Annotated in this window: 47 protein-coding genes and 1 tRNA gene (1 of these 48 running past the window's edge); 15 read left to right on the plus strand and 33 right to left on the minus strand. The window is 71.2% G+C overall.

Translation table 11 applies throughout. The features are described from left to right. Positions 1–82: 82 nt before the first annotated feature. The 7 genes from bcsD to ACTIE5_RS11510 form a co-directional block, all read right to left on the minus strand. A complete protein-coding gene (bcsD, locus tag ACTIE5_RS11480; protein ID WP_439549836.1) occupies positions 83–562 on the minus strand; it encodes a cellulose biosynthesis protein BcsD in 480 nt (159 codons plus the stop codon). 13 nt (positions 563–575) lie between these two features. Continuing rightward, positions 576–4529 (minus strand): cellulose synthase subunit BcsC-related outer membrane protein, encoded by a 3954-nt coding sequence (locus tag ACTIE5_RS11485; protein ID WP_439549837.1) that lies wholly within the window; start codon positions 4527–4529, stop codon positions 576–578. After that, entirely contained in the window at positions 4526–9355 is a 4830-nt protein-coding gene (bcsA, locus tag ACTIE5_RS11490; protein WP_439549838.1) for a UDP-forming cellulose synthase catalytic subunit, read from the minus strand. Before bcsA ends, ACTIE5_RS11485 begins: the two co-directional genes overlap by 4 nt. After that, positions 9352–10152 (minus strand): cellulose synthase operon protein YhjQ/BcsQ, encoded by an 801-nt coding sequence (locus tag ACTIE5_RS11495; RefSeq protein ID WP_439549839.1) that lies wholly within the window; start codon positions 10150–10152, stop codon positions 9352–9354. The genes bcsA and ACTIE5_RS11495 overlap by 4 nt, the downstream gene beginning before the upstream one ends. A gap of 19 nt (positions 10153–10171) precedes the next feature. Continuing rightward, a complete protein-coding gene (locus ACTIE5_RS11500) occupies positions 10172–11278 on the minus strand; it encodes a hypothetical protein (RefSeq protein ID WP_439549840.1) in 1107 nt (368 codons plus the stop codon). A gap of 97 nt (positions 11279–11375) precedes the next feature. Further along, the gene (locus tag ACTIE5_RS11505) at positions 11376–12443 is read right to left on the minus strand and encodes a glycosyl hydrolase family 8 (RefSeq protein WP_439549841.1); all 1068 of its coding nucleotides are present in this window, start codon (positions 12441–12443) and stop codon (positions 11376–11378) included. A 126-nt stretch (positions 12444–12569) separates the two neighbouring features. Then, complete coding sequence (locus tag ACTIE5_RS11510) at positions 12570–14351, minus strand: aminopeptidase P family protein (protein ID WP_439549842.1); 1782 nt, start codon at positions 14349–14351, stop codon at positions 12570–12572. Positions 14352–14529: 178 nt separating this feature from the next. On the opposite strand from ACTIE5_RS11510, the gene ACTIE5_RS11515 reads away from it, so the two are divergent. Then, on the plus strand, positions 14530–14928 hold the full coding sequence (locus ACTIE5_RS11515) for a DUF1127 domain-containing protein (protein WP_439549843.1): 399 nt from the start codon (positions 14530–14532) through the stop codon (positions 14926–14928). A 167-nt stretch (positions 14929–15095) separates the two neighbouring features. Here ACTIE5_RS11515 and ACTIE5_RS11520 read toward each other — a convergent pair whose 3' ends face one another. The 3 genes from ACTIE5_RS11520 to ACTIE5_RS11530 are packed head-to-tail and all read right to left on the minus strand — an operon-like array spanning position 15096 to position 18690. Next, complete coding sequence (locus ACTIE5_RS11520) at positions 15096–16016, minus strand: 50S ribosomal protein L11 methyltransferase (protein ID WP_439549844.1); 921 nt, start codon at positions 16014–16016, stop codon at positions 15096–15098. Beyond that, positions 16016–18241: an ATP-dependent helicase gene (locus ACTIE5_RS11525; protein WP_439549845.1), complete on the minus strand. Its 2226-nt coding sequence runs from the start codon at positions 18239–18241 to the stop codon at positions 16016–16018. The genes ACTIE5_RS11520 and ACTIE5_RS11525 overlap by 1 nt, the downstream gene beginning before the upstream one ends. After that, on the minus strand, positions 18232–18690 hold the full coding sequence (locus tag ACTIE5_RS11530; RefSeq protein WP_439549846.1) for a pentapeptide repeat-containing protein: 459 nt from the start codon (positions 18688–18690) through the stop codon (positions 18232–18234). Before ACTIE5_RS11530 ends, ACTIE5_RS11525 begins: the two co-directional genes overlap by 10 nt. 24 nt (positions 18691–18714) lie before the next feature. On the opposite strand from ACTIE5_RS11530, the gene ACTIE5_RS11535 reads away from it, so the two are divergent. Further along, positions 18715–19722, plus strand: coding sequence for a bile acid:sodium symporter family protein (locus tag ACTIE5_RS11535; protein WP_439549847.1), 1008 nt, complete (start codon positions 18715–18717; stop codon positions 19720–19722). Positions 19723–19787: 65 nt separating this feature from the next. After that, positions 19788–20186 carry a hypothetical protein gene (locus tag ACTIE5_RS11540; RefSeq protein WP_439549848.1) on the plus strand — a complete coding sequence of 133 codons (399 nt, stop codon included), beginning with the start codon at positions 19788–19790 and terminating at the stop codon, positions 20184–20186. A 70-nt stretch (positions 20187–20256) separates the two neighbouring features. On the opposite strand, the gene ACTIE5_RS11545 is transcribed toward ACTIE5_RS11540, so the two are convergent. Both ACTIE5_RS11545 and metF read right to left on the minus strand, forming a co-directional pair. Then, positions 20257–21246 (minus strand): Bug family tripartite tricarboxylate transporter substrate binding protein, encoded by a 990-nt coding sequence (locus ACTIE5_RS11545; protein WP_439549849.1) that lies wholly within the window; start codon positions 21244–21246, stop codon positions 20257–20259. A gap of 87 nt (positions 21247–21333) precedes the next feature. Beyond that, complete coding sequence (gene metF / locus ACTIE5_RS11550; RefSeq protein ID WP_439549850.1) at positions 21334–22266, minus strand: methylenetetrahydrofolate reductase [NAD(P)H]; 933 nt, start codon at positions 22264–22266, stop codon at positions 21334–21336. Between the two features lie 211 nt (positions 22267–22477). Between metF and ACTIE5_RS11555 the strand changes: the two genes are divergently transcribed. Next, positions 22478–23323 (plus strand): MlaA family lipoprotein, encoded by an 846-nt coding sequence (locus ACTIE5_RS11555; protein WP_439549943.1) that lies wholly within the window; start codon positions 22478–22480, stop codon positions 23321–23323. A gap of 39 nt (positions 23324–23362) precedes the next feature. Beyond that, positions 23363–24007 (plus strand): MlaC/ttg2D family ABC transporter substrate-binding protein, encoded by a 645-nt coding sequence (locus ACTIE5_RS11560; RefSeq protein ID WP_439549851.1) that lies wholly within the window; start codon positions 23363–23365, stop codon positions 24005–24007. A gap of 111 nt (positions 24008–24118) precedes the next feature. Here ACTIE5_RS11560 and ACTIE5_RS11565 read toward each other — a convergent pair whose 3' ends face one another. From ACTIE5_RS11565 to ACTIE5_RS11580, 4 genes are all read right to left on the minus strand, one after another. After that, positions 24119–24646, minus strand: coding sequence for a GNAT family N-acetyltransferase (locus ACTIE5_RS11565; protein WP_439549852.1), 528 nt, complete (start codon positions 24644–24646; stop codon positions 24119–24121). Positions 24647–24650: 4 nt separating this feature from the next. After that, positions 24651–26330, minus strand: coding sequence for an energy-dependent translational throttle protein EttA (ettA, locus tag ACTIE5_RS11570; RefSeq protein ID WP_439549853.1), 1680 nt, complete (start codon positions 26328–26330; stop codon positions 24651–24653). A gap of 264 nt (positions 26331–26594) precedes the next feature. Beyond that, positions 26595–27401, minus strand: coding sequence for an enoyl-CoA hydratase (locus ACTIE5_RS11575; RefSeq protein WP_439549854.1), 807 nt, complete (start codon positions 27399–27401; stop codon positions 26595–26597). A gap of 85 nt (positions 27402–27486) precedes the next feature. Then, entirely contained in the window at positions 27487–28683 is a 1197-nt protein-coding gene (locus ACTIE5_RS11580; RefSeq protein ID WP_439549855.1) for a CaiB/BaiF CoA transferase family protein, read from the minus strand. A 77-nt stretch (positions 28684–28760) separates the two neighbouring features. On the opposite strand from ACTIE5_RS11580, the gene ACTIE5_RS11585 reads away from it, so the two are divergent. The 5 genes from ACTIE5_RS11585 (at position 28761) to ACTIE5_RS11605 (ending at position 34543) form a co-directional block, all read left to right on the plus strand. Beyond that, complete coding sequence (locus tag ACTIE5_RS11585) at positions 28761–29591, plus strand: FCD domain-containing protein (protein ID WP_439549856.1); 831 nt, start codon at positions 28761–28763, stop codon at positions 29589–29591. After that, complete coding sequence (locus ACTIE5_RS11590) at positions 29521–30495, plus strand: tripartite tricarboxylate transporter substrate binding protein (RefSeq protein WP_439549857.1); 975 nt, start codon at positions 29521–29523, stop codon at positions 30493–30495. The genes ACTIE5_RS11585 and ACTIE5_RS11590 overlap by 71 nt, the downstream gene beginning before the upstream one ends. Next, a complete protein-coding gene (locus tag ACTIE5_RS11595) occupies positions 30492–30953 on the plus strand; it encodes a tripartite tricarboxylate transporter TctB family protein (RefSeq protein WP_439549858.1) in 462 nt (153 codons plus the stop codon). Before ACTIE5_RS11590 ends, ACTIE5_RS11595 begins: the two co-directional genes overlap by 4 nt. A gap of 4 nt (positions 30954–30957) precedes the next feature. Beyond that, positions 30958–32445, plus strand: coding sequence for a tripartite tricarboxylate transporter permease (locus ACTIE5_RS11600; protein ID WP_439549859.1), 1488 nt, complete (start codon positions 30958–30960; stop codon positions 32443–32445). A gap of 211 nt (positions 32446–32656) precedes the next feature. Next, a complete protein-coding gene (locus ACTIE5_RS11605; protein ID WP_439549860.1) occupies positions 32657–34543 on the plus strand; it encodes an HWE histidine kinase domain-containing protein in 1887 nt (628 codons plus the stop codon). 108 nt (positions 34544–34651) lie between these two features. Here ACTIE5_RS11605 and ACTIE5_RS11610 read toward each other — a convergent pair whose 3' ends face one another. The 3 genes from ACTIE5_RS11610 to ACTIE5_RS11620 are packed head-to-tail and all read right to left on the minus strand — an operon-like array spanning position 34652 to position 36508. Continuing rightward, entirely contained in the window at positions 34652–35230 is a 579-nt protein-coding gene (locus ACTIE5_RS11610) for a histidine phosphatase family protein (RefSeq protein ID WP_439549861.1), read from the minus strand. Positions 35231–35232: 2 nt separating this feature from the next. After that, entirely contained in the window at positions 35233–35874 is a 642-nt protein-coding gene (locus ACTIE5_RS11615) for a glutathione S-transferase family protein (RefSeq protein ID WP_439549862.1), read from the minus strand. A 10-nt stretch (positions 35875–35884) separates the two neighbouring features. Beyond that, on the minus strand, positions 35885–36508 hold the full coding sequence (locus tag ACTIE5_RS11620; RefSeq protein WP_439549863.1) for a glutathione S-transferase family protein: 624 nt from the start codon (positions 36506–36508) through the stop codon (positions 35885–35887). Positions 36509–36623: 115 nt separating this feature from the next. Between ACTIE5_RS11620 and ACTIE5_RS11625 the strand changes: the two genes are divergently transcribed. The 5 genes from ACTIE5_RS11625 (at position 36624) to ACTIE5_RS11645 (ending at position 40483) form a co-directional block, all read left to right on the plus strand. Continuing rightward, positions 36624–37601 carry a Bug family tripartite tricarboxylate transporter substrate binding protein gene (locus ACTIE5_RS11625; protein WP_439549864.1) on the plus strand — a complete coding sequence of 326 codons (978 nt, stop codon included), beginning with the start codon at positions 36624–36626 and terminating at the stop codon, positions 37599–37601. A 10-nt stretch (positions 37602–37611) separates the two neighbouring features. Further along, the gene (locus ACTIE5_RS11630) at positions 37612–38505 is read left to right on the plus strand and encodes a fumarylacetoacetate hydrolase family protein (protein ID WP_439549865.1); all 894 of its coding nucleotides are present in this window, start codon (positions 37612–37614) and stop codon (positions 38503–38505) included. 65 nt (positions 38506–38570) lie between these two features. Continuing rightward, the gene (locus ACTIE5_RS11635) at positions 38571–39203 is read left to right on the plus strand and encodes an endonuclease V (protein ID WP_439549866.1); all 633 of its coding nucleotides are present in this window, start codon (positions 38571–38573) and stop codon (positions 39201–39203) included. Positions 39204–39227: 24 nt separating this feature from the next. After that, a complete protein-coding gene (locus ACTIE5_RS11640) occupies positions 39228–39575 on the plus strand; it encodes a DUF423 domain-containing protein (RefSeq protein WP_439549867.1) in 348 nt (115 codons plus the stop codon). Continuing rightward, a complete protein-coding gene (locus ACTIE5_RS11645) occupies positions 39572–40483 on the plus strand; it encodes an SAM-dependent methyltransferase (protein ID WP_439549868.1) in 912 nt (303 codons plus the stop codon). The genes ACTIE5_RS11640 and ACTIE5_RS11645 overlap by 4 nt, the downstream gene beginning before the upstream one ends. A 206-nt stretch (positions 40484–40689) precedes the next feature. Here the strand turns inward: ACTIE5_RS11645 and ACTIE5_RS11650 are convergent. From ACTIE5_RS11650 to ACTIE5_RS11715, 14 genes are all read right to left on the minus strand, one after another. After that, positions 40690–40771, minus strand: a tRNA-Leu gene (locus ACTIE5_RS11650). 72 nt (positions 40772–40843) lie between these two features. Beyond that, the gene (locus ACTIE5_RS11655) at positions 40844–41470 is read right to left on the minus strand and encodes a GNAT family N-acetyltransferase (RefSeq protein ID WP_439549869.1); all 627 of its coding nucleotides are present in this window, start codon (positions 41468–41470) and stop codon (positions 40844–40846) included. Between the two features lie 18 nt (positions 41471–41488). After that, positions 41489–42835: an aldehyde dehydrogenase family protein gene (locus ACTIE5_RS11660; protein WP_439549870.1), complete on the minus strand. Its 1347-nt coding sequence runs from the start codon at positions 42833–42835 to the stop codon at positions 41489–41491. After that, the gene (locus tag ACTIE5_RS11665; RefSeq protein WP_439549871.1) at positions 42832–44079 is read right to left on the minus strand and encodes a hydroxysqualene dehydroxylase; all 1248 of its coding nucleotides are present in this window, start codon (positions 44077–44079) and stop codon (positions 42832–42834) included. The genes ACTIE5_RS11660 and ACTIE5_RS11665 overlap by 4 nt, the downstream gene beginning before the upstream one ends. After that, positions 44079–45677, minus strand: a complete 1599-nt coding sequence (locus tag ACTIE5_RS11670) for a squalene/phytoene synthase family protein (protein WP_439549872.1) — start codon at positions 45675–45677, stop codon at positions 44079–44081. The genes ACTIE5_RS11665 and ACTIE5_RS11670 overlap by 1 nt, the downstream gene beginning before the upstream one ends. A 2-nt stretch (positions 45678–45679) precedes the next feature. Continuing rightward, the gene (locus ACTIE5_RS11675; protein WP_439549873.1) at positions 45680–46783 is read right to left on the minus strand and encodes a glycosyltransferase; all 1104 of its coding nucleotides are present in this window, start codon (positions 46781–46783) and stop codon (positions 45680–45682) included. 3 nt (positions 46784–46786) lie between these two features. Beyond that, positions 46787–47629: a lysophospholipid acyltransferase family protein gene (locus tag ACTIE5_RS11680; RefSeq protein WP_439549874.1), complete on the minus strand. Its 843-nt coding sequence runs from the start codon at positions 47627–47629 to the stop codon at positions 46787–46789. Between the two features lie 8 nt (positions 47630–47637). Continuing rightward, positions 47638–49224: a phytoene desaturase family protein gene (locus ACTIE5_RS11685; protein WP_439549875.1), complete on the minus strand. Its 1587-nt coding sequence runs from the start codon at positions 49222–49224 to the stop codon at positions 47638–47640. A gap of 263 nt (positions 49225–49487) precedes the next feature. Beyond that, positions 49488–51092 carry a phytoene desaturase family protein gene (crtI, locus tag ACTIE5_RS11690; RefSeq protein ID WP_439549876.1) on the minus strand — a complete coding sequence of 535 codons (1605 nt, stop codon included), beginning with the start codon at positions 51090–51092 and terminating at the stop codon, positions 49488–49490. Between the two features lie 57 nt (positions 51093–51149). Then, on the minus strand, positions 51150–52781 hold the full coding sequence (locus tag ACTIE5_RS11695) for an acyl-CoA dehydrogenase family protein (RefSeq protein WP_439549877.1): 1632 nt from the start codon (positions 52779–52781) through the stop codon (positions 51150–51152). After that, positions 52778–53929 carry an FAD-dependent oxidoreductase gene (locus tag ACTIE5_RS11700; RefSeq protein WP_439549878.1) on the minus strand — a complete coding sequence of 384 codons (1152 nt, stop codon included), beginning with the start codon at positions 53927–53929 and terminating at the stop codon, positions 52778–52780. Before ACTIE5_RS11700 ends, ACTIE5_RS11695 begins: the two co-directional genes overlap by 4 nt. A gap of 99 nt (positions 53930–54028) precedes the next feature. Then, on the minus strand, positions 54029–55270 hold the full coding sequence (locus ACTIE5_RS11705) for a DUF3140 domain-containing protein (RefSeq protein ID WP_439549879.1): 1242 nt from the start codon (positions 55268–55270) through the stop codon (positions 54029–54031). After that, positions 55267–55689, minus strand: coding sequence for a hypothetical protein (locus tag ACTIE5_RS11710; protein WP_439549880.1), 423 nt, complete (start codon positions 55687–55689; stop codon positions 55267–55269). The genes ACTIE5_RS11705 and ACTIE5_RS11710 overlap by 4 nt, the downstream gene beginning before the upstream one ends. Before the next feature lie 124 nt (positions 55690–55813). Beyond that, positions 55814–56402, minus strand: the 3' portion of a protein-coding gene (locus ACTIE5_RS11715) for an aldose epimerase (protein ID WP_439549881.1). 251 nt of this gene lie beyond the right edge of the window; 589 of the gene's 840 nt are visible here — the last part of the coding sequence; the start codon falls outside the window, past its right edge; the stop codon is at positions 55814–55816.

Consider the following 56402-nt stretch of genomic DNA (forward strand, 5'->3'; position numbering starts at 1 on the left):
TTGGAACCCAGCAATTGACGATGGTCCAGGGGGGGCTCCCCCCTGGCGGGAGGGTCAGGGAGGGCAGCGCCCTCCCTGGGCTTCACCCCTTGGCGTAGTGCAGCACCGTCTCCCCCGGCGCGGTGGTCGCGACCACCGCCGCCATCGCCGGATCGGCGCCTGGCTGTTCGGCCATCCAGCCGCTCCAGAGCCCTTCCAGCACCGCGCCGATCCACGCACCCTCCGCATCCGCGCCGGTGCCGATGGACGGCGCGGCCAGGTGGGTGATGACCAGGCGGCGGGCGCCGGTATCCACCGCCAGGCGGCAGAAACCCCATTCGGCGCCGGCCAGCACGTCATTCACCTGGGCTTCGAGTCCGGACAGCGTGTCGCAATGGCGCAGCGGCAGGGATTCGGCCATGCGACGGCCGATGATGTGCATCAGCGATGCGCGGCCGGCCTCGTCCAGATGGGCGTCCAGCGTTTCCACCAGCGCGCGCAGGAAGGCGCGCCACTGGGCGGAGACGCCACGCCGCGCAAGGTAGGCGGCGGTCACGGCATCCGCCGGGGTGTTCTCGGTCATGCGCGCGTCCCGGTCAGCGATCGAAGCGGTAGCGGGCATAGACCAGGCCGCGCGTCTCGCTCCAATCCGCCGCCTGGTCGAAGCGCAGCGCGCCGCCGATGCGGAGCTGCGGCGTCAGCATGTATTCGATGTCGCCCCGCAGCCCGCCCGTCAGGCCGGTCTTGGTCTGGCCGGCATAGAAGGCGTTGATGGAACTGTCCGCCGCCGCCGCCGAGGCCAGCGCACCCTGGCGCGCGGCGTCGTTCGCGAAGACCGGCGTGCGGTCCTCGGTGAAGGTGGTCAGGCCGATTGTCGCGCCGACGCGGTAGGAGAAATCCCCGGACCGGCCGCGATAATCCAGCGGCACGTTGGCGGACATGAAGCTCTGCGGGCTGAAATAGCCGCCATGGCCCAGCGTGAAGAAGCGCAGGTTCTTGTCATAGGCGAAGTAGACAAGGTCGAGGCCGGTGACGAGTTCCTCGTTCGGCCCGCGCCAGAGCGGCGTCTGGAAGCCGGCGCCGGCTTCCATGCGGCTGTTCTCCGCCACGCCGTCGCCGGCGAAGGTGAAGTAGCCGGCGGCGATGTAGAAATTGGTCTCGCCGCTGCTGAACTCGATCTGCGCGCGGCCGCCGGTGCGGACCACGCCGCCCCAGATGGTGCTGGTGACGGGGTCGCGCCGCCCGGCCCAGGACAGCAGCGTGTCCGTCATGGCGCGGCGCTCCGCGGTCAGGCGCAGGCGGACGCCATCCCCGATCTCGGGCGCGATCTCGATCCCGCCGACGTAGTTCTCCTGCAGGAAGCCCATCGGCGTGGTGCCGATATCGACCGTGAAGCCAGGCCGCGCATAGGCGACGCCGAGCGCCACGCCCGACTGGCTCGACCCCGTGCTGCCGGCCTGCGCCGCCTGCTGGGAGGACAGCGTGCCGCTCGGCGCCGGCAGGGTGGAGGCGAAGCCGCCATAGCGGCGCATGGCGCCGAGCTGCGGCGACAGATCCCCGGCATCGAGGCTGACGGCGCTGACGCGGGCGGTCAGCCGCCCGCCAACGCCGGGCATGGCGATGCTGCCTTCGGCGCCGGCATGGCTTTCGTTCAGCTTGTCGATGCCCCCGTCGCCGGACCGCACGCGCATGCCGAGGGCCGGGTTGATGCGGGGTGCCGCTTCCTCCCGCACCTCGGCCAGCTGGCGCGTGATCTCGTTCAGCAGCGGGTCGGGCGGCTGGGCGGTCTGGTTGGGCAGCTGCGCCTGGGCGAATTGCAGCCCCGGCATGCCCGGTGACCGGGTGGCCGGCGCCAGGCCCTGGCTGGCCTGCATCATCTGCAGCTGCGCGGGCGAGAGGTCCTGCCCGGCCAGCGGCGTGCGGCGGAAGGGGTTCTCATAGCCCGGCGTGGCGCGGGCTTGCGGCACCGTCGCCTGCGGCAGGACGCCGCCGGTGATGATGCTGGGGGGCTGGACGTCCATGCCGATCTGCTGCCGGCGCAGCTGCGCCGCCTGCTGCAGCGCGGTCTGCGCACGGCGCTGGTCGCCCCAGGCGCGGGCCAGGCGCGCTTCCATCAGCGGGATGCGCGCATCGTTCGGCATCAGCGCGCGGCCTTCGCTGATCAGCGCCTCCGCCTTCGCCCAGTCCCGCGCCGCGACGGCGGCATCGAGGGAGGCGGTGCGGGCATCCGTATCCCGCGGGTTGCGGGACAGCACGGCATCGGCGATACGCCCGGCCTGCTCATGGTCCCGCGCGCCCTGATACAGGCGCGCCAGCGCCAGATTGGCGGCGGGGTTGGCGGGATCGTTCTGGAGGGTGGGCACCAGCACGTCGAAGGCCGAGGCGCGGTCGCCGCGGGCGGCCAGCTGGTCCGAGGCGCGGATGGACAGGCCGGAGGACAGGCCGCTCGCGACGCGGCGCTGTTCGGCGGTCAGCCGGTTCGGGTCGATCTGGGTGGCGCGCTGCGCCGCTTCCTGGTCCAGCCCCGCTTCCATCAGCGCGCCGGCGGCGGCCAATTGGGTGGAGGGCTGCTGGGCGCGGGCGTTCACGGCATAGAGCCGCGCGGCTTCCTGCGCGCCGCGCGGATCGTTCATCGCGTTCAGCGCGCGGACCACGGCGGGGCCCATTTCGCCGCTCGGGTCGGGGCGGGACGCCATGGCCAGCAATTGCTGGCGGGCTTCCTGGCGGCGGCCCTGCGTGGCCAGCGCCGCGGCCGCGGCCACCTGCGCCTGGACACGGGAGGAGGTGATCATCCGCGTCTGGTCCGGCGTGCGGACATTGGCGGGGATGCGTTCCAGCAGCCGCACCGCTTCCGCCGGGTGCGACTGTTCGCTGGCGAAGATGGCGGCGGCGTGGATCGTGTCCGGCGTCGCGCGGCTGGCGACGCTGCCATCGATCAGCGCGCGGGCATCGCCCCCATGCCCGCTGCGGGCCAGCAGGCGGGCGAGGTCGAGCCTCGGCCAGGGGTTGGAGGGGTCGTTCTGCACGGCCGCGCGCAGCAGGGCGGCGGCGGCGGCGGGGTCGTCCGTCCGCTGCGCCTCGGCCCGCAGCGCATCGGCGCGGACCTGGGGCGCGTTGGTGCCGCCGATGCGGCGGTAGACTTCCTCGGCCTCGTTGAACTTGCCCTGGGCCTGGAGCGAATTGGCCAGGCCCGACATGGCCGCGCCGAAATTGCCGCGCCGGGCGAGTGCCGCGCGGTAGCGCTGTTCCGCCAGGCCGGCATTGCCCTGGCGCAGCGCGATGTCGCCCAGCAGCGCCTCGGCATCCGGGCGGTCGCCGCCATTGCGCGCGGTGATGCGCGCCAGCAGCGCCTCGGCCTGGGAGAAATTGCCGGCATCGACCAGGTTGCGCGCGGCCTGGATATCCGGCCCCGGCGCGCCACCGCCGCCGCCGCCCGGGCCACCCGGCCCGCCGCGCTGGGATGCGCCCTGCAGCGCCCGTTCCCAGGAGGCGCGGCGGGAGGGATCGGCCTCCATCGCCGCCATCAGCAGCCGCCGCGCATCGGCCTGGCGGCCCTGGCGCAGCCGGATCAGGCCGAGCCCGCCGAGGCCATCGGCATCGTTCGGATCGAGCGCGAGGACGGCGTTGAAATTCTCCTCTGCCTGCCGCAGCCGGTTGCCGTTGAAGTTCCGCCAGCCGGTGACGCGGTTCATGCCGATGTCGTCGGCGGCGGCCTGCGGCGGGTTCCGGGCCAGTTCCAGGCGACGCTGGATCTCGGCATCGTCCGGGAATTGCTGGAGGTAGCCTTCCAGCGGCCGCACCGCCTCCGGCCCCTCGCCCAGCCAGGTCAGGGCCTGGCGCCAGGCGGCGGAGGCGCTCTGCTGGTTGTCGCCCTGGCCGGAGAGGCGGCGGAGCTGGTCGATGCCCTGGGCGCGCGTCTCCTCCCGGTAGGTCAGGATCTGCGCGTTGGCGAGCTGGATGGCGACGTTGCTGGGCGCGCGGCGGGCCAGCGCGCCCATGCCGTCGCGCGCCTCCCGCCACCCGGCCTCGGTGCCGGCCAGGGTCTGGTAGTATTCCAGCGCGAAGGTGTCGGGGATGGGGGCGCCGGCGAAGATCTGGCGGTAGCGTTCCACCGCTTCCGCGTTCCGGCCCGCCGCGGCCAGCTGCCGCGCCTGCGCCAGCGCCGCGGCATCCACGGTGGAGGTGCGGACGGCGGCATCGGCCTGCATGGTGCGCGGATCGGCCGGCGCGGTGGCGCGCAGCCGGGCCAGCGCATCCTGCGCCTGGGCGGTGTTGCCGAGCTGGGCCTGCGCCTCCGCGATGCCGGACAGGGCATCGGCGTTGCGCGCATCCACCTGCAGCACGCGTTCCAGGGTGCGGATCACCTGGTCCGGCCGGTTCTGCAGCTTCCAGTAATTGGCCTGGTCCAGCAGCGCGGCCACGCCGCGTTCCTGGCCCAAGGCGGGGCCGATGGCGGGCGGCATGGCCAGCGACGCGGCGACCAGCGCCGTGCCCAACAGGCTGGTGCGCAGGCCTGTGCGCAGGCTGGGGGGGGTTCGCAGGGACATCATGTCGTGCGGGTCCGGAGGCGGATGGCAGCGCGGCGGCGCAGCGCCCAATAGGCGGGGATGGCGACGATGGCACAGGACGCGACCAGCAGCAGCAGCAGCAGGTCGGGCCTGGTGGACATGAAATACTGCGGCCAGACATGCGGCGGCAGGGTGCCCACCGTGTAGTGGCCGCCCAGCGAGAAGCTGCTGATCCGCCCGCCGCTGAGGATGGCGAGGTCGCCCTGGATGCGGGGCGATTGCTCCGGGTCACGCAGCGCGGCCAGCATCATCTCCAGCCCCTGCGGCGTGGTGCCGGTCAGCGCCACGACGGAACGGCCGGACCGCAGCGGGCTTTCGAAGCCCATGAGGATGCCGAGGCCATCGCCGGTCGAGGTCAGCAGGGCGGAGGCCTGTTCACGCGCAACCCGGGGTTCATCGCCCAGGAACAGGTTGCGGAAGCTTTCCATCGTGTCGGGCAGCGCGACGGACAGGCGGTTGCCGTCCAGCTTCACCGGCCCGTCTTCCCGCAGCAGCGTGTTCAGCGCGGGCTGGCGGCCGAGCGTGCCGATCACCAGCAGGTCCCGCGCCGCGACGGCTTCCATGCCGCCGGGCCGCACCACCTCCATCCCCGTGGCGGGATGGCCGACATGGGACGCCAGGCGCCCGACCAGGGTGAGGAAGGAGGACAGCTCCACCGGGTTCGGCCGTTCCGGCAGCACCGCGGCGGTGTCGCTGAAATTGGCCATGCGCGTGTAGGGGAAGCCCGACCCCGCGAAGAAGGCGAGGTTCGGGAGCGTGGTGAAGCGGTAGGCGTCCGTCAGGTCGATCGTGCTGTCCGGATCGATGGAGGCACGCACATCCGCCGGCACCGCCACGCAGTCGCCGCGGTGCATCGGCCGCATGTCGAAGCGCAGCTGCAATTCGTTCATGCCGAAGACGAGGTAGGCGGGCAGGCCGAAGCGGGAGCTCTGCCGGTCTGCCTGGCCGATCTGGCGGCTCAGCAGGTTGATGGGCCAGGGCGCTTCCGGCGGGCTGAGCGGCAGGCTGCGCAGGTAGATGTCGTTCAGCGCGACATCGAGGCGCGAGACCGCGACATCCATGATCGGGCCGGGGGGCGAGCGGTAGTGGAGTTCGACCGGCAGCGGCCGGCCGCGCCAGGTGTAGAGGTCGGGCGCCGTGCGGAAGGGCAGCGCGATCGGGCCCGGCGCATAGCCATAGGCCTGCAATTCGCTGGGGTCGACCAGTTCGCCGAAGCGGACGGGGCGGTCGCTGCGGATCCAGCGCGGTGCGTCATAGGGCTGGCGCGCGGGAAGCGTGATGGGCTGCACCACCGCGACTTCCCCGGCCAGGGCTTCCTTGCTGCCGGCCAGCACCGTCGCGGCCTGCGCGGCCTCGGCGCCCGTGCGGCCGCCGACGATCAGCAGCAGGCTGTAGGGGTCCGAGGGATGCGGCACGAGCGCGAGCGTCGGGCCATCGAAGCGCGGCAGGGCCATGCCCGCGATCTGCTCATTCCCCGCGGCGATCACCACGGTGTTGCCGCGCGGCGGCAGCTGGAAGGAGACGGGGAAGCTGGCGCCGCGGTAATCCGCCTGCACTGCGAACCAGGAGGCGACGGAGGCCGCGGCCTTCAGCGAATCATTGCCCGCGCCTTCGGAGACGACGACCGGCAGGATCAGCGGTTCGCGCAGCAGGCGCGGGTCGAAGAAGGGCTCCGGCAGGCGCGCCAGGTCACGCTGCAGGGGCAGGCGTTCCAGCGTGACCTGCAGGGTCGAGAGGTCGGAGACATTCGCCCAGAGCAGGCCGGAAAGCGGGTCGTTGCATTCCACCGTGTAGCGGCCGGTGAAGCGGAAGTTCAGCCGGTTCAGGTCGGCGAAGAAGACCGGGTTGATCGGGAATTCCAGCGGGCCGAAGGCCGGGCGGTTGCGATCGGGGTTGATGACGCCGACGAACTGCTCGTTCAGCGACATCGCGATCTGGCTGTATTCCGGGATGAGCGCCGGGCTGGTCGCGCCCTGGAGGACCAGGCGCGCGCCCGTCACCACCTCATCGCCCCGGACGCCGAACAGCACGCCCTGGAGGTCGGAGGTGCCGCGCATCTGCATCGGCGCGCGCAGGCCGAGCTGGCGCAGCGTCCGCGTCTCGGTGCGGGAGGAACCGTCGCTGGTGGGGGAGCCGAAGCTGCCCACCATCGGCACGCCGCCGAGGAAGCCGGGCTGCGCCGCGGGCAGCGGCCCGCCGGAGAGAGGGGCCTGGCCTGCCCCTTGGGGCGTGGAGAGCAGCCCGCCACCGAGGGCGGGCGGCGGCGGCGCGAAGCCGCCGGAGGTCGGTGCCGGGCTCGCGGCCGGGGCGGCGAAAGGGGACCCCGCGCCGGGCGAGAGCGGCTGGCCAGCCGAGGGAGCGCCGAAATTGCCCGTGCTCGCCGGCGCGCCGAAGGTGCCGGTGCCCGGGGATTGCGGCGGCAGGTTCAGCGGCAGGCCCTGCGGGCCGGGCTGCAGGGCGGCGGGCGGCGGTGGCGCGCCGCGCAGGTTCACCTGCGCGGTGGCGATGCCGGGCGCGCCCAGCGCCAGCATCAGCGCGATGGCGGCGGCGCGACGGATGCTGCTCTCCCCGCGCGGGCGGCGCGTGGGGGCGGGCGGTGTCGCGTCCTCCCCGGCCACCAAGGTGTCGGCGCCTTCCGAACCCGGCGGCGGCACGATCCGCACCGTGGGCTTGGCGCGCTTGCCGCGGCGCACGAAGAAGGAGAACTGGCTGTCGCCACGGAACAGGCCGCCGATCGAGCGGGCAACCTCCGCCAGGCTGCGGAGAGGCTTGTCTTCTCGCACGTCGTCCCAATCCACCCAGGCATCCGCGCGGCCCAGGACGGCGCGGACGATATTGCCTTCGTCATGCAGCGTCTGCGCCGCGAAGCGCACCTGCAGACGTCCTTCGGTCCAGCGGAGGATCTCCGCCGGGATCGCCACCCATTCGGGGCCGACATCGAGTTCCAGCGTCACCGCCGCGTCGTCCGCCACGTCTTCCGGCCGATCGACCGTCACCGCCGCGCCGCCGAGCGAGAGGTCCATCGTCTCGCCCTCAAGCACCCGCCCATCGGCCAGCACGACATTGGCCGCGACCACGGCGCCGACGCGCGCGCGTTCGCGCACCTGCCGTCGTTCCCGGCCGACGGCGAGGCCGGCGAGCACGACGACGAAGGACAGCAGCGCCCAGATGAAGTTCAGCGCGAAGGCCTGGAAATCCAGGCTCTCCACCGGGTTCGTGGTCAGGCCGTAGATGCCGGACAGCAGCCCCGCGATCAGCGCCAGCGTCAGCACCATGTTGGGGCCGACCGCGCGCAGGTCGAAGAAGCCTTCCTGCAGCGTGCCGCCCTTGTCGGTCACGTTGAACTTGCCCTTCTTCGGGTCGAGCAGCGTCGCGAGCATGACGGGGATCAGGTAGAGCGCCAGCACCGTCTCATAGATCTCGGACCAGAAGCTGTGGCGAACATGGCCTGAAAGACGGCTCGTGGCCCCGACCGAATGCAGGATGTGCGGCCCGGCATAGGCCAGGATGGCCAGCGGGCTGGCCGCGATGATGCTCTCCCCGAACAGCAGGAAGGCGAGCGGCGCCGTCAGGAAGACGAAGCGCGGCAGCGGGAACAGGAAGTGGAACTGCGACATGAAGTAGCAGCAGCGCTGGGCGAAGCGGAGGCCCTCCGCCGTCATCGGGTTCTCGATCCGCAGGATCTGGATCATGCCCCGGCCCCAGCGCATGCGCTGGCCGATATGCAGCATGAGGCGTTCGGTCGCGAGGCCGGCGGCGAGCGGGATGCGGAGATAGGCCGTGCGCCAGCCGCGCCGCTGCATCTTGAGGGAGCAGTGGCAGTCTTCCGTCACCGTCACGGTCGGCACGCCGCCCACTTCCTCCAGCGCCTCGCGCCGGATGACGGCGCAGGAGCCGCAGAAGAAGGCGGCGTTCCAGAGGTCATTCCCCTGCTGCACCAGCCCGTAGAACAGCAGCCCTTCATTGGGGACGCGCTGGCCGGAAGCCAGGTTCCGCTCGAACGGATCGGGCGAATAGAAATGGTGCGGCGTCTGCACCATGGCGAGGTCGCGGTCCCGCAGCAGCCAGCCGACGGTCAGCTGCAGGAAGGCGCGCGTGGCCACGTGGTCGCAATCGAAGATCGCGATGTATTCGCCGGTCGTGTTCTTCAGCGCGGCATTGATGTTGCCGGCCTTGGCGCCCTTGTTGTCGGCGCGGATGACGTAGTTGCAGCCGACCTGTTCGCAGAAGCGGCGGAATTCGTCGCGCCGCCCGTCATCCAGCAGGAAGACGTTCATCTTGTGGCGCGGCCAGTCCATGGCCAGCGCGCCGTAGATGGCGGGCTTCACCACCTCCAGCGGCTCGTTGTAGCTCGGGATGAAGACGTCGATGGTCGGCCATTCCTCCGGGTCTTCCGGCATGGGGACCGGCTTGCGGTCCAGCGGCCAGATCACCTGGAGATAGGCGAGCAGCATGGTGGAGATGGCGTAGACTTCCGCCAGCAGCAGCCCGGTGCCGAGGAAGGTCTGGGAGAAGCTGGTGAATTCCAGCTTGTCGACCAGCCGCCAATGGATGTAGCGGAGCGAGACGAGGACGGAGACGAGGACGATGAAGATTGTCATCCCCCGCCCGGGGATGCGGTCCGCCACCAGGTACAGCAGGAAGCCGGCGATCGCGAGCCAGGCCTGTTGTTCCGCATCCAGCGGCGCCACGATGAAGGTCGTCCCGATCAGGGCGGCCAGCACCATGATAGGCAGGGAGATCCACGGGCGCCCCCAGATGCCGCCCCGGAAGGCGCGGCCGTGGCGCAGCGCGTGGCTGAAACTCATCGGGCGCCCCAGCCGAGGCCGAAGCTCTCCGGCGCATGCGGCAACGCGGCCTCGATCGCGCGGGCGATGCCGCGGATGTCTTCCGCGGCGCGCGAGTCGGGCGCGATCTCCTGCACCAGCTTCTGCATGGCCAGCGCCTCGGCCAGCGTCTCATCCCGGCTGACGGCGCCGAGCAGGCGCGGGCCGAGGTGACGGGCCACCGCATCGGCCGCGGCGCGGGAGAGGCGGGAGTTCAAATCCACCTCGTTCAGCACCACGCGCAACCGCCCTGCGAACAGCGCGGCCATGGTGCCCGAGCCGAGGAAGCGGCCGCTGTCGATGTCCGGGATCAGCGCGGCGCTGATCGCTTCCGCCTGCAGCACCGCGATCACCATGGACGCCATGGGCACCAGCACCGCCAGCGCATGGGAAGGGCCGGGGGAGGTGTCGGCGATGACGGTCAGGCCGGGATCGGCCAGGATGGCGCGCAAGGGTGCCGCCAGCAGGTCCGGGTCCCTTTCCAGCGCCGCGGCCAGGCCCAGCGCGCCGCGCAGTTCCATGGCGCCATGCGGCAGGACCATGACGCCGGACGGCGTCTCCCGCACGCAGGAACGCCAGTCCGGCCGGCGGGGCAGGTCCGCGGTGAAGCCGCCCATGTCGCTCAGCGGCACGCCGAAATGCAGGCGCAGCGTGTTCTGCGGGTCGAAATCCATGACCAGCACGCGGCGACCATCGCGCTGCAGCGCATCGGCCATGTTGGCGGCCAGGGTCGTCTTGCCGACGCCGCCCTTGGGAGAGGCAAAGCAGATCAGGGGCATGGGCGAAGAAAGCCTCCGGTCAATTCGTTGGCCGGTCTGCGCGCGCAGGGCGGCGCATAGCGGAATAGGCGTCGGGGGAGCCGGCGGGGCCGGCCGCCAGCAGGCGGAACAGGTCGGGCAGCGCCATCTCGACCTCCGCCGCCGGCACCAGGGCCGAACGGGCGCGGAGGGCGGGGATGGCATAGGGCGGTGGGACGGCGTCCCGGCGGGCGGGCATAGCACCGGCCATCCCATTGGGCATCCCATGGGACATCCCGCCGGGCAGGTCCAGCGCCTCGATCAGCGGAAACAGGCTGCGCGGCGACTCGGCCGGCGCGGCGCTGCCCCCGGCGGCGGTGGACAGGGCGGCCAGGGTGGTCAGGCCGGTGCGGGGCGGCGGTGGCAGCGGCGCCACCATGTCGGCCGCGCGCAGCAGCGTCATCGCCTCCACGCCCGGCCTGGCGCCAGGCGGCGGCGACGGGGCCGGCGCGGGCATGGGGGTGGGCGCGGGCATGGGGGTGGGCGGGGCGATGACGGGCGCGGGTGGGGCCGGTTCAGGCGCGGCGGGCGTCCAGCCCGGCGCGGCCGCGGGCGCGATCGGCGATGCCGCGACCGGCATCGGCGCCTGCGGTTCAGGCAGCGGCGGCAGGGCGCGCAAGGGCGGCAGGGGCGGCAATTCAGCGCGCGGGGCCGGGGCGGGCGGCGGCGTCCAGGCGTGCTCGGCCGGCAAGGGGGGCGGCAAGGGCGGCAGGGCGGCGTTGGCCCAGGACGGCGCCTGCGGTTCGGCGCGCCCCGCGGAGTCGGGCACGGCTTGCTGAACCGCTTCCTGCGGCGGGTCCGGCCAGGCGGGGGCGGGCGGCGCACCCCAGGACGGGGCGGCAGGCTCCGGCCAGGACGGCGCCGGCGGGGGCTCGGCCCAGGCCGTCGGGGCGGCCTCCACGGGCGGGGGCTGCCAGGGCTCGGCGGGGGGAAGTCCTTGTTCCTGCGGCGTTTCCGCCGCCTGCGTCATGGCGCCGAGCAGGGAATACCCATCCGGTTCAGGCGCGGGCAGCGGCGTCCTGACCGGTTCGTTTCCGAAACTACGATACCGGATGGCCGGGGCGCGCAACGCGGCAGCCACCCGTGCCACATCAGTATCCTGCGCCATATGCAATGAACCCCCGATTGCAATGCAACATGCCGTGCCCAGGCGGTTAAGGGAATAGCCAATCCCCGTTTCCAAAGCATCGGCAACTTTTACTCTTTCACGAATCTCTCCAAGCGAGACGCGCGAGGAGGGTCAGCACGGCTGAATAATAGTCCCTGGCTTCGTCCACGGTGGGCAGGATCGGAAAAGGCGTCGCCATGCCCCCCTGCCGGGCGGTCGCCACCAGGACGATCGCCCGGATGCCCGGAGAGGCCGCGTAGGGGGAGACACTGTCGGAGCTGAGATCCGCCCAGGCCGGCAGGCGGGCATGCTGCGGGTCGAGCCAGAAGCGCACCGCGCTGGCCACCGCCGGTTCCCGCCCCAGCCCCGCCCAGGCCAGGTAGAGCGGCACCCGCACCGCATCATAGGAGAAGCGGGCCGGCCAGCCCGGGGCCGGCGCGGGCCGCCCACCGGCGCGCGGCAGCGCCACCCAGTCCGGCGGCAGGCCCCAGCGGCCGAAGCGCGCCCGGCGCAGCATGGACAGCCCATCCGCCGCCAGCCGCAGCCAGATCGGGTCCGGCACCGCCTGCGCCAGCGCCCGCATGGCCGGGAAGGCGTAGTAGGAGGGGTTGAGCACGACATGGTCGCGCTGCTCGAACCCCGCCGCGCCGGGCAGCAGCACCGTCTCCTCCCCCACCTGGCGCACCAGCAGGCGGAGGATGTCGCGGGCGATCGCCACGCCCTGCCCGCCATAGTCGCCATCCGGCCAGCGCTGCGCGGCCCGCAGCAGCGCCCAGGCGATCATCAGGTCGCCATCGGTGGCGTTGTTGGGGTCATCGACCAGGCCGCCGGCCCCCTCCGGCCGCCAGCGCCAGGAGGACAGCGCATCGCCGCGCCGCGCCAGCGTCCGCCGCGTCCAGCCCCACATCCGGTCGAAGGCGTCGCGGTCATGCGCGCGCTCGGCGCAGAGCAGGCCCCAGCCCTGGCCCTCGCTGTGGGAGATGCCGCCATTGCCGCCATCCACCACCCTGCCATCCGGCTCCAGGAAGCGCGTGCAGAAGGCCTGCCATTCGGCGGCCTCCAGCGCCCGCATCGCAGCGTTGGCGCCCCCCGCGGCGGGGACCGCCAAAGCGGGGGCCGCGAGGGTCAGGAGGACGGTCCGGCGACGGAGATAGGGGCTTGGCATGGGCTCCAGGGTCGCAGCGGCAGGTGAAGCGGAAGTTGACCGCCTTATTCAACAACTTTTTTCACCGCCACGCCAGAAAATACCCGCATAGGTTGAAATCCAGCCGCCATCGACTCGTTCCGCATCTCACATCAAGGGCGCGCAGGCGGCCTCCAGCCAGGCCCGCTCCGCCGCGGGCAGCAGGGGGCCGACCTCCGCCAGCACCCCTGCGTGGTAGGCATCGATCTGCGCGCGCTCGGCCGGCGCCAGCAGCGGCAGGGCCACCAGGCGGCGGTCATAGGGGGCGAGGGTCAGCGTCTCGAAGCCCAGGAATGGCTTCACCTGGCCGGGCAGCGGGGCCGCGGGCTGGACGAGGAGCAGGTTCTCGATCCGGATGCCGTAGGCGCCGGGCAGGTAGAAGCCGGGTTCGTTGGACAGCACCATGCCCGGCGCCAGCGGCACCGGCTTCGCCGCGCGGCTGATGCCGGCCGGACCCTCATGCACCGACAGGAAACTGCCGACGCCATGGCCGGTGCCATGGTCGTAGTCGAGCCCCACCAGCCAGAGCGGCCGCCGCGCGAGCGCATCGAGATGCGGGCCCGCGATGCCCTCGGGGAAGCGCAGCGCGGAGAGCGCCAGATGGCCCTGCAACACCCTTGTATAGCGTTCGCGAAGTTCGTCCGGCGGATCGCCGGGCCCGGTCCAGAGGGTGCGGGTGACATCCGTGGTGCCGTCCCGGTACTGGGCGCCGCTGTCGATCAGATAGACCTCGTCCGCGCGGATCGCGCGGTCCGTCGCGGGAGTGGCGCGGTAGTGGATGATGGCGCCGTGCTCCCCGGCGCCGCTGATGGCGGGGAAGCTTTCCGCCACGAAATGCGCGCCTTCCGCCCGCAAGGCCAGCAGGCGGGCGGCGGCGGACATCTCCGTCAGCCCGCCGGCCGGCGCGGCCTGCGCGAACCAGGCGAGGAATCGGGCCAGCGCCACGGCATCGCGGCGATGGGCGGCGCGGGCGCCGTCCTGTTCCACCGCATTCTTGCGGGCACGGGGCAGGCGGCAGGGATCCTCCCCCACCTCCGGCGTCGCGCCGGCGTCCCGCAGCGCCTGGCCGAACCAGGCGGGGGTCAGGTCCGGGTCCAGCCGCACCTTGCGGCCGGCCAGCGCGGCCAGGCGTTGCGGCAGGCTGGTCGGCGGATGCAGCGCGACCTGGTTGCCGAGATGGGCGCGGAGGGCGGCGTCGGCGCGGGCGGGGTCCAGGAACAGTTGCACCCGGCCATCCTCCTCCAGGATCGCGACGGCCAGCGCCAGCGGCGTATGGGCCAGGTCGCTGCCGCGGATGTTCAGCAGCCAGGCGACCGAATGGGCATCCGCCAGCACCGCGGCGCCCTGCCCTGCCGCGCGCAGGGTGGCGGCGGCCTCCGCCCGCTTGGCGGCGGCCTCCATCCCCGCGAAGGCGATGGGGTGGGGGATGGCGGGGGCGGTGGGCGGGGCCGGGCGATCGGTCCAGATGGCATCGACCGGGTTGGCTGAGAGCGGCACCAGCGTGACGCCGGCCTGGGCCAGCCGGTCCAGCGCCGATTCCGCGTGCAGCCAGGGATCGTAGCCGATGCGGGCAGAGGGCGCCTCCGCCTTCAGGACGGCGGCGGGGGGCTGGTCGATGAGGTGGCGGAACTCCCAGAGGCTGCCATCCACCTCCTGCCGCGCCTGGGTGGTGTAGCGGCCATCGATGAAGAGGAAGGCGCGGTCCCGCAGCACCAAGGCGAGGCCGGCGGAACCGCTGAAGCCGGTGAGCCAGGCCAGGCGCTCCGCCGAGGGGGGCACGTATTCGCCGAGGAAGGCGTCGGCGCGCGGGACCAGCACGCCATCGACGCCGATTGCGTCGAAACGGGCACGGAGGACGGCGAGGCGGGTGTGGGGGGCGGGTTGCGTCACGGGATGTGTTACCGAAGCTCTAACGTTGAAACATAAGTCCACAGGATTTCATGCGCACAACGCATGGCTAGGCTGTTGCCTCACCGCATCACCTGTGGCGGCGAAACACCTATGTTGCACCTGCGAAGCGCGGCCAGGGACAGAACATTCCCCGGCGCGCACCACAACAGAGGTCATCATGAACGCCCGCATCCCCGAGGAACAGGTTGGCCTGTTCCCCCACGCCGCCACCACCCGCATGACGCGCGAGACCGAGCTCGAAGCGATCCGCTTCGCCGCCATGCGCGCGCGGGACGAGGCCATCGCCGCCGGCGTGCGCAAGCTCTTCTCCGCCATCGGCCGCGGCCTGGTCTTCGCCGCCGAGGCGATGCGCGCCTGGCCGGAGCGCCGCCGGACCTATGAGAACCTGCGCGCCCTGACGGATCGCGAGCTGGCCGATATCGGCCTGACCCGCAGCGACATCTTCCGCGTGTTCGAACCCGACTTCAGCGCGAACCAGCCGCGCCCGGCGAACGGCCTGGCGCCGCGCCCCGCCAATGGCAACCTCGCCGTTTCCGGCAAGGCGCTCGCGGCCTGAGTTACCCACCGGGGACCCCGGCGGGTCCCGAGCCTGAGTTACCCACCGGGGACCCTGACGGGTCCCCAGCCTGAGTTACCCACCGGGGACCCTGAGGGTCCCCGGGCGGAAGCACGGGGCCGGTTTCCCCAGGGGAATACCCAGGGAAGCCGGCCCCGCTGCATGATTCAGCGCCTGCGCAGAACCAGCGTCGTCCAGGCGCCCTGCGGCAGCATCCGTTCCAGCACCATGCCGCGCCGGCGATGCGCCGCCAGCACCATCCGCGCCTGGGTGCCGAGCAGCCCCGCCAGGATCGCCGTGCCCCCCGGCGCCAGGCCGACCGACATCGCGCAGGCCATGGAACAGAGCGGCCGCGCCAGGATATTGGCGAAGACCACATCGTAGCGCCGCCCGGCCTTCACATGCCGGTCCCGCCACCCATCGGCCAGCCGCGCGCGAACCAGACGACCCACGCCATTCATCCGCGCATTGTCATGCGCCACGCGGACCGACCAGGGTTCGATATCCGTCGCCAGCACCGGCCGCTTCAGCCGCTTGGCCGCAGCCATGGCGAGGATGCCGGACCCGGTGCCGAGGTCGAGCAGCCGCCGCTTCGGCCGCCGGTCCCGCGCCACCTTCTCGAAGGCGATCAGGCAGCCGCGGGTTGAATTATGCTCGCCCGAGCCGAAGGCGATGCCCGCATCCAAGGTCAGCACGGTGCGGCCATAGAGGCGCCGGGGTGGCACATGGGTCGGCCGCACCAGCACATCGCCGCCGATCGGCATTTCCTCGAAGGAGGAGAGCGTGCGCGCCAGCCAGCCCTCGGCCTCCACCGGCGCCACCTGCAATTCGGGCTGTTCGATGCCGGCCATGAGGGAAGCGAGCGCCAGCGCGCCCGCGAATTCGCCATCCGCCGCGCCCTGGGGGCGCACCCCCTCCACCCGCCAGCTATCGGTCGGGTCGTCCTTGAACAGGGCGACGGACCGGCAGTGGGTCAGGAAGGCGGCCTCGAAGGCCGGGACGGCGTCTTCCGGCAGCCCGTCCATCCAGATGGATTCCAGCGGATCGGCGCGCCGGTCCCGCTGCATCGAATACGTGTCACGCACCATCAGACGTCGCTTGCCTTCTGCACGAACCGGTCCAGCACCCGCTTTTCCCCGGCATGGTCGAATTCGATGTCGAGGCGATCATCCTGCACCGCGACGACGGTGCCGTAGCCGAATTTCTGATGGAACACCCGCTCCCCCTTCGCGATTCCCGAAGCCGGGGCGGGGCGTTCCTTCACCTCCCAGGCGCCGGCCTCGATCACGCGCGGGCGGCGCGCCATCAGCCCCTGCCCGCCGGCGAAGACCGAGGGCGTATCCGCCATCCGGTGCTGGCGCATCTGGGAAGCGCCCTCGCGCTGGATGGCATCCGCCGGCAATTCATCGAGGAAGCGCGACGGCAGGGACGACGTCCAATTGCCGTAGATCCGGCGATTGGCGGCGTGGCTGATCACCGCGGTCTTCCGCGCGCGGGTGATGCCCACGTAAGCCAGGCGCCGCTCCTCCTCGAGCGACTTCTCCCCGCCTTCGTCCATGCTGCGCTGGGAGGGAAACAGCCCTTCCTCCCAGCCCGGCAGGAAGACGGTATCGAATTCCAACCCCTTGGCGGCGTGCAGGGTCATCAACTGGATGCGTTCCTGCTCCGCGTTCTCATCCGTCTCCATCACCAGCGCGACGTGGTCGAGGAAGCCGGCCAGCGACGGGTAGTCCCCCATCGCGCGGATCAGCTCCTTGAGGTTGTCGAGCCGGCCGGGTGCTTCCGGGCTGCGGTCGAGCTTCCACATCTCCGTGTAGCCGCTTTCGTCCAGCACGGTGGCGGCGGCCACGACATGGCCTTCCTTCTCATTCACCGCGCGCCAGCGGGCGAAGCCGCGCATCAATTCCCGCAGGGCGGTGCGGGGCTTGGGCTTCAGCGCATCCGTTTCCGTGATGCGTTCCGCCGCCATGGACAACGGAATGGCCTGCGCCCGCGCGAGGTCGTGGATGGCGCGGAGGCCACTGTCGCCAAGCCCGCGCTTCGGCGTGTTCACGATACGCTCGAAGGCCAGGTCGTCCGCGGGCTGCTGGACGATGCGGAGATAGGCCATGGCGTCGCGGATTTCCGCGCGCTCATAGAATTTCAGCCCGCCGACGACGCGGTAGGGCAGGCCGAGGGTGATGAGCCGTTCCTCGAAGCTGCGGGTCTGGAAACCCGCGCGCACCAGGATGGCGATTTCCGACAGCGGGTGGCCGGACCGGCGCGCGGCCTCGATCCGGTCGCCGACCATGCGCGCCTCATCCTCGCTGTCCCACAGCGAGACGACGCGCACCTTGTCGCCGGAGGCATCGTTGCGGCCGGAGCGGAGTGTCTTGCCGAGCCGGCCCGTGTTGCGCGCGATGAGGCCCGCGGCGGCGGCGAGGATCGGCTTCGTCGAACGGTAGTTGGATTCCAGCCGCACGATCCGCGCGCCGGGAAAATCCTTCTCAAACCGGAGGATGTTCTCGATCTCCGCGCCGCGCCAGGAATAGATCGACTGGTCGTCATCGCCGACGCAGCAGATGTTTCGCCTGTTGGGGTCCTCGTGCTGGGCGAGAAGGCGCAGCCAGAGATACTGCACCAGGTTGGTGTCCTGGTATTCGTCCACCAGGATGTAGCGGAAGCTGCGGTGGTAATCCGCCAGCACATCGGGGCGCGTGCGCAGGATTTCCGTGACGTGCAGCAGAAGATCGCCGAAATCGGCGGCGTTCAGTTCCAGCAGGCGCCGCTGATAGGCCGCATAGATCTCACTCGCGCGGTTGTTGGCGAAATCGCTGTCCTCGGCGGCAGTGATGCGCGCCGGCGTCAGGCCGCGATCCTTCCAGCGCTGGATCACCGCCATCATCCCCGGCGCGGGCCAGCGCTTGCTGTCGATATTCGCCGCCGCCATCACCTGCTTCAGCAGGCGCATCTGGTCATCGGCATCGAGGATGGTGAAGTTCGTGCGCAGCCCGATGAGTTCGGCATGCCGCCGCAGCATCCGCGCGCAGAGTGCATGGAAGGTGCCGAGCCAGAGACCCTCGACAGGTCGCCCGATGATGGCGGCGACCCTCTCCCGCATCTCCTTCGCCGCCTTGTTGGTGAAGGTGACGGACAGCACCTCCCACGGGCGGGCCTTGCCGGTCATCAGCAGGTGGGCGAAGCGGGTGGTCAGCACGCGGGTCTTGCCGGTGCCCGCGCCGGCCAGGACCAGCAGCGGGCCGTCCAGGGCCTCCACCGCCTCCCGCTGCTCCGGGTTGAGGCGGGTGATGTAGTCGGGTGCGCCTACTGACATGTGCCGATGCTTCCCGTGGCGCAGAGGCGCTGGCCATCCGTCCAGCGCGCCCCGTCCAGGATCGCGCCGGAGAAATCGGCCCCGGTCAGATCCGCGCCCGTGAGGTCCGCGCCCGTCAAATCCGCGCGGAACAGGCGGGCGCGGCGCATGTCGGCGCGCACCAGGATGGCGCCGCGCAGGATGGCGCGGGTGAAATCGGCCTCCCGCAGCGTCGCTTCCGTCATGTCCGCGCCGGTGAGGTCCGCGGAGAGGAAGCGCCCATCGGTGGCGTCCACGCCCACCATCTTCGCCTGCATGAGCTTCGCCCGCTGGAGCGAGGAGTCGCGCAGATGCCCGCGGCTGAGGTCCACCCCCGTCAGGTCCCGCCCATCCAGCAGGCAGCGTCGCCAGACCACCTCCGGCGCCGCCGGGGAGGTGCAGGCCGCGAGGGCCGGGGCCGCGAACAGCATCGCGGCGAGGATGAGCGGAGGGAGATGACGGGGTTGCACACCCAGGATATAGAACACGGAGCGAACAACTCCAACCGCCAGGCCGTGCGCACACTCCTCGCCCCCTTCGAATGGTCGGCCCGGCATGGCGGTGCGCTGCTGGGCTTCGGCGTCTTCGCCGGCGTGATCTTCCCGCCGCTGGCCGCCGCGACGCGCGACCTGGTCTCCCCCAGCGTGTTCTGCCTGATGACGCTGGTGATGCTGCGCGTCGATTTCGTGCAGGTGCTGGGCTACCTGCGGCGCCCGCTGATGGTGGCGGGGCTGCTGGTGTGGGTGCTGCTGGCCTGCCCGCTGATCGTCTTCGCCATCACGCGGCTGGTCGGGCTGGACGGGGCGCTGGGTGCCGCGGTCGTGATCATGGCGACGGGCTGCGCGGCCACCTCCTCCCCCGCCTTCGCGCGCCTGGTCGGGCTGGATGGGGAGATCGCGCTGGTCGTCTCCGTCCTGTCCACGCTGCTGGTGCCCTTCATCGCGCCGCCTCTGGCACTCGGGCTGCTGGGGATCGACCTGGCGATCTCGCTATCGTCGCTGATGGGCCGGCTGGCGCTAGTGGTGGGGCTGCCGCTGCTGCTGTCCCTGGTGATCCGCCGCCTGGCGGGGCCGGCGCGGCTGGAACGCACCGGGCGCGCGGTGGATGGCGCGGTGGTGCTGCTGGTCGTGCTCTACGGCTTCGGCGTGATGGACGGCATGCAGGCGAAGATCCTGGCGGAACCGCTCTGGGTCGCGGGCGGCGTCGCGCTGGCCTTCGCCGGCAATTTCGGGCTGAACATCCTGACGGCACTCGCCATGCGGCCGGTGGCGGGGACGCGCATCGCGCTGTCGGCCGGGCTGCTGTCCGGCAACCGCAACATGGCGCTGTATATCGCGGTGCTGCCGGCGGCGACGGATCCACGCATCCTGCTGTTCTTCGCGCTCTGCCAATTCCCGCTGTTCCTCAGCCCCTTCCTGCTGCGCCCGGTCTATGACGCGCTGCGGGCACGCGGCGTCCGCTGAAGGGCGTTCACAGCCCGCGCCAGGCCGGTCTAGGCTTGCCACAACACCGAGGAAGCGACGCGCCCATGGCCTGGCCCAACCCCACCCGCCCCGGCGAACCCGCCGACGCCAACCGCCCCTGGCACTGGGTGGCGCGCAGCGACGACACCAGCCGGGTGCCGCTGCCCATCGGCTGGAACGGGGCGATGCGGGCCTGGATGGTGTGGGACGGCAGCACCGTCTCCGCCGCCGAGGCCGCGCAACGCTTCACCTATCTCGGCCCCTGCCTGACGCCGGAGGAGACGAAGGCGGCGCAGGCCGCCAGCGCGGAGCCACGGGGCCTTGCGGCTCTCGCCGCCTCCGCCACACCGCCGCCACCGCCGGCGATGATCTACAAGAAGGACGCGGTGCGGGTGCACCTGCTGATCTTCGCGGGGACGCTGTTCGCGACTCTGTTCCTGGCGGAGAAGGTGGTTCGCTGGTGACTCCCGGGGAAGGCGCTGCCTTCCCCGGACCCCATCCACGAGGGCGGAGACCCCCCTGGACCGTTTTCGGTCAGCCTGCGTTCTGCGGCTGGACGCCGGCGGCGCGGGCGGCGGCGCCCCATTTCTCCATCTCCGCCTGGACGAAACTGCGGGTGTCGTCGGGGTTGGAGACGACCACCTCCGCGCCCAGGGTCCGGTGCCGCGCCACCACATCAGGGCGCTGCACGGCGGCGGTGATCTCCCGGTGCAGACGGTCCAGCACGGCGGCAGGCAGGTTGGCGGGGCCCATCACCATGCCCCAGGTCGAAGCCTCGAACCCCGCCACGCTCTCGCCCAGCGTCGGCACATCGGGCAGCTGGGGCGCCCGGGTGGCCCCCGTGGTGGCCAGCGCCTTCAGCGTGCCGGCCTGGATATGCGGCAGCGCGGCCGGGACGGTATCGAACATGATGTCCACCCGGCCCGCGATCAGGTCCGGATGCGCCTGGGTCGATCCGCGATAGGGGACATAGGTCATCTCGATCCCCGTCCGCTGGCCGAACAGCACCGGCGCCAGCCGCACCACGCCGCCCGTGCCGGCGAAGGTCACATGCCCGGCCGGGTTGCGCTTCGCATGGGCCACCAGCTCCGCCGGGGTCGAGGGACCGAAGCCGCGGGCCGCACAGAGCACCAGCGGCGTCCTGGTCGTCAGGGTGATGAAGGTGAAATCCCGCATCGTGTCGAAGGGCAGCCGGTAGAAGGCCGCGTTGACGGGATGGCCGACGGACACCAGGGCAAGGGTGTGCCCATCGGCCGGGGACCGCGCCACGGCCTCCGTCCCGATCACGCCATCGGCACCGGCCCGGTTCTCCACCGGCACCGGCACGCCCATGGCAGCGGACATGGGGTCCGCGATCAGTCTGGCGGTGATGTCGGACACACCGCCCGGCGTATAGGGCACGACGATGCGGACAGGTCGGGTGGGAAAGGCCTGGGCGCGGGCGACGGTGCTGCCGAGGCCCAGCATGGGGGCAGCCAGGGCGGGCGCGGCCAGCAAAGCCGCGCGGCGGGTGAACAGGGTCATGGGGCGCTTCCTCCTCCGGTCTTACGCCGGTCCAGCCATGCTGGACCCGGCGGCAAACCAGGGGAAGGCCGTTCGGCCCCCGCGGGGTCAGGCTGCCTTGGGACGTGCCCCGAGCAGATGCGCGATGGCGTAGGTCAGGTCCGCGCGGTTCAGCGTGTAGAAGTGGAATTCGTCCACCCCGTTCGCCTGCAGCAGCCGCACCTGTTCGGCGGCGATGGCGGCGGAGACCATCCGCCGCGTATCCGCATCCTCGTCCAGCCCCTCGAACAGCTTGCCCATCCAGGCGGGGACGGAGGCGCCGCACATCGCGCTGAACTTCTTCACCTGGGAGAAATTAGACACCGGCAGGATGCCCGGGACGATGGGCACCGTGATGCCGGCGGCCGCGCACCGATCGATGAAGCGGAGGTAGATGTCCGTGTCGAAGAAGTACTGGGTGATCGCGCGGGTCGCGCCGGCATCGATCTTGCGCTTCAGGAAATCGAGGTCCGCATCGGCGGAGGTCGCGGCGGGATGAGTTTCCGGATAGGCGCCGACGCTGATGTCGAAATCACCGATGCGGCGCAGGCCCCGCACCAAATCCTCGGCCTGCGCATAGCCGCCGGGGTGCGGCGTGTACTGGCTGGCGCCGGCCGGCGGGTCGCCGCGCAGCGCTACGATGTGGCGGACGCCGGCTTCCAGGTAGCCGCGCGCGACCTCATCCACCTCGGCCTGGGTGGCGCCGACGCAGGTCAGGTGGGCGGCCGGGGTCAGGCTGGTTTCGCGGGCCAGCCGGGCCACCGTCTCATGCGTCCGGGTCCGGGTGGTGCCGCCGGCGCCGTAGGTGACGGAAACAAAGCGGGGCCCCAGCGGCTCCAGCCGCCGGATAGCGGCCCAGAGCGATTGTTCCAGGGCCTCGTTCTTGGGCGGGAAGAATTCGAAGGACAGCTGCGGGGGCGGCATCTCGCTCGGCACGGGAAGGCCGGCCACGCGGGGGCCGGTCAGCCAACGCTGCAGGGTGCCGGGATAGGCCTGGTCCATCGGTCCGTTCTCTCGCCTGCCGGTGACGGGCCGCCGCGCCGGGGGGCGGGAACCCGAGGTTGATATGACTGTTCGTAACTTCGGCGGCACCGTTGTTCCGTTGGCCGCCCGCGCCGCATATAAGGAAGACCCTGCGGGCCGGGAAGGGCTGGCCCGCACGGGGAGGTTGTGCCCCCCCCTTCAGCCCTTCGGAGGTCTATCGTTGAGCCGCATGACGCCCCCCCGCCAGAGCCTGACGGCGAAGCGCCTTGCCGTGCCCGTGCTGGCGCTCGGGCTAGCCCTCGGCCTTTCCGCCTGCGCCACGCGCCCCAACCCCGCGGATACTGAAGCCGTGGCGGAGTTCAATGCCAACAACGATCCGCTGGAGCCGCTGAACCGCGGCGCCTATTTCGTGCATGACGGCATCGATACCCTGGTGCTGCGCCCGGCGGCGGAGATCTATCGCGTCTTCCTGCCGCCCGAACTGCGCGCCGCCATCCGCAACGTGCTGGCGAACCTCCGCACCCCCGTCATCCTGGTGAACGACCTGCTGCAGGGGGACACCCAGCGCGCCGCCACCACCATGGGGCGGTTCCTGGTGAACACCACGGTCGGCATCGGCGGCATCTTCGACCGCGCCACGGATTTCGGCCTGCTCGGCCATACCGAGGATTTCGGCCAGACGCTCGCCGTCTGGGGCGCGCCGGAAGGCCCCTACCTCTTCATCCCCGTGCTCGGCCCGTCCAACCCGCGGGACCTGGTGGGCACCGGCGTCGATACCGCCTTCCACCCCCTGACCTGGACCGGCAATGCCGGGGAGACGGTCGAAGCCATCACCATCACCCGCACCGCGCTCACCGCCCTCGATATCCGTGAAGGCCTGATCGAGACGGTGGACCAGGTGAAGGCGGGCTCACTCGATCCTTACGCCACGATCCGCAGCGCCTATCGCCAGCGCCGCGTTGTGGAGATCCGCAACCAGGGCGGCGCCCCTGCCGCGGCGCGCGGGACCGGCTTCGGGGTCGGGACCGGCGTGCCACAGCAAGGCGGCACGGGCGTGTCGCAGCAGCCGCGCTGACGCGGCCTGGCTGCCCCCGCCCTGGGTGCCTCTGAACAGATGGACCGCATGATGCACAGCCTCGACCGCCGCAGCCTGCTGATCGCCGCCGCCGGCCTGGCCCTGATGGGCCGGGCCGCCCATGCCCAGCAGATCGATACCGCCCGCGCCACCGCCTTCATCCAGCAGACTGGCGAGGAGCTGGTGACCGCCATCAACGCCGCCGGGGCCCCGGTCGCCCAGCGGCGCGAGAGGGTGGCAGCCGTGCTGCGCCGCGCGGTGGATGTGGAAGGCGTCGGCCGCTTCATCCTCGGCCGCTTCTGGCGCAGCGCCAATGCCGAACAGCAGGCCGAATACCTGAAGCTGTTCGAGGAGATCCTGATCCGCAACCTCTCCGCCCGCTTCGGCGAATACCAGGGGGTGCGCTTCTCCCTCGGCCGCAGCCAGGCGCGGACCGAGGAAGACGTGCTGGTCAACACCGTTGTCGAACGCCCCGGCACCGCGGCCTTCGGCCTCGACTGGCGCGTGGCGGAAGTGGGCGGCGTGCCGCGCGTGGTGGATGTGATCGCGGAAGGCACCAGCCTGCGCCTGACCACGCGCAGCGAATACAGCAGCGTCATCAGCCGCAATGGCGGCAATGTCGGCAGCCTGCTGACGGCGATGCGCCAGCAGATCCAGCAGCTGGCCGCCCGCGAAGGGGGCTGAACCTTTTCAGACCCTCAGGCGCCGGGCGCGGCCTCCGGCCGCTTGGCTCGCCAGACTGCCGGCGGCGCCCGTTCGGGCCCTCGCCCGCCTGCGGCGGGCGCCGTTTCAGGGTCACCCGGCCGGCGGAAACGCCTCGAACACCAGCATCTCCCGCCCCCGGTAGTGGAAGCGATCGCATTCCACCATGCCGAGGTCGGTCAGCACCGCACGGCTGGCGTGGTTGCCTTCCCAGGCGACGGCGGCGATGCGCTTCAGGCCCCGCCGGAAACCGAAGGCCAGCGCCGCGCGGGCGGCTTCGCGAGCATAGCCCTTGCCGCGGCAGGAAGGCCACAACGCGAAACGGACGGCTACGCCGCGCCCGTCCGGCCGTTCCATCAGCCCCGCGATGCCCAGGAAATCGCCGGTGCCGCGTTCGAAGACCGCCCAGGTGCCGTAGCCCCGGACCAGCCAGAACTCCATGTCGTCCTCAAGCTCCTCCCGCGCCCGATCGGGCGTGCGGGTGCCATGAAGCATGAGGCCGAAGGCGGCATCATCCGCCTTCAGGCGGATCAGATCGGGCAGGTTCTCCGGCGCCACGGGACGGAGCGAAAGCCGCTCCGTCGTGATGCCATTGCCTTCCGCCAGCCTGGCGGGGACCAAGGACCTACCGGACCAGCGGGCGGTACTTGATGCGGTGCGGCTGGTCCGCCGCGGCGCCCAGTCGACGTCGCTTGTCCGCTTCGTAGGCCTCGAAATTGCCCTCGAACCACTCGACGTGGCTGTCGCCCTCGAAGGCCAGGATGTGCGTCGCCAGGCGGTCGAGGAACCAGCGATCGTGGCTGATGACCACGGCGCAGCCCGCGAATTCCTCCAGCGCATCTTCCAGCGCGCGCAGCGTGTCGATGTCGAGGTCGTTGGTCGGTTCGTCCAGCAGCAGGACGTTGTGTTCCCGCTTCAGCATCTTCGCGAGGTGGACGCGGTTGCGCTCACCACCCGAAAGGACGCCGACGCGCTTCTGCTGGTCCGCGCCCTTGAAGTTGAAGGCAGCGACATAGGCGCGGGACGGGATGGTCCGCTTGCCGATGGTGATCTGGTCCATGCCGTCCGAGATCTCCTGCCAGACGGTCTTGTCGTCCGCCAGGCTGTCGCGGGACTGGTCGACATAGCCCAGCTTCACCGTCTCACCCACCGTCAGCTTGCCGCCATCCGGCGTCTCGATGCCGGTGATCATCTTGAACAGCGTGGATTTGCCGGCGCCGTTCGGGCCGATGATCCCGACGATGCCGCCGGGCGGCAGCTTGAAGTTGAGGTTGTCGATCAGCAGGCGGTTGCCATAGCCCTTGCGCAGGTCTTCCGCGGTGATGACGGTGTTGCCCAGGCGCGGCGCGGGGGGGATGACGATTTCCGTGTCGCCGCCGGCACGCTCGTTCTGCTTGGCCAGCATCTCCTCATAGGCGGAGATACGCGCCTTGGACTTGGCCTGCCGCGCCGCGGGGCTGCGGCCCATCCATTCCTGTTCCTTGGCGAGCTGCCGCTGGCGGGCGCTTTCCTCCCGCTCCTCCTGCTGCAGGCGCTTGCGCTTCTGGTCGAGGTAGGCGGAGTAGTTGCCCTGGTAGGGGAAGCCCCGGCCGCGATCGACTTCGAGGATCCAGTTGGTGACGTTGTCGAGGAAGTAGCGATCGTGGGTCACGATCAGCACCGCGCCGCGATAATCCTTCAGCGTCTGTTCGAGCCAGGAGACGCTTTCGGCGTCCAGGTGGTTCGTCGGTTCGTCAAGCAGCAGCAGGTCAGGCTTTTCCAGCAGCAGCTTGCACAGCGCCACGCGCCGCTTCTCGCCGCCCGACAGATGCGCCACGGGGCTGTCGAAGGGCGGGCAGCGCAGCGCGTCCAGCGCGATCTCGATCCGCCGGTCGAGCTCCCAGCCCTCGGCGGCCTCGATCTTCTCCTGCAGCTCCGCCTGTTCGGCGAGGAGGGTGTTCATCTCCTCCTCCTCCATCGGCTCGGCGAATTTGTCGGAGATCTCGTTGAAGCGGCGGAGCTGCGCGGAGAGCTCCGCGAAGGCCTCCATCACGTTCTCGCCGACCGTCTTGGTGGGATCGAGCTGCGGTTCCTGCGAGAGATAGCCGACGCGCGCGCCCTCCGCCGCCCAGGCCTCGCCGCCGAATTCCTTGTCCTGGCCCGCCATGATGCGCATCAGCGTGGATTTGCCGGCGCCGTTCGGGCCGAGCACGCCGATCTTCACGTCGGGGAGGAAGGAGAGGGTGATCCCCTTGAAGACCTCGCGCCCGCCCGGATAGGACTTGGTGAGGTCTTTCATCACGTAGACGTACTGATAGGCGGGCATTGTTTCGGCTTCCGGAGGACGGGCGGGGTGGCGGGTGTTTTACCGCGCCCTATCCGTCGCTGCAAACCGGGTGGCCCGCGGGGGAACGCCGTTTCCCCGCACCCAAAGGCCCAGCGCAGGGGGACGCCGTCCCCCTGCACCCCCGGCCAAGGGCCAGCCGGCCCTTGGAACCCTGGTATTTGAGATGGTCCAGGGGGGTCTCACCCCCCGAAATCTTCCACAGGGGGCGGGTGGGGTACGGGGAAGGCAGCGCCTTCCCCGGGATTAACGGCCCTTGAACTGCGGCGCCCGCTTCTCGAGGAACGCCTTTCGGCCTTCGTTGTAGTCATCGCTCGCGAAGCACGCCTTCACCATCGCGTCGCAGGCCTCGGCATTCGCGGCGCCACGATCCTTCAGCGCCTCGCCTACGATGAACTTCACGCTGCCCACTGTCAGCGGCGCGTTGCCCGCGATGGTCTTCGCGTAGTCCAGCACGAAGTCTTCCAGCTTGTCGTTTGCCACCACGCGGTTCACGAGGCCCATGATCCGCGCATCCTCCGCGCCCCACTTCTTCGCGGTGAAGAAGATCTCCTTGGCGAAGGACGGCCCGACCAGGTCCACCAGGCGGCGGATGCCGGACAGCGGATAGCCGAGGCCGAGCTTCGCCGCGGGCACGCCGAAGCTCGCCGTCTCACCGCAGATGCGCATGTCGCAGCAGACGGCGAGTGCGGTGCCGCCGCCGATGCAATGGCCCTGGATCATGGCGATGGTGGGCTTCGGGCATTCCGCCAGCGCGTCATAGACCTTGGCGGTCTGCGCCTGGTAGGCGGCGACGGCGGCTTCGCCACTGCGCTCGCTCTCGAACTTGGAGATGTCGGCGCCGCTGACGAAGGCCTTGCCGCCGGCGCCGGTCACGACGATGACGCGCACGGCATCATCCGCCTTGAAGTCGGCCAGGATGCGTTCCGCCGCCTGCCACATCTCCATGGAGACGGCGTTGTGGCGTTCGGGGTTGTTGAAGGTCATCCAGCCGATGCCATCGGCCTTGCGGGCCAGCATCTTCTCGCTGCCAGTCACGAGCATTCCGTCCATGGACGTTCCACCTTTTCCGATTCAAGGAATGGGTGGGGACCCCCACCCCGCGCCTCCCCCGCAAGCGCGGGGGAGCGAGTTTTCGTCAGATCACCTGGCGCGTGCGCAGGTCGTCGATGGTGGCCTTGTCCAGGCCAAGCTCGGCCAGCACCTCATCCGTGTGCTCGCCCAGTTCCGGCGGGTGCGTGACGATGCTGCTCGGCGTGCGGGACAGGTGGATGGGCTGGCCGACATAGGCGACCTCCCCCTTGTTGCCGCCATTCAGCTTCTGCGCGATGCCGAGGTGCTGGACCTGCGGGTCCGCGAACATCTCATCCACCTTGTAGATCGGGCCGCAGGGCACGCCGGCATCGTTCATGGCCGCCACCCAATGCGCTGTGGTGTTGGTCAGCGTCGTCTTCTGGATTTCCGCGTTCAGCTCATCGCGATGCTCGCTGCGGCCGGATGCGGTCTTGTAGCGGCCATCGGCCAGCAGGTCGTCGCGGCCGAGCGCCTTGGCGCAGCGTTCCCAGATCTTGTTGCCGCTGGCGGCGATGTTCATGTAGCCGTCGCTGGTGGTGAAGACGCCGGTCGGGATGCTGGTCGGGTGGTTGTTGCCCGCCTGCTTCGGCACCTGGCCTTCCATCAGCCAACGGCTGGCCTGGAAGTCCAGCATGAAGATCTGCGCCTGCAGCAGCGAAGACTGCACCCACTGCCCCTTGCCGGACACTTCCCGCTCCAGCAGCGCGATCATGATGCCCTGCGCCGCGAAGAGCCCCGCGGTGAGGTCCGCGATCGGGATGCCGACGCGCACCGGCCCCTGCCCCGGCAGGCCGGTGATGGACATCAGGCCACCCATGCCCTGCGCGATCTGGTCGAAGCCCGGCCGCGTGGCATAGGGGCCGTCCTGCCCGAAGCCGCTGATGGAGGCATAGACAAGCTTCGGGTTCACCGCCGACAGCGCCTCGTAATCGATGCCGAGCCGCTTCTTCACATCCGGCCGAAAATTCTCGACGACGACGTCGGCCTTCTCCACCAGCTTCTTCAGCAGCGCGACGCCGTCGGGCGACTTCAGGTTCAGCGTGATGGCGCGCTTGTTGCGGTGCAAATTCTGGAAGTCCGAACCGGCGCGCGGCCCGCCCATGGGGTCGCCCTCATCGAGGGCGGGCGGCAGCTCAATCTTGATGACATTGGCGCCCCAATCCGCCAGCTGGCGCACGCAGGTGGGGCCGGACCGCACGCGGGTGAGGTCGAGCACCGTGAAGCGCGACAGGGCAGAGGACGCTTGGGGGGCCTGGGTCATCGGCGGTTTCTCCTGGACCCCTGATGTCTAGCACCGCCCCCCGCCCACGCAAATCCGTCCGCGCCAACTGTTGACAGATGGCAGTCCGCATCGGCACCCTCCGCACCATGGAGGACATGGCCCAAGCCGGTGCTGCGACCGCGCCCAGCGCGCTGGATATCGTGCGCACGCGCTCGCTCGCCTCCCTCGTCGCCCAGGAAATCGAACGCATGATCCTCTCCGGCGCCCTGCCGGCCGGGGAACGCCTGAACGAACAGCAGCTGGCCGCCCAGCTCCGCGTCTCCCGCGGTCCCGTGCGGGAAGCGGTGCGAGGGCTGGAGCGTTCGGGGCTGGTCGTCGCGGTGCGCAACCAGGGCAGCTATGTCCGCACCGTCAGCGCGCCGGAGGCGCTGGAAATCTACGACCTTCGCGCCGCCATCACGGGCCTGGCCTGCGCGCGCCTGGCGGAATCCGCCGCCCCCGCGCAGATGGCCGCGCTGCGCGCCCTGGTGAAGCGGATGGAGGCGGCGCGCCGCGCCGATGACCCGCCCAGCTACTACGCCGCCAACCTCGAATTCCACACGGCGCTGCTCGGCTTCGGCGGCGGGCCGCGGTCCCAGCGCCTGTATGAGGATTTGGGCAACGAGCTCCATCTGTTCCGCCGCCGCGCCCTGGTGCAGCCCGAGAATATGCGGGAGAGCAACGCGGAACACGCTGCCATCCTGAAGGCGATCGCCGCCGGGGATGCGCCCGCGGCGCGCGAGGCCGGCGAAGCCCATATCGCCGGCGGCAAGCGCCGCTTCCAGGCGACCGATACCACGACAACGCCCGCAACAGGGCGAAAGGGAGAAAACGACGATGACCAGCATGATCCATCGCCGCCACCTGCTGATGGCCGGCGCGGCGGCCGCACTCGCCGCGCCGGCTAGCCTTCGCGCGCAGGAACGCTTCCCCTCCCGCACGATCGAGGTCGTGACCCATGCCGGCGTCGGCGGCGGCACGGACATCACGGCGCGGATGATGATGGTGCAGGCGCCCGGCGAATTCGGGCAGGAATTCACCGTGGTGAATCGCACGGCCGGCAGCGGCGCGCAGGCGCTGCAATACCTGGCCAGCAAGCCCGCCGATGGCCACACCATCATCCTGGTGACGCAGACGCATTTGCTGACGCAGCTGCGCAACGCGAACCTGCCGCAATTCGGCGACCTCATCCCCTTGGCCCGCGCCACGGCGGACCCGCAGCTGGTGCTGGTGCGGCGCGACAGCCCCTTCCGCACGCCGGCCGACCTGATCGCGGCCGGCAAGGCGCGGTCGCTGCGCTTCGGCGGCACGCATGTCGGCGGCGTCGACCACGTCACCATCCATTCCTTCGGCCGCGCGGCGGGGCTCCAGCGGCCGACGCTCGTGCCCTTCCGTGGCGGTGGCGAGATCGTCATCAACCTGGTCGGCGGCAACATCGACACCGCCGTGGTGAACCCGGGCGAGGCCGAGGCGCAGCTCCGCGCCGGTGAACTCCGCCCGCTGATGTCCTTGGCGGATGGCCGCATCGCCGCCTTCGGCGAATTGCCGACGGCGAAGGAACTCGGCATCGATGCCACGGGCTACACGCTGCGCGGCTTCTGCGTGCTGAAGGGCACGCCGGAGGATCGGGTCACGCGGCTCGAACAGGGCCTCATCCGCGCCATGTCGGGGCCGATCTACACGACCTACCTGCAGAACACCGGCCAGGCGCCGGACAGCGTGACGGGGCGGGAAGCCTGGGGCGCGCAGCTCGCCGCCTTCAACAATGACGGGCGCGAGGCCCTCACCGCGCTCGGCCTGCTGCGCGGATGAAGGCCAGCCGCTTCGGGTCGAGCCAGCTTGCCGCGCTCTGCGTCGGGCTGGTCGCGGTGGCGGCCTTTGCCGCGACCTATGGCTTCGACCCGGTGCCGGATGGCCTGCCGGGGCTGGGCGCGGTGGAATTCCCGCGCCTGGTCTGCCTGCTGCTGGCGGGGATGTCGGTGCTGCTGTTCCTGCAGCAATCGCCGCCGCATGACCCGGAAACCGCGCCACCCATCGGCCGCGATGCCTGGCTGATCTTCGGCGCCTGCCTGGCGGCCGTGCCGCTGATGGCGACCATCGGCATGCTCGGCACCATCGCCGTCTTCCTGGTGGCGGTCGGCCGGCTGTGGGGGGAGACGCGGTGGCCCCTGCTCATCGGCGTGGCGCTGTCGATGACGGCGGTGATCTGGCTGGTGTTCGTGAAGATCTTCAGGCTGACCCTGCCGGGCGGCTGGCTGTTCGGGGGCTAGGGGCTTGGAAGCGTTCCTCGGCGGGCTCGCCATTCTGGCCGATCCCTATGTGATGATGATGGTGCTGCTCGGCACCGTGCTCGGCATCTTCGTGGGCGCGCTGCCCGGCATCAGCGGGTCCACCACCATCGCGCTGCTGCTGCCGATGACGATCAGCATGGGCCCCGTGCCGGCCATCTGCTTCCTCGGCGCCATCTATTGCGCGGCCAATTTCGGCGGCTCCATCACCGCCATCATGGTCAATGCTCCCGGCGATCCATCGGCCAGCGCGACGGCGCTGGAGGGATTCAAGATGGCGGAGAAGGGGCAGGCCGGACTCGCACTCGGCATGTCCGCGATCAGCAGCGCCATCGGCGGTATCGTCAGCGTCGTCGTGCTGATCTTCGCGGCACCGCTGCTGGCGCGCGCCGCCTATTCCTTCGGCCCGCCGGAATACTTCGCCCTCGCGCTGTTCGGGCTTTCCATGTGCGCGGCGGTCGGCGGCGACAGCGCGCTGAAGAACCTCATGGCGGCGGCGCTGGGCCTGCTGATCGCCACCGTCGGCATGGACCTGACCACGGGCGTCGAACGCTATGCCTTCGGCGTCATGGAATTGTCGGACGGCATCGGCTTCGTCCCCGTCCTCATCGGGCTTTTCGCGGTGGGCGAGATGCTGGACCAGGCGACGCGACGATTCGGCAAACCCGCCATCATCGCCCTCGATGCCGCGCGGGTGCCGGGGATGGCGGAGATGCGGAAATGCTGGCGGTCGATCTGGATCGGCAGCGGCATCGGCACCTTCATCGGCGCGCTGCCCGCCCTGGGTGCGACGACCGCCGCGCTGATCGGCTACAACGAGACGCGGCGCTGGTCGAAGCACAAGCACGAATTCGGCCATGGCAGCATCGAAGGCGTGGCGGGGCCGGAAGCCGCGAACAACGCGGCCGTCGGCGGTTCCATGGTGCCGACGCTGGCACTCGGCATTCCCGGCAGCGCCACCACCGCCATCATCCTGGCGGGGCTGATCGTGCAGGGCGTGCGGCCGGGGCCGCATCTGTTCACCGAACAGCCGACGCTGCTCTATGCCGTCTTCGCCTCGATGCTCGCGGCCAACATCTTCTACCTGGTGATGGGCCTGACCATGGCGAAGTTCTTCGCCCGCATCAGCCTGATCCCCGCGGCCTTCCTGTGGCCTTCCGTCTTCGCGCTGTCGCTGATCGGCGCCTATGGGCCGAACCAGTCCATGGGCGATGTCTGGGTGATGCTGGCGGCCGGCGTCGTCGGCCTGCTGTTCCGCCGCGCCGGCTTCTCCCCTGCCCCGCTCATCATGGGCCTGGTGCTGGGCGGCATGGTGGAGGAGACGCTGAAGCAATCCCTGCTGATCTTCGGCGATGACCTGACCGGCTTCCTGTCCCGCCCCATCGCGATGACGCTGATCGTGGTGACGCTGGCCGGGCTGTTCTGGCCGCTGCTGGCGCGGCTTTTCCGCGGGAGGCGCAGCGCGCAGGCCTGACACGCCTGCGTGAAGCGATGCCAAGCCTGGAACCGGACCTCAACCAATGGTTTACATTCCTGCCTTGTAACGCTTCGCTGGCGTGGCCGGACGGGGTTGGCAGGGGAGCGGTCCCGGACCGGCCCCGCCACCCCTGCCCGGCCGCCCGGGTCGCGCCCGGAACGCTGGAATCCGCCCATGCCCGCCCCGCCTGCCCCTGCGCCGCGATACGATGTCTGACAGACGGCTGCGCTTCCTCTCCGATGGTGGCGCCCTCGGCGCCCTGATGCGGGACCATGACTGGTGCGCCACGCCGCTCGGCGCGCCGGAGGAATGGCCGGAGGCCCTCAAGACCGTCGTCAGCATCATGCTTGGCTCCCGCCAGCCCATGTTCGTGGCCTGGGGGGCGGATCGCCTGATGCTCTACAATGATGGCTATGCGGTGCTCTGCGGCGCCCGCCATCCCGCGGCACTGGGCCGGCCCTTCCGGGAATTGTGGTTCGACATCATGGACGATGTCGGCCCCATCCTGGAACGCGCCTTCGCGGGGGAGGCGACGCATATGGACGACATCGCCCTCCTCATGACCCGTCACGGCTATCCGGAGGAGACGCATTTCAGCTTCTCCTACACCCCCGTGCGGGATGAGGAGGGGCGCGTGGCCGGCATGTTCTGCGCCTGCGCGGAAATCACCGGCCGCATCATGGCCGAACGCCGGCAGGCCTTCGGCCTGGCGCTGGACCAGGCGCTGCGGGATGTCGGCGATCCCCAGGCAATGGCGGAAACGGCGGTCCGCCTGCTCGGCCAGCATCTCCGCGCCGGGCGTTGCGGCTATGCGGAGGCGACCGAAGGCGGCATGGAAGTCGTCGCGGAATGGGGCGATGGCAGCCTGCCGCTGCTGGCGCCCGGCACCCTTCTGGCCGGCGATCCGGGCCTTGCCGTGCCGCTTCCCGGGCCGGGGCGGTCATGCGGCCTGCTTCATCTCCACCAGGCCACGCCCCGCCGCTGGCTGCCGGCGGAGGAGACGCTGCTGCGGGAGATCGCGGAACGCATCGCAGCCAGCCTGGCCCGCGCCCGCGCGGAAGCGGCGCTGCGGGACAGCGAGGCCCGCTGGCGCGGCCTGTTCGCTGCCATGCATGAGGGCTTCGCGCTGTGCGAGATGGTGCGGGATGCCGAAGGCCACGACATCGACCTGCGCTACATCGAGGTCAACGACGCCTGGGAACGCCTGACCGGCATCAGCCGCGAAGCCGCGGAGGGCCAGCTGGTCACCCGCCTCATCCCCGGGATCGAACCCTATTGGATCGAGACCTATGGCCGCGTGGTGCGGACCGGGGAGCCCGCGCATGTCGAATACCGCGTGGCCACGCTGGGCGCCTGGTTCGAGGTCTTCGCCTATCGCACGGAGCCAGGCCGCTTCGCAGCCCTGTTCCTGAACGTGACGCAGCGCAAGGCGTCGGAGGAACGCCAGGCCCTGCTGGCGAGGGAGGTCGACCACCGCGCCAAGAACGCGCTGGCGGTGGTGATGGCGGCGCTGCGGCTGACCCGGGCGGAGACGCTGCCGGCCTATCGCGCCGCGGTCGAAGGGCGCGTCGCCGCACTGGCGCGGGCGCAGACATTGCTGGCGACGGAAAGCTGGTCGGGGGCCGAGTTGCGGCGCCTGCTGGAGGGCGAATTGCGCCCCTTCGTGGCGGAGGGCCAGCACCTGCGCCTGGAAGGCCCCGCGGTCCATCTGCAGGGCCGCGCGGTGCAGCCGGTGGCGATGGCGATCCATGAACTCGCCACCAATGCCACCAAGCATGGCGCGCTGTCCGTCGCCGGCGGCAGCGTCTCACTGCGCTGGTCCGTGGATGCGCCCGGCACCACGCTGCACCTGCACTGGCAGGAGGCAGGCGGCCCGCCCGCCGTGGCGCCGGGGCGCCAGGACGCCGGGGCGCCGGGGCGCCAGGACGCCGGGGCGCCGGGGCGCCAGGGCTTCGGCAGCCGCGTACTGGAAGCCACCATGCGCGGGCAGTTGGGCGGCAGCATCGCGGTGGACTGGTTGCCCGGGGGGCTGGCCTGCACGATGACGCTGCCGCTGGCGGGACCGGTGGCGGAGGAGCCCTCGATCCCGGAGTGAGCGGCGGTGTGGCGTGATGCGTTCGCCTTCGCTCACGCATCGCATCACAGCCCGTTGCAGAAGGCGCGATTCAAACTTTTCGGCGATGCCGCCTCAAGTCATCGCGCTCTACTCCTCCGCCGCCAGCACGGCCGGGGTGATGGTCCAGGCGGCCTCGCCCGCCTTCGGCGGGTCCATCAGCAGGGGCAGGGCGTTGGGGGTGCGGACATTCGCCTCCAGCCCCGCCTCCATGCGCAGCGCGCGGAACAGCGCACCATGCGCCACCACCAGCACCGGGCCGGGATGCACCAGCGCGGCGTTGATGCCCCGCACCGTGCGGGCGCGGAGTTCGGCGAAGGTCTCGGCGCCCTTCGGGGTGTAGGTGCCGGCGATCCAGTCATCGTACCAGTCGCCCATCGGCAGGCCCTCCTGCTCCCCGAAATTCACCTCCTGGAGGTCGGGGTCGAGGGTGAGCGGCAGGCCCAGCGCCTGCGCCGCGATCTCCGCCGTGCGCTGCGCGCGCTTGAGGGGGGATGCGACGATGGTGGCGATGGGCAGGGCCGCCAGCGTGCGCGCCGCGCGCCGCGCCTGCGCCAGGCCGACCTGGTTCAGCGGGATGTCGGTGCGCCCCTGGGACAGGCCCTGGGCGTTCCAGTCGGTCTCCCCGTGGCGGAGGAACCAGAAGGTGGTGGGGGTCAATCCAGGCATGGCTATCCTTGGGCTGCTTCGCGGGCCTTGGCGGCCGCCACGCCCGGCATGGCCGAGACCTGTTCGGCCAGCGCCAGCGCCGCCGGCAGGTCGCTGATGTCGATCTTGAGGAATCCCGCGAAGGTGACGAGCGCGGCGAGGAAGATGTCCGCCCCGCAGGGCTGTTCCGTACCGCAGAGCGTACCGCCGCTGCGCGCCAGCGCCGCATCGGCGAAGGCCAGCGCTTCCTTGGCGCGGACCAGCGCCGCGGCGCGCACGGCATTGGCCGCGGCTTCGTTGCCGCCGGCGAAGCGCAGCGGGCCGAAGGCCGGGTTGAAGTGCCGCCCCATGGTCCAGTGGCACCAGGCCAGCCATTCCATGCCCTTGGCACGGCCCGAAGGCCCCGGCGGCAGCAGCCCGCTATCCGGCGCCGCTTCCGCCAGCCAGAAGATCACCGCCGGGATTTCCGTGATGACGGTGCCGTCCGGCAATTGCAGCGCCGGGACCTCCCCCTTCGGATTGAGGGCGAGGTATTCCGGCTTCTTCGTGTCGCCGCCGCGCAGCGAGATGAAGCGCACATCGATCGCCAGCCCCGACACCATCGCCGCCTGGTGGGCGATGGAGCCGGAGGTGTTGGTGGAGGTCCAGAGCAGGGGGTTCTGCATGGCCCGCGCCTTACAGGGCCAGGCCTTCCTGCGTCAGCGCCCGCTGCACAGCCGGCCGTGCCAGCATGGCGGCAAGGTGCGCCGCCAGGTGCGGCGGCAGCGTCAGGCCGGAACGCCGCGTCGCCCAGTATTCCACGAAGAACAGCGCCGCATCGGCGACGGAATAGCCGGATGGCAGCAGGTAGGTGCCGCCGGCCCAGCCCTGCTCCAGCGTCGCGAAATACTTGTCGGCATTCGCCTTGCCGAGTTCGACCGACTTCGGGAAATCCTCCTCCCGCAGCGTGTAGTTGCCGGGGCGGAACTGCCGGGTGAAGGCCTGGGGGTGGATGGTGCCGCAGACATAATCCAGCAGTTCCAGGCACCGGGCCTCCCCTTCCAGATCGGCGGGGATCAGCGCGGCGGCGGGGTTGGACTTCGCCAGCCACCAGGCGATGACGGGGAATTCCGTCAGCACCTTGCCATCCCCGCGGTCGAGCGCCGGGACCTTCGACTTCGGGTTCACCGCCATGAATTCGGGCTTGTGCTGCGCGCCATCCTTCAGCGCGACGGGGGCGAGCTCATAGGGCTTGCCCAGCTCCTCGAGGATGATGTGGATGCCCATCGAGCAGGCGCCGGGCGAATAATAGAGCTTCATGGCGGGATTCTCCTCCGAGGCCCGGAAGTTGTAGGGGTCGCCCGGCAGCGCGTCACCCCCTTGGCCCGCCCTCCGCCCCATGCGATGGGAATGTCCCGCCAAGGAGGAAACGATCATGGCCACGCGCAGGACGCTGCTGGCGACGCTGGGCGCCACCCTGTCGATGCCGGGCATCGCCCGCGCGCAGGACACGCCCTTCCCCACGCGTACCGTCACCATCGTGGTGCCCTTCCCGCCCGGCGGCGGGACGGATGTGCTGGCCCGCATCCTCGGCCAGCATTTCCAGGAATCCTGGCGGCAATCCGTGGTCGTCGAGAATCGTGGCGGCGGCGCGGGGCGCATTGGCCTGCAGTTGGTGCAGCGGGCGCAGCCCGATGGGCACACGCTGATGGTGACCTCGACCGGCGGCATCATGGGGCTCGCGGGCCCCGGCGGGGACAAGGTCTTCGCGGTGCGGGACGAGCTGACGCCGATCTCGCTGATCGCGGCACCTGCCTATGTGATCGCCATGCATCCCGGCGTAGGCGCGCGCAACGTCGGCGAGCTGATCGCGCTGGCCAAGGCGCGGCCCGGCCACTTCACCTTCGGCAGCAGCGGCACCGGCGCGGCGAGCCACCTGGCGGCCGAGCTCTTCGCCGCCATGGCGGGGATCGAGATGCTGCACGTGCCCTATCGCGGCACCGGCCCGGCGCTGACGGATCTGGTCGCGGGGCGCATCCACCTGATGTTCGCGCCGCCGCAGACCGTGGCCGCCGCCGTCGCCGCCAACCAGGTGGTCAATCTGGCCGTGACGTCGGAACGCCCCAGCGCCCTGCTGCCCGGCGTGCCGGCCGCCAGCACCACGGGCCTGCCGGGCTATGCCGCCGTCGGCTGGTTCGGGCTGTTCGCGCCGAAGGGCGTGCCCGCGCCCATCACGCAGCGCATCGCCCAGGAAGCCAATCGCGCCCTGTCCCTGCAGTCCACGAGGGACCGCCTGGCGACGCTGGGCGCGGAGCCGGAGCCGATGACGCCGGACGCCTTCACCACCTTCATCGACCAGGACATCGCGAAATGGCAGCGCGTGGTCCGCGAACGCAACATCACCCTGGAATAGGCTTTCTTCCATGATCCGACTGGCGACTTTCCTTTCCCGCGGCGATGTGCGCCCACGCCTCGGCGCCGTGCGCGGCGACACCATGCTGGACCTGACGGCGGCGCGCGGCGGGGATTGGGACATGCTGCGCGCCCTGGCGCTGCCGGTGGCGGAACTGCGGGGCATCATCGATGCCGCGAAGGTCGCGCTGCCGCTGGCGTCCTGCCACGTCCTGCCGCCCATCCCGAACCCAGGAAAAATCTTCTGCGTCGGCAAGAACAGCAAGGTCCATCGCGCGGAACTCGCGGCGAAGGGGATGCTGCTGGAAGACCCGAAGGAGCCGACGAGCTTCGTCAAGCTGACGGAGACGCTGGTCGGCGACGGCGCCCGCGTGGTGCGGCCCGATGGCATCACCACCTTCGACTATGAACCCGAACTCGCCTTCATCATCTCGAAGCGCGCCTTCCAGGTGCCGCGGGAGAAGGCGCGCGACTATGTCGGCGCCATCACCGTGCTGAACGACCTCACGGCGCGGGAGATCCAGAAGCAGGAAGTCCAGCTCGGCACCAAGTTCTGGGTCTCCAAGAACATGCCGGGCTTCACCCCGGTAGGCCCCTATGCCGTGCCGCTGGCGGAGATCGCGGACCCCTACGACCTTTGGCTGACCTGCGTGGTGAACGGCGAGCAGCGGCTGCGCGTGAACACCGACGAATACATCCACCGGATCGAGGGCATCATCGCCCATTTCTCCCGCTTCATGCCCTTCGAGGCCGGCGACGTGATCGCCACCGGCGCGCCGCGCGGCACCGCGATCGGCCAGCCCAACGCGGCGGAACTCTACCTGAAGCCAGGCGATGTCTGCGTGGCGGGGCTGGAGGGGGTGATGGAGATCACCACCCATATCGTGGCGCCCGGCGAGGCCTGAGGAGGAGCGTCACGAGAGCGCCCGAAGTCGGATCGGCGGCGGAGGCCAGGCGCCTCCAGCCCGAATTGGCGGCGCTGGTGGTGGCGGAGGATGCGTTCGGCCCGGTGCGGGTGCTGGGCGGCGCCGATGCGTCCAGCCTGCGCTTCGATCCGACGCGAACGGTCCACGCGGCGATGGTGGCGCTGGATGCGGAAACGCTGGCGCCGATGGGTGCCGGCGGCGCCAGCCGATCGGGCGGGCTGCCCTACATCCCGGGGCTGCTCGGCTTCCGGGAAGTGCCCGTCCTGGCCGAGGCCTTTCGAAAGTTGCCGGTAAAGCCGGACCTAATCTTCGTCGATGGGCATGGGATGGCGCATCCAAAGGGGCTCGGCGTCGCCAGCCATCTCGGCGTGGTGCTCGACGTGCCGACCATCGGCGTCGCGAAATCCGTGCTCTGCGGCGCGGTGGAGGGCGATTTCCCGGACACGCCCGCCGCGCGGGCGCCGCTTGTCTGGAAGGGCGCCATCATCGGCATGGCGCTGCGCACGCGGCGGGGGGCGAACCCGCTCTACGTCTCGGTCGGGCATCGCGTGTCGCTGGCGACGGCGCTGGCATGGGTGGAGCGGACGCTTCGCGGCAGGCGGCTGCCGGAGCCGACGCGGCTCGCGCATGAGGAGGCCGCTCGGGTCCGGCTGGCGGCGGCGGCCACCACGGGGTAATGCCCGTCCATGGCACGGATCTGGATGGTAATCGGGGCCCTGTCGGGGCTGATCGCGGTGGCGATGGCGGCCTATGCCTCGCACGGCCTCGCGCCGGAACGCGCGGCGCTGGCGACCACCGGCGCCTCGCTCCAGGCCTGGCACGCGCTGGCGCTGCTGGGGGCGGGCATGCTCGCGGAACGGCGGCGCGGACCGCTGGTACATGTGGCGGCGGGCTGCTTCGCGGTGGGGTCGCTGGCCTTCTGCGGTGGCGTCTACCTCCGCGCGCTGACGGACACCTCCCTCGGCCTGGTCACGCCGCTCGGCGGCACCGTGCTCCTGGTAGGCTGGGGCATCCTCGCGGCCGCGGCTGCGCTGGCGCCGCAGAAGTGACCATCGCCAGCGCCTACCTGGCCGCCGAGGGGTTCGAGGCCGAACTGGCCGAGGAGCTGCGCCGCGCGCGCCGCCGCGTGACCGCCTGGCATGGCCGCCTGGCGCTGTCCCCCGACCCGCCCGGCCACGCCGCCTGGGCGCTTGAATGCTGGACGGCGCCGGCCGAGATCGCCGTGCCCTCCGTCAAGGCCGGCGCCGATGCGCTGCGCGCCATCCAGCGCAACTGGGCCGGCTATGCGGTGGAGCATCACCGCCGCAGCGCGCTGATCACTGAACGCCTGCCGCCGGTGAAGGCCAGGCCCCTGCTGTTCCCGGAACCCGCGCCGACCGGGCATCTCGGCGCCTGGACGCTGCTGGCGCAGGACCGGATGCTGGCATCACCAACCAAGACCAGCCCCTTCGTGAACGGGGCAGTCTCCTTCGTGGAGGACAAGGAAGGCCCGCCGTCGCGCGCCTACCTCAAGCTGTGGGAGGCGCTGACCAGGCTCGGCCGCTATCCCGGGCCGGGGGATCGGTGCCTCGACCTCGGCGCGGCGCCGGGGGGATGGACCTGGGTTCTGGCGAAGCTGTGCGCGGAGGTCGCGGCGGTGGACAAGGCGGCGATGGACCCGGCCGTGGCGGCGATGCGCGGCGTGACGGTACGGGCGGAAAGCGCCTTCGGCCTCGACCCGCGCGCCGAACAGAAGGTCGATTGGCTGTTCAGCGACGTCATCTGCTACCCCGGCCGGCTGCTGGCGCTGGTGCGCCGCTGGATCGAGGCGGACGCCGCGCGCAACCTGGTCTGCACCATCAAGTTCCAGGGCGAGACGGACCACGAGGCCGCGGAAGCCTTCGCCGCCATCCCCGGCGCAATCGTCTTCCACAGCGCCCACAACAAGCACGAGCTGACCTTCGCGAGGCTGGGGTAGCCGCCGCAGCGGTGAACGGGCACGCCCACGCCGCCGGACCTAGTGCGGAACGGGGACGCCAGCACCCCCGGAAACAGCGGCGCGGAACGCGCCGAGGCCGCGAACGCGGCCCGCGCCCAGACTGCCCCGGCAACCCGCGCAGGCTGTGCAGGGCGCGAAGGCAAGCGGCCGGAGGCCGCGCCCGCCGTCTGAGGGCATGAGAATACTGCGGGCGGCGGGGATCGAACCCGCATGGCCAAGGGCCGAGGGTTTTTAAGACCCTTCCGTCTACCGTTCCGGCACGCCCGCGCGGGGGTGATTATGGCGGCGCCTTGCCCGGCCCGCCAGGGTGGAGCTCCGGGGTGGAGCTCCAGGGCGGAGCTACGGAGTGGCCGCTTGCAGGGGCGCCGTGACCGGCACCTGGGCGATCAGCGCCGGCACCTCCATTGGCACGGGCGCCGCCACCGGGCGCGCCACGCCCCACCATTCGCAGGCTTCCTCCCGCCCGCGGGCGCTGCACCAGATGTGGCCGAGCCCCAGCCGCCCCATGCCCAGTCCCCGCAGCACGGCGCGCGATGCGTCATTGTCGCACTGCACCGCGGCGCGGATTTCCGCCACGCCCAGCCGGTCGAAGATCGCCGCCATCGCGGCCGGGGCGGCTTCGCGCATGTAGCCCTGGCCGTGATGGTCGCAGCCCAGCCAGTAGGTCAGGATGGCGCGGCTGGGATCCTGTTCCGCCCGCGTGGCGCCGATCCAGCCGATCAGCACCTTGTCCGCGCGGCGTTCGATCACCAACGGCAGGGCCCGGCCATCCATCGCCGCGCCGCGTGCTTCCGTCAGACGCTGCGCCGCGATCTCCGGCGCCAGGCTGGCGGGCCAGGAGGCAAGCCTGGCGCTGACCGCCGGCGCCATCAGCGCCGCCAGCGCCGGCGCGTCATCGGGCTGGGGAAGACGCAAACGCAGCCTTTGCGTGTGGATGGGCGCGTCAGGCTCGCCGGATACGATCATGGGCGGAAGCTGCCAGCGTTAACGCTTCCTTACCAGCCTCTCGATCAACCTCGGAGCGAAATTTTTTCTCGGCAAGTCGAAGATACGGGAAAGACTCCATTTCCCATGCACAACCCGCGCGCGAATTGTCGAAAATGCGACGAATCCCGCGAATCCCTTATACCGCCCGTAACCGGAATGCCCCGCCCCGCCGAAGCCGAGCGCGGGAAACGCAGCATATTCCACCGCACGATCCTGCACGATGGCACCGCATCGAACCGCGCCTGCAACCAGGGCGGTTTCAGCGATCACCGCGCCGAACAGATAGACCGCCAGCGGGGACGGCCGGGCGGTGATCCAGGCGATGGCGGCGGGCAGGTCCGGCAGGGCCAGGACCGGCAGGATGGGGCCGAAGACTTCTTCCTGCAGCAGCGCATGGCCAGGCTCAGGGAAGGCCAGCGCGAGGGCGCGATGGCGGCCGGCGCCATCCGGCGCCAGGCGTTCCAGCCGCGCGCCCTCTGCCAGCCGGTCCAGCCGCGCGGCCTGGGCGTCATTCGCAAGCGCCGTCTCCGGCAGGCCGATGCCGCTGGCGCGGCAGGCCGCCAGGAAGGCTTCGGGGCTGTGGCCCAGCAGCAGCACGGTGTCGGGCGCCACGCAGGTCTGCCCGGCATTGATCACCTTGCCCACCAGGATGTCCCGCGCCGCCTGGGCGAGGTTCGCGCCGGGCAGCACCACCGCCGGGCATTTCCCGCCGAGCTCCAGCGTGACCGGCACCAGGTTGCGCGCCGCGGCCTCCGCAACCTTGCGGCCCGTGGTGGCGCCGCCGGTGAAGACCAGGTGGTCCCAGGGCTGGGCAGCGAAATCGGCGGCGACATCGGGACCGCCCTGGACCGTGGCGGCGATGTCCGGGCCGAGTGCTTCCTGAAGCACCTGGGCGATCAGGGCGGCGCAGCGGGGCGTGCCTTCGCTCGGCTTCACGGCCACGCGGTTGCCGGCGGCGATGGCGTCCACGACGGGCACCAGGGCCAGCTGCACCGGGTAGTTCCAGGGCGCCATGATGGCGATGATGCCCTTGGGCACCGGCTCCTCATGCGCCGTCGTCGGCCAGAAGGGGTAGGGCACGGCGACGCGCCGGGGCTTCGCCCAGGACCGCAGGTGCCGGCGCGCGTAGCGGGCGGCATCGACGGCGCAGAGCACGTCGGCCAGCAGCGTCTCCAGCCGCGAACGGCCCCCGTAATCCGTATCCAGCGCGGCGGCGATCGCTTCCGCATGGGTCAGCAGGCTGTCCGCCAGGCGGGCCAGCAGGGCGCGACGCTGCTCGACCGCGATCCGCCCGTCGCGGGCCTCCGCCGCGCGCAGCCGTGCCAGGGCCTCCGCGGGGGTCACGCGCGCGGCCCCGGATGCAGCAGGGCGAGGGCGGCGGCCTCCCCGGATTGCACCGCGGCATCGATGGTCGCGGGCAGGCTCGGGAAGGTCCAGTCGCCGGCCAGCGCGAGATTGGCCAGAGGCCGGCGCGGCGGCGCGGGGCGGGGGCCGACGCCGTGGCGGGGGGTCGCCCGCTTCTCCCGCACCGCGCGGGCAGGGGGGGTGCGGATCGGCCATTCGCCGGGCAGGCGGAAGGCCATGGCGGCGGCCAGCACCTCCGGCCAGATGCGCTCGGCAGCCTCGGCATCCGAGAGGCCGACGGCGTCATCCGCCGCGCTGACCGTCACGGAAACCCCCGAAGGCCGCACCAGCACCCATTGGGCGAGTCCGCCGAGCAGCCCGATGAAGCGCACATCGCCTGCCTCCTCCTCCCGCGCGAAATGGACGTTGAGGATCGGGGCATGGGTCGTGGGCGCGGGGATGTCCGGCAGCAGGCGCAGCGCCTCCCACGGCGGCAGGGCGAGCACCACCTGGTCATCCGCCGCCAGGCGCTGCGCCGTCTCTCCGAAATCGAGCGCCGCGACGCGGCCATCGGCGCGCAGCAGGCCGCGCAGGCGGGACCCGAAGCGCATCGCGCCGCCATGCGCGCCGATCGTCGCCAGCGCAGGCGCCACCAGATCGGGCCCGAGGCCGCGCCGCGCCACCAGCAGCCGCGCGGCGCCCGGCGCGCCGAGCCGCCGCAGCACCAGGCCCAGCAGGCTGGCCGAGGCTTCCGCCACCGGGGTGTTCAGCGCGGCCACGGTCAGCGGCTCCACCAGCGCGCGCAGCAGCACGGGGTGGCGGGCGAAGGCCTGTTCAACGCTGCGGTCCCGCCCCCCTAGGCCCAACCCAGGCAGGGCCAGGCGCATCAGCGCGAGGAACCCGCCCGCATCCATACCCGCCGGGCGCATCGCCGCCCGCAGCCAGCCCAGCGGCGCCAGGGCGACGCGCCGCGCCGCATGGTTCGCCAGGTCCAGCACCGGCAGCCCCGCCGGCTCCGGCTCCACCCAGCCCTCCAGCGCGCCGATGTCGCGCAGGAAGGCGAGTGCCGCCCGGTTGGCGCCGAGCAGCGCATGGGTGCCGTTATCCGTTCCGTCCGGCAGCGCGCGCGCGCGGCCGCCCGCGCCGGGCGATGCCTCATGCACCACCACCCGCCGCCCGGCCCTGGCAAGGGTGAGCGCCGCCGCCAGGCCGGCGACACCGGCGCCGATCACATGGACGGTCATCAGGGCTTCATCGCCAGCAGCGCCATGCGCAGCTTCTCGCCCCGCGTCAGGCGGGGCCGCGTGCGGGGATGGGCGAAGCCCTGCGCCTGCATGCGGTCGAAGATCTGGCGATAGCCCCACATCATTACCCGCGCCGGCTTCAGCGCGGCGGGGTCGTGTTCCCGCAATTCCTGATCGGCGCGCGCGAAGCCGGCGGCGGCGCGGTGCGCCAGTTCCTCGCAGCTTCGGGCGAAGCCGGGATGGGCGACGATCGCCGCCGGCGTCGTGGCCGTGACGCCATGGCGCGCGAGCAGATCGGCCGGCACATAGACGCGGTCGATCCCCGCATCCTCATCCACGTCGCGCAGGATGTTCACCAGTTGGAAGGTCCGGCCGAGCGCGAGCCCGAAACCCTGCGCGCCCGGCGCGCCGAAGATGCGCACCGCCATGGCGCCGACGCTGCCGGCGACGCGGCGGCAGTATTCGTCCAGCTCCGTCTCCGTCCGCAGGCGCAGGGCCGGGGTCGCATCCGTCTCCATTCCCGCGATCATCGCCTCGCATTCCTCGATGGGCAGGGCGAAGGTCCGGCGGGCCCAGGCGAGTTCGGCGGAGAGCGCGCAATCCGGCGCCTCCAGCTTGCTGCGCCAGGCCGCGAGGAAACGGCGCTTCTCCCCTTCCGGCATGGCGCCATCGGCGATGTCGTCCACCGCACGGCAGAAGCCATAGACGGCGAACAGGGCCCGGCGCCGTTCCCCCTTCAGCACCGCCATCCCCCGCGCGAAGGATGACTTTGCCCGGGTCACCCGCGCCGTGACCACTGCCGCGTCGGAGGGTGGCGGCAGGGCGAGGCGGGCGAAGGCCTTTCCGAAATCCACCTTTCCGAGTCCGACGCGGCCCGCCACCGGATCAGCCGCCCGCAGCTTCGCCAGCAGCCGCCATCCCAAATCCAGCGTCACCGCCGCCTGGAAGCGCAGCCGCGACCGCAGCAGGCGCGGCAGCGGCGCGGCCTGTTCCAGCAGCGCCTCCACCCGATCAAGCGCCGCATCCAGCACGGCGCGGCGGGCCGCGTTGTCCCGCGCGAAGAAGGCGTCCTCCCCGCCCGCCAGCGCCATCCAGGGCACGGGCAGGTAGATGCGGTCCATGGCCTGGCGGTCCGGCACCAGATCCTGCAGGTGGTTCAGGATCTGCAGCGCGGTGCAGAGCCCGTCGGAGGCATGGCGCGCGGCGGCATCATCCTCACCATGCAGCCGCAGCAGCATCCGGCCCACCGGGTCTGCCGATCGCGCGCAGTAATCCTCCAGCGCCGCCCAGTCGGGGTAGCGGGGGCGCACCGCATCCTGGCGGAAGGCGGACAGCATCAGCCGCGCCTCCTCGGTGCCGACTTCCGCCAGCGGCCCGGCGGGATCGTCCAGCAGCAGTTCCATCGCCTCCAGCCGCGCCAGCTTTTCGGTGCTGTTCAGCGTGGCATGGTCGGCGATGTCGTCGGCGGTGCGGACGAAGCGGTAGAAGGCCAGCACCTTCGGGCGCTGGGCGGCCGGGATCAGCCGGGATGCGACGGGGAAATTCTCAGAATTCTCGTCCCGCGTCGGCGGGCCGGCGGCAACCGCTGTCCCGTCCACAATCAGCCCGTGCCCTGGTAGGCGCGGCCCTTCCAGCCCGCCGGCTTGCCCATCAGCCCGCGCACCAGCGCGGTCCACTGGATGGCCAGCGCCACCGCCACCGTCAGCGGGTGCAGCGGGATGGTCCACCAGGGCTCCCGCACCCGCAGCGTGACGGCCGCGCGCAGCGCGAAGCCCAGCGCCAGCGCGATGATCGCCGCGGTGGAGGGCAGGAACACGAAGGGCCAGAGATGGGCGCCGGCGAGCATCGCGGTCCAGACCGGCAGGCCGACCGGCGTCGCCATCCCCTCCCGCGCATTCTTGCTGAAGCCGGACCAGCAATCCGCGAAGGTCGTGTACATCCGGCAGGTCGCGATACCCGCGCCCTCCACGATCTCCGTCGCGTGGCCGGCATCGCGCATGAGACGGGCCAGCGCCAGGCCGTCATGCAGCACGCCCTTCACCGCGGCGTGGCCGCCGGTGTGGTCATAGGCGCCGCGTTCCACCAGCAGCAGCTGCCCGCAGGCCGCCGCCATGCCGGACCGCTTGGTGAAGGCACGCCCGCCGCCCGGCAGGTAGCAGATCAGCAGGAAATTGATCATCGGCACGGTCGCGGCCTCACCCAGCGACCCGATGATCTGGCGCGGCACGCCCGTGACCATCCCGGCCCCGGTCCGCGCCGCATGGCCGGCCATGGTGGCGGCGGCATCGGGGGCGAGGCGCACATCCGCATCGATGAACAGCAGATGCGTCCCGCGCGCGGCATCGGCCAGGCGCTGGCAGGCATGCACCTTGCCCGTCCAGCCCGCGGGCAGCGGCGGCGCCTGTTCCAGACGCACGCGCGCATCCCGCGCCGCGTAGCCCAGCACGATCTCCGCCGTTCGGTCGGTGGAGCCGTCATCCATCACGACGATCTCGATGGCGACGCCCTGCGAGGCCAGCACCGCATCGAGGCAGGCGGCAATGTTCGCTTCCTCGTTCCGCGCCGGGATCAGCACCGACACCAGCGTGCCATCCGCGGGCCGGCCTTCCGGCGGGCGGACGAGAAACAGGTTGATCACCCCCATCGTCGCGGGGAAGGTGGCCAGCGCCAGGGCGATCCAGGCCCAGGTGAAATCCGCAACCATGGTCTAGCGAGCCTCCTGCCCCGGATCGTGTTTGGGGTCGTGTCGGGGATCGAAGCGTTCGCCGCGCATGGTACTGCGCAGGCGGCGCCAGAGCTGCCACACGCCTCCCATGCCTTCCGGCCCGCGCAGCAGCGTCTCGAACCTTGCCGGATCACGGGCGATGGCGTCCAGCGCCAGGCGATCCATCGTGGCGGCCAGGGCGGCGGAAAGCGCCGGGCCGCGATCATCGCGCGGCAGGGCGGCCAGGGTTGCGGCCTCGATCGGCTCGCCGAAGGCGCAGAGCATCTCCGCCTTGCGCTCCGTCCAGAAGGGGTAGTCGAGCGCCAGCGGCACGAACACCGCGTCCGGCGCCATTTCCGGCAGGCGGGACATGCCAGGCGCGATCGGCACCGGGCGTTCCCGAACGTCGCTGAACCGCCCCGGCGCGTTCATCCAGAGCATCCGGTCGGACGCCCCCAGCACGATCTTCGCGGTGCGGAGGAAGGCGACGGCACCGCGGGCGGTCCCACCCTCGATCCCGAAGACGCCGATGCGCTTCATGAAGCCGTAGCGGGACAGCGCCGCCGCATCCATCGGGATGAACATGGTGCGGCCCGGGAACAGCCGCTGCGACAGCAGCATGAAGGCGACGCCATCCCACCAACCCGGATGGTTGGCGAAGACCACCAGCGGGCGGTTGCCGTAATCCCGCGGCATCCCCCAGCCTGCCACCCGCGCCGCCCGCATGTGCTTGGCGAAGAAGCGGGAAAACATGAAATGGAAGAACGCCATGCGCCGCGGGTCGAAGAGGGGGACGGGGTTCTCCCCCTCCGGCTTCGGCCTCTCCGGCACAGGCGCGACAGGCATGGCGGTGGCTATTCGGCCGCGGCGGCGATTTCGGATTCGCGCCGGCCGGCTTCCCGCGCCGCCTCGCTCATCCCCCGCCCGCCCCGGTCGCGATCCAGCGCATCGGCGGCGATCCAGCCGGACATCATCACCATCGGCATGCCGGGGCCCGGATGCGCGGCGCCGCCACACAGGTAAAGCCCCTTCACCGCCTTGCTGCGGTTGCCCGGCTTGAAGGCGCCGGTGAAGCTGCCATGGCTCGCCAGCCCGTAGATCGCGCCATCCAGCACCTTGTAGCGGTTGTGGATGTCGACGGGCGTGAGCTGGCTCTCCACCACGATCCGCTCCTCGATATCCTCCAGCCCCGCCGTGCGCTTCAGCTTGTCGAGGATGGTCTGCCGGTACTTCGGGAACATCTTCGACCAGTCATGATGCGGGCGCAGATGCGGCGTGTGGACCAGCACATACAGCGCCTCGCCCCCCGCCGGCGCCGTGGTGTCGTCGCTGCAAGAAGTGGCGGCCAGGTAGGCGGTGGGGTCCGGCGCGGGCTCGCCCTTCTTGTAGATCGCGTCGAACTCCTCCTCCGCATCCCGGGAGAAGACGAAACAGTGATGCGCCAGATGGTCGTAGCGCTTCTTCAGGCCGAGATAGAGCACGACGCCGCTGCATGCGGGCTCGAACCCCTTCTTCTCGTATTTCCGGCCGACATCGCCGCCGACCAGTTCCTTGTAGGTCCTGATGGCGTCCATGTTGGAGATGACGGCATCGCAGGCGATCCGCTCCGACCCCACGCGCACGCCCTTGATGGCGCCGTTCTCGATATCGAAGCCCGTGACTTCGGAATTGGGGCGCAGATCGGCGCCGAGGTCCGCCGCCAGCTTCGCCAGCCCTTCCGCCACCGCGCGCGTGCCGCCCACGGGGTACCAGACGCCCTCGCTCGCCTGCATGTCGCCGATCGAGCACACCACCGCCGGCGCCAGATAGGGCGAGGAGCCGATATACTGGCAGTAATGGTCCAGCATCTGCGCCAGGCGTTCATCCGGCACATGGCCGCGGATCACCTTGGCCGCGGTCTGGCCCATCTTCAGGCTCAGCACGTCCCGGATGGTGGAGGGGCTGAGGTTGGCCTTCATGTCGATGGTGTCGGTCACACCCTCCACCGGCCGCCAGAAGAAGAACTTCTCGGAGACACCGTGCAGGTGGCGGCTTTCCGCCTGGAACTTCGCGTAGCCCTCGCCGAGGCCACGGCCGGGGGCAAACTTCTCGATCTCCGCCTGCATGGTCGCGACATCGGCCATCAGGTCGATCTGCGTCCCATCCTCGAAGAAGCAGCGCCATTGCGGGTCCAGCCGGATCAGCGGCAATTCCTTCGCCTGGTCGAGCCCGGCCTCCGCATAGATCCGGCGCAGCACGCGCGGCACGGTCAGGATGGTGGGGCCCATGTCGAAGCGGAAATCGCCGCTGCCATCCGGCGCCGACAGGTTCAACACCGCCGCCTTGCCACCCAGCCAAGGGTTCTTGTCGAGCAGCGTGACCTTGTGCCCACGCGCCGCCGCCACCGCCGCGGCCGCGAGACCACCCAGGCCACCCCCGACCACCACCACCCGATCAGCCATGCGAACGCACCTCCGTGCCTGGAACCGTAGCGTGTTTGCTGGGGATTCGCAGGGGGACGCTGTCCCCCTGCACCCCCTGCCAGGAGGCAGCGGCCTCCTGGACCTCATGTATTGAACGCTGGGGAGGGAGGGGGGTATTTCGCCCCCCTCCCTCCCCAGCGTTCAGTGCTGGCGGGGCCCGGGAGGCGCCACGCCCCCCGAAGTGGGGTCGAACGCATGCGTTCGACGGGGCAGAGCCCCCGCGAACCACCCGCGAAACCCGCCTACCGTTCCGGCGCGTAGGCCGCCGCGGGCGTGGCCGAGGCGAAGTCGCCGCCCGGGGTGGGCCGGCTTGGCGCGCTGGCCAGGCCGAGGTCCTGCGCCATCAGCCCCGTCGTGATGCGCGCCCCTTCGTAGATCACGGGCAGCCCGCTGCCGGGATGCGTGCCGCCGCCGACGAGGTACACGCCTTCCACATCCCGGAACCGGTTGCCCGGGCGGAACAGCAGCATCTGCGGCAATTCGTGCGACAGATTGAAGGTGGCACCATAGCCCACGGCGAAGTCGCTCTCCCAATCCTGTGGCGCGACGACGCGCTCGTACTTGATATGGGGGCGCAGGTCGGGAAGCCCGAGGGCCTTGAGGCGATCGAGCGCGATCTCCCGGTACCGTGCGGCCTGGGCGGGCCAATCCGGCTGCTTGATGAGGTTCGGCACCGGGATCAGCACATAGAGGGCGGAATGCCCCTTGGGCGCCATGGTCGGGTCCGTCGCGCCGGCATGCTGGACGTACAGCGACGGCACTTCCGGAATCTCGCCCCGTTCGATCTGGTTGATGTTTTCCTGGTAGCCCTCGGAAAGCAGCACGTTGTGGTGCGCCAGTTCCGGCAATTCCCGGTCCAGGCCGAGATAGAGCATGAAGGTCGAGCAGGAATACTTGGCCTGCCCGATCTTCTTGTCCTTCCAGCCCTTGCGGAGGTGGTCCGGGATCAGGCGCGGGATGGCATGGGCGAAGTCCGCATTGACGACCACGGCATCGGCCTCATGCCGCACGCCGCCGATCTCGACGCCATTGGCCCGGCGGCCTTCGAAGCCGATGCGGTCCACCGGGGAATTCAGCCGGATTTCAGCGCCGAGCCGTTCCGCCACCTTCGCCATGGCGACAGAGACGGCGCCGCAGCCCCCGATGGGGTGGAAGATGCCGTGCTCGTATTCCAGGAAGGACAGGATGGTGAAGAGCGACGGGCATTTGAACGGGCTCATCCCCAGGTATTTCGTCTGGAATGAGAAGGCGAGGCGCACCCGCGGGTCGCTGAAATGCCGCGCCAGGTCCTTGTCCACGGTGGACCAGGGCTTCATCAGCGGCAGCGCCTTGATCATGTCCGGGCGGATCATGTCGGCGGCGGTGGAGAAGGCGCGTTCCAGCACGGGGCGGAAGGCCGCGAGCTTGGCGCGGTTCTCCTCCATGAAGGGCCGCAGGCCCTTGGCGTCCTTCGGCGAAAGCTGCGCGATGGCGGCTTCCATGCGCTCCAGGTCGGCGCTGGCCTCGATATGGGTGGCGGTGCCGCCCTTCTCGAAGGTCAGGCGATATTGCGGCTCGAGGCGCCGCATATCGACCTCCTGCTCCAGATCCGCGCCGCAGCGACTGAAGATCTCCTTCAGAATGCGGGGATAGAGGAAGAAGGTCGGTCCCAGGTCGAATTTGTAGCCCTCATCGGTGGTGAGGGTGCGCGTACGCCCCCCCACCACGCCGTCCTTCTCGAAGACGGTGACGCGGGCGCCCGAGGCGGCGAGCATCATGGCGGCCGCGAGGCCGCCTGGCCCCGCGCCGATGATGGCCACCTTGGGCCGGGGACGGTGAAGGGCGGGGGAGGAGAGGGGGGCGGTCATGATCGTGGGCAGCAGATGCGTGCGACGGCGGGGGCTGCAAGAGGCATGAATGAGCGGTTACAGCACGGACGGGATCGGGACCAGCGCCCCGTGCTCGATTTCCAGGCACCGGGCTTCCGCGCGCGGCAGCAGCCGGGCCAGGTAGAAACCGGCCAGGGCGGCCCGGTCCGGCGCCGCGGCGGCGGCGCGCACCAGCATCCAGCCCCCCAGCACCCAGCCGCAGGCGTCCAGATAAGCCGTGGCCAGTCCCTGGGCGGCGTCCGGGTCGCGCGCCTGGGCTTCCAGCATCAGCGTCGTCGCGGTGCCCAGGCGGGCGGCGGCGGCTGCCAGGCGGGGGTCGGCGGCGGCAACCTCCGCCAGCAGCCCGCGTATCGCGGCCCCGCCATCCTTCGCCACCTTGCGGACCAGCAGGTCGATCGCCTGGATGCCGTTCGTGCCCTCATAGATCGGCGTGATGCGGACATCGCGCAGCACCTGGGCGGCGCCGGTATCCTCCACGAAGCCCATGCCGCCATGCACCTGGATGCCGAGGCTGGCATTCTCCACCCCCCGATCCGTGCACCAGGCCTTCACGACGGGGGTCAGGAGCGCCAGGCGCGTCTGCCCGGCCTCATCCCCCAGCAGGTGATGCCGGTCCAGCGCCGCGGCGGCTTCCAGCGCCAGCAGCCGGGCGGCGAGGGTCGTGGCGCGCATCTCCGCGAGCATCCGGGCGACATCGGCATGGCGCGCGATGGGGCGGCCGGATTGCGTGCGGTCCGCGGCGTATTTCTCGGCGAGTTCCAGCGCCCGGGCGCCGGCCGCCACGCCCTGCACGCCAACGGCGAGCCGCGCAGCGTTCATCATGGCGAACATGGCATTGAGGCCCCTGCCCGGCTCGCCAACCAATTCCGCCTCCGCGCCCTCGAACAGCATGATGCAGGTGGGGGAGGCATGGATGCCCATCTTCCGCTCGATGCCGCCGCAGCGGAGCCCGTTGCGCGTGCCGTCCGGCAGGACCTTCGGCGCGGCGAAGAGGGAAATGCCGCGGCTGCCCTCCGCCGCGCCGGGCAGGCGGGCGAGGACGAGGTGGAGGATGTTCTCCGTCGTGTCGTGCTCGCCCCAGGTGATGTAGATCTTCTGGCCGTGCAGGGCGTAGCGACCGTCACCCAAGGGTTCGGCGCGCGTACGGAGCGCGGCCAGGTCGCTGCCCGCCTGCGGCTCCGTCAGGCACATGGTGCCGTTCCATTCGCCGGTGACGAGCTTCGGCAGGAAGCGGTCCTGCTGGTCCTGCGTGCCATGGCCCAGCAACAGGTCGATGGCGCCGGCGGTCAGCACGGGGCCGAGGAAGAAGGCCATGTCGGCGGCGGAAGCGAGTTCCGTGACCGCGATCCAGACGGCATGGGGCAGCCCCTGCCCGCCGATCGATTCCGGCGCCGCCACGCCCTGCCAGCCGCTCTCGATCCAGGCCTTCATGAGTGCCTTGTAGTGCGGCGGCGTGGTGACGGTGCCGTTGGCGTAGTGCGCGCCGTGGCGATCGGCGTCCTGCCAGCCAGGCGCCATCTGTTCGCGGGTGAAGCGGGCGGCCTCCCCCACCAGGGCGGCGATGTCCTCGGCCGCAAGCGGCGCGCCGGCGGCGGCGGTCAGGCCAGGCAGGTCGACCACATGCGTCAGGCCCATGATCAGATCATCGGCGGCGGAAGGCAGTGTCATGCGGTCGTTTCCTGCTTGATATCCGCGAACAAACCGTCCGGTGGCGGCGCTTCCCCGGCTGCCCAGCCGGATATGGCGGCGCCCAGGCTTTCGTCACCCGCCGCCCGCGCCAGCGCCAGGCCCAGCAGCGCGCCGAACTTGAAACCGTGGCCGGAAAAGCCGGACATCACGAAACCGCGATCACCCAGCCGCTCAACCACGAAACGCTCCTGCGGCTCCACGTCGTAGTAGCAGGCGCTAGCGGAGAGCACCCGGTAATCGGCCAGGCCCCGGATGCGGTGGCGGGCATAGGCCAGGATCTCCTCGGCCTCCGCCGGGGTGGCATCCCGGGAATCCTCGGGGTCGCCATGGGGGGCGAAGCGGTGGTCGCCGATCTTGAGCGGCGTGCCCGCGACGGGCGGCACGGCGTAGAAACCGCCATCCTCCGCCAGATCGAGCAGCATGGGCGCGCGGGTCCAGGCTTCCGCATCGGCAGGCGGGGCGGCCAGGCGGACGATGATCTGGCGCGTGGCCCGCACCCGGGGCGCGAGGGAGGGCAGCAGCCGCGGCCCCCAGGGGCCGGCCGCCACCACCAGCAGGTCGGCCTGCAAGCGCGTGCCATCCGCCAGGGTCAGCGCGCCGCGCGCGGGGTCCACCGAGGCGGCCTGCCCGCGCAGCACTTCCACCCCACGCTTCGCCAGCAACCCCGCCAGCAATTCCACGATCCGCCGCGCCAGCAGCACGCCGCCGGTCGACAAATGAAAGGCGTCGGCGATGCCGTCGCCGGAGAGATAGGGGTAGCGGGCGGCGACGTCCTCACCCGTCAGGTCTGTCACCGCATGGCCGTCGCCGAGCAGCGCGGCGCGGCTGTCGGCCAGCCAGCCGCCGCGGGAATGCGCCAGGGCCAGCACGCCGGTCGGGACGTAGGGACGTTCCCCGGCCTCGGCGAACAGCAGGTCCCAGGCCGCATGGGCCGGGTCGATCATCCGCATGTAGCCGGCCGCGGCGCCATAGGCGTGGCGGATCAGCCGGTGGTCATCCACCGAGGAGCCGCGCGGATTCGGCACGGCATCCTGTTCCACCACCCGCACGGACCAGCCCGCCCGGGCCAGGGCCCAGGCGGTGGACAGGCCCATGATGCCGGCCCCGAGGATGATGGCGTTTCCCATGCCCCCAGTTTCGCCCGCCCCGCGCCGCTTGGGGAGGGGGGGCTCCAACAGGGCAGGGTTTTGCCGGTCGCCGGGGGCCGGGGCCCCCGGCGCGCCGCATCAGGCGCGGCTGGCCCGGCTGCCGCCGCTGCGCCCGCCCTTCGCCGCCGCCGCCGTGCGCCCGGCGGCGCCCCGGCCGGCTGTGGCCTTCGCCGCACGCTTCGGCGCCGCCTTGGGCGGGCCGGACTTCGCCTTCGTGGCCTTGGGCGCGGCCGTCTTGGCCGTGCTGGCGCGGCGCGTGGTGGCCGCGGCCTTGGCGCGTGCCGCGCCGCCCTTGGCGCCATTCGCCCGCGCCGCCGCGGCCTTCTTCGGCGTGCGCGCGCTGCCGGCCTTGGACGCGGCCTCCGACCGACTCATCGTCGCCTTGGCCACCGGCTTGCGGGTAGCGGAGGTCGCCGCCTTGCGGGTGCCGGTCGAAGCCGCCGCCTTCCGGGTGGTGCTGCTGCGCCCGCCCTTGGCGGCGGCCGGCGTGCGGCCCGCTGCACCCCGCGCAGGGGCCGCCTTCGTGGCACGCTTGGCCGGCGCCGCGGCCTTGCGCGTGCCGGTGGACGCCGCCTTGCGGGTCGCGGTGCCGGCGGCCTTCCGCGTGCCGGTCGAAGCGGCGGCCTTCCGGGTGGTGGTGGTGCGGGCGCCCTTGGCCGGGGCCGCCTTCGCGGCACGCCGGGCCGGCGCCTTGGCCGCCCCGTCGGCCGATGCCTTGCGCGTGCCGGCGCTGGCGCGGCCTCCCTTCGCGGCGGCCGCTGTGCGGCCGGCGGCGCTGCGGCCCGGGCCCGCCTTCGCGGCACGCTTCGCGGGCGCCTTCGCCTCGCCATCCGCCGCCTTCCGCGGGGCTGCGCGCTTCCGCTTCGGCTTTTCCTCGACCGGCGCGGGCATCGGCTCCGCCGGCATGTCCTCGGCCTCATTCGCCTGGTTCATCTCGTCGCTCATGCGTCGATCCTCCTTGAGGGGGTCATGGCCCCAGTTCATCAGGCTGTGGCGCCAGCGCGTGTCGCTGACGTCGCCTTCCGGCCGCTGCGCGAGGTGGCGGTGGATGGTGCCCACCACCCGCCGCATATGCGCCGCGTCATCCCCTTCCGGCTCTCCTTCCGGCTCTCCTTCCGGTTCCCCCTCTGGGTCAGGCGCGCCGCGTTCGAGCAAGCCCAGGCTCCAGCGACCGGATTGATGGCCGACGGATTCCGCCTCGCCCTCCCGCGTCCAGCCCGCCGCCCGGCTTTCCGCGGTGCCGAGCCATTCGCGAAACTCGGCGGCGGAGAGGTTCACCAGGCGGCGGAATTCCCGCGCGATCTCGTCCTCGTCGGTCATGACGAAGCATCCTTGCGGTCCGATGCGGTCTTGCGCGCGACATCCCGGGGCTGGGCGGAGAATTGGCGCCCCGCCTTGATGTCCGCGCGCTTCTTCGCCGTGGTGCGCGCGACTTCCTCCTTCGTCAGGCGCTGTCGCGCCTGCTTCGGCAGGTATCGTTCACCCGTCTCGCCCGACGGCTTGCCGGATGCGGTGCCCCATTCCTCCCGCGTCCAGGTCGCGAGCGCATTGTCGGGCTTCTTCGCACCGGGCTTCTTCGCACCGGGATAGCCGCCGCCTGCCTTCCTGTATTCGGCGACGGCAAGCTGCGCCTTGCGCGCGGACCATCCGCCGGCCGCGCCGCCCTTGTCGCCGCGCATCACGCGGCGCTTCACTGTTTCCCAGAGCGCGGGGTCCGTCCGCTGCGCGGTGCTCGCCATCGAAATCCGCTCCCTCCGCCACGCACCATCGGGAATGGCGCGGGGTTGCGAAGGCGAACGTCACGAGGCGGCGATTGTTCCCGCGCGATGAAACGCCGATGCGCGAAAACCGCGCATCAGGCGCTCAGAGTCGATGAATCATCAGTGAGGCGTCGATCGACGCGCCTGGCGCCAGCACGCGCATCGCGCCATGCAGCGCATTGGCCGGGCGGTTCACCGCATCCGGCGCATGGCTCACCGGCTCCACGCACAGCACGTCGCCGCCGCGCGGCGCGAAGACCTGGAGGTTGGACGCCCATTCCCCCTGCGCCCGCAGCGCGATGCCCGCGCCATCCGGCCAGGTGATGGCGGCCACGCCATCCCAGCCCGCGAAATGCGTGTCGAGGCCCAGCAGCACGGCGTCGTCACCGTTCAGCCCGGCACTCGGCCGCGCGCCGGTCGCGATGCTGCGACTGTCGCGGCCGAAGATGGTGGTGGCGCGAACGCGCAGTCGCGTGCCGGCGGGCCGCGCGAACCAGGGGTGCCAGCCCATGCCCATCGGCGTCGCCGCATCGCCGGTATTGCGCAGCGACAGCGCGAAGGACATCCCCGCGGCGGACAGCGCCACCACCAGCCGCGCGGTGCAGCGGAAGGGCGCATGGTCCAGCGCGGAGGACAGCACCGCACGCTCCGCGCCCTGTTCCTCCACCACCCAGGCCAGGTCGCGCAGGAAG

This window comes from Falsiroseomonas sp., from assembly GCF_051859025.1.
GTDB lineage: Bacteria > Pseudomonadota > Alphaproteobacteria > Acetobacterales > Acetobacteraceae > Falsiroseomonas.

Excerpts from the sequence above, each read along its gene's own strand:
- bcsD (WP_439549836.1), bottom strand. The coding sequence starts at position 562 with ATGACCGAGAACACCCCGGCGGATGCCGTGACCGCCGCCTACCTTGCG.
- ACTIE5_RS11485 (WP_439549837.1), bottom strand. The coding sequence starts at position 4,529 with ATGATGTCCCTGCGAACCCCCCCCAGCCTGCGCACAGGCCTGCGCACC.
- bcsA (WP_439549838.1), bottom strand. The coding sequence starts at position 9,355 with ATGAGTTTCAGCCACGCGCTGCGCCACGGCCGCGCCTTCCGGGGCGGC.
- ACTIE5_RS11495 (WP_439549839.1), bottom strand. The coding sequence starts at position 10,152 with ATGCCCCTGATCTGCTTTGCCTCTCCCAAGGGCGGCGTCGGCAAGACG.
- ACTIE5_RS11500 (WP_439549840.1), bottom strand. The coding sequence starts at position 11,278 with ATGGCGCAGGATACTGATGTGGCACGGGTGGCTGCCGCGTTGCGCGCC.
- ACTIE5_RS11505 (WP_439549841.1), bottom strand. The coding sequence starts at position 12,443 with ATGCCAAGCCCCTATCTCCGTCGCCGGACCGTCCTCCTGACCCTCGCG.
- ACTIE5_RS11515 (WP_439549843.1), top strand. The coding sequence starts at position 14,530 with ATGAACGCCCGCATCCCCGAGGAACAGGTTGGCCTGTTCCCCCACGCC.
- ACTIE5_RS11520 (WP_439549844.1), bottom strand. The coding sequence starts at position 16,016 with ATGGTGCGTGACACGTATTCGATGCAGCGGGACCGGCGCGCCGATCCG.
- ACTIE5_RS11525 (WP_439549845.1), bottom strand. The coding sequence starts at position 18,241 with ATGTCAGTAGGCGCACCCGACTACATCACCCGCCTCAACCCGGAGCAG.
- ACTIE5_RS11530 (WP_439549846.1), bottom strand. The coding sequence starts at position 18,690 with ATGCTGTTCGCGGCCCCGGCCCTCGCGGCCTGCACCTCCCCGGCGGCG.
- ACTIE5_RS11535 (WP_439549847.1), top strand. The coding sequence starts at position 18,715 with ATGACGGGGTTGCACACCCAGGATATAGAACACGGAGCGAACAACTCC.
- ACTIE5_RS11540 (WP_439549848.1), top strand. The coding sequence starts at position 19,788 with ATGGCCTGGCCCAACCCCACCCGCCCCGGCGAACCCGCCGACGCCAAC.
- ACTIE5_RS11545 (WP_439549849.1), bottom strand. The coding sequence starts at position 21,246 with ATGACCCTGTTCACCCGCCGCGCGGCTTTGCTGGCCGCGCCCGCCCTG.
- metF (WP_439549850.1), bottom strand. The coding sequence starts at position 22,266 with ATGGACCAGGCCTATCCCGGCACCCTGCAGCGTTGGCTGACCGGCCCC.
- ACTIE5_RS11555 (WP_439549943.1), top strand. The coding sequence starts at position 22,478 with ATGACGCCCCCCCGCCAGAGCCTGACGGCGAAGCGCCTTGCCGTGCCC.
- ACTIE5_RS11560 (WP_439549851.1), top strand. The coding sequence starts at position 23,363 with ATGGACCGCATGATGCACAGCCTCGACCGCCGCAGCCTGCTGATCGCC.
- ettA (WP_439549853.1), bottom strand. The coding sequence starts at position 26,330 with ATGCCCGCCTATCAGTACGTCTACGTGATGAAAGACCTCACCAAGTCC.
- ACTIE5_RS11575 (WP_439549854.1), bottom strand. The coding sequence starts at position 27,401 with ATGGACGGAATGCTCGTGACTGGCAGCGAGAAGATGCTGGCCCGCAAG.
- ACTIE5_RS11580 (WP_439549855.1), bottom strand. The coding sequence starts at position 28,683 with ATGACCCAGGCCCCCCAAGCGTCCTCTGCCCTGTCGCGCTTCACGGTG.
- ACTIE5_RS11585 (WP_439549856.1), top strand. The coding sequence starts at position 28,761 with ATGGCAGTCCGCATCGGCACCCTCCGCACCATGGAGGACATGGCCCAA.
- ACTIE5_RS11590 (WP_439549857.1), top strand. The coding sequence starts at position 29,521 with ATGACCAGCATGATCCATCGCCGCCACCTGCTGATGGCCGGCGCGGCG.
- ACTIE5_RS11595 (WP_439549858.1), top strand. The coding sequence starts at position 30,492 with ATGAAGGCCAGCCGCTTCGGGTCGAGCCAGCTTGCCGCGCTCTGCGTC.
- ACTIE5_RS11605 (WP_439549860.1), top strand. The coding sequence starts at position 32,657 with ATGTCTGACAGACGGCTGCGCTTCCTCTCCGATGGTGGCGCCCTCGGC.
- ACTIE5_RS11610 (WP_439549861.1), bottom strand. The coding sequence starts at position 35,230 with ATGCCTGGATTGACCCCCACCACCTTCTGGTTCCTCCGCCACGGGGAG.
- ACTIE5_RS11615 (WP_439549862.1), bottom strand. The coding sequence starts at position 35,874 with ATGCAGAACCCCCTGCTCTGGACCTCCACCAACACCTCCGGCTCCATC.
- ACTIE5_RS11620 (WP_439549863.1), bottom strand. The coding sequence starts at position 36,508 with ATGAAGCTCTATTATTCGCCCGGCGCCTGCTCGATGGGCATCCACATC.
- ACTIE5_RS11625 (WP_439549864.1), top strand. The coding sequence starts at position 36,624 with ATGGCCACGCGCAGGACGCTGCTGGCGACGCTGGGCGCCACCCTGTCG.
- ACTIE5_RS11630 (WP_439549865.1), top strand. The coding sequence starts at position 37,612 with ATGATCCGACTGGCGACTTTCCTTTCCCGCGGCGATGTGCGCCCACGC.
- ACTIE5_RS11640 (WP_439549867.1), top strand. The coding sequence starts at position 39,228 with ATGGTAATCGGGGCCCTGTCGGGGCTGATCGCGGTGGCGATGGCGGCC.
- ACTIE5_RS11655 (WP_439549869.1), bottom strand. The coding sequence starts at position 41,470 with ATGATCGTATCCGGCGAGCCTGACGCGCCCATCCACACGCAAAGGCTG.
- ACTIE5_RS11665 (WP_439549871.1), bottom strand. The coding sequence starts at position 44,079 with ATGACCGTCCATGTGATCGGCGCCGGTGTCGCCGGCCTGGCGGCGGCG.
- ACTIE5_RS11675 (WP_439549873.1), bottom strand. The coding sequence starts at position 46,783 with ATGGTTGCGGATTTCACCTGGGCCTGGATCGCCCTGGCGCTGGCCACC.
- ACTIE5_RS11680 (WP_439549874.1), bottom strand. The coding sequence starts at position 47,629 with ATGCCTGTCGCGCCTGTGCCGGAGAGGCCGAAGCCGGAGGGGGAGAAC.
- ACTIE5_RS11685 (WP_439549875.1), bottom strand. The coding sequence starts at position 49,224 with ATGGCTGATCGGGTGGTGGTGGTCGGGGGTGGCCTGGGTGGTCTCGCG.
- crtI (WP_439549876.1), bottom strand. The coding sequence starts at position 51,092 with ATGACCGCCCCCCTCTCCTCCCCCGCCCTTCACCGTCCCCGGCCCAAG.
- ACTIE5_RS11695 (WP_439549877.1), bottom strand. The coding sequence starts at position 52,781 with ATGACACTGCCTTCCGCCGCCGATGATCTGATCATGGGCCTGACGCAT.
- ACTIE5_RS11700 (WP_439549878.1), bottom strand. The coding sequence starts at position 53,929 with ATGGGAAACGCCATCATCCTCGGGGCCGGCATCATGGGCCTGTCCACC.
- ACTIE5_RS11705 (WP_439549879.1), bottom strand. The coding sequence starts at position 55,270 with ATGACCGACGAGGACGAGATCGCGCGGGAATTCCGCCGCCTGGTGAAC.
- ACTIE5_RS11710 (WP_439549880.1), bottom strand. The coding sequence starts at position 55,689 with ATGGCGAGCACCGCGCAGCGGACGGACCCCGCGCTCTGGGAAACAGTG.